53 protein-coding genes are annotated in these 53,738 nt (G+C 68.0%); 23 read left to right on the top strand and 30 right to left on the bottom strand.

What is annotated here, in order from left to right:
• Positions 1 to 22: 22 nt before the first annotated feature.
• From HNO80_RS16060 to HNO80_RS16085, 6 genes are all read right to left on the bottom strand, one after another.
• Entirely contained in the window at positions 23 to 997 is a 975-nt protein-coding gene (locus tag HNO80_RS16060) for a sugar kinase (protein ID WP_349627379.1), read from the bottom strand.
• Positions 994 to 1,668 carry a bifunctional 4-hydroxy-2-oxoglutarate aldolase/2-dehydro-3-deoxy-phosphogluconate aldolase gene (locus HNO80_RS16065; protein ID WP_175323855.1) on the bottom strand — a complete coding sequence of 225 codons (675 nt, stop codon included), beginning with the start codon at positions 1,666 to 1,668 and terminating at the stop codon, positions 994 to 996. Before HNO80_RS16065 ends, HNO80_RS16060 begins: the two co-directional genes overlap by 4 nt.
• A gap of 5 nt (positions 1,669 to 1,673) precedes the next feature.
• Complete coding sequence (dgoD, locus tag HNO80_RS16070; RefSeq protein ID WP_175323856.1) at positions 1,674 to 2,822, bottom strand: galactonate dehydratase; 1,149 nt, start codon at positions 2,820 to 2,822, stop codon at positions 1,674 to 1,676.
• 7 nt (positions 2,823 to 2,829) lie between these two features.
• Positions 2,830 to 3,720 carry a carbohydrate ABC transporter permease gene (locus HNO80_RS16075; RefSeq protein ID WP_175323857.1) on the bottom strand — a complete coding sequence of 297 codons (891 nt, stop codon included), beginning with the start codon at positions 3,718 to 3,720 and terminating at the stop codon, positions 2,830 to 2,832.
• The gene (locus tag HNO80_RS16080) at positions 3,717 to 4,682 is read right to left on the bottom strand and encodes a carbohydrate ABC transporter permease (RefSeq protein ID WP_249777406.1); all 966 of its coding nucleotides are present in this window, start codon (positions 4,680 to 4,682) and stop codon (positions 3,717 to 3,719) included. Before HNO80_RS16080 ends, HNO80_RS16075 begins: the two co-directional genes overlap by 4 nt.
• 147 nt (positions 4,683 to 4,829) lie before the next feature.
• Positions 4,830 to 6,119, bottom strand: coding sequence for an ABC transporter substrate-binding protein (locus tag HNO80_RS16085; RefSeq protein WP_175323858.1), 1,290 nt, complete (start codon positions 6,117 to 6,119; stop codon positions 4,830 to 4,832).
• A 134-nt stretch (positions 6,120 to 6,253) separates the two neighbouring features.
• Here HNO80_RS16085 and HNO80_RS16090 point away from each other — a divergent pair, with 134 nt between their 5' ends.
• Positions 6,254 to 6,988: a FadR/GntR family transcriptional regulator gene (locus tag HNO80_RS16090; protein ID WP_175323859.1), complete on the top strand. Its 735-nt coding sequence runs from the start codon at positions 6,254 to 6,256 to the stop codon at positions 6,986 to 6,988.
• Between the two features lie 80 nt (positions 6,989 to 7,068).
• Here HNO80_RS16090 and HNO80_RS16095 read toward each other — a convergent pair whose 3' ends face one another.
• Both HNO80_RS16095 and HNO80_RS16100 read right to left on the bottom strand, forming a co-directional pair.
• The gene (locus tag HNO80_RS16095) at positions 7,069 to 8,100 is read right to left on the bottom strand and encodes an aldo/keto reductase (protein WP_175323860.1); all 1,032 of its coding nucleotides are present in this window, start codon (positions 8,098 to 8,100) and stop codon (positions 7,069 to 7,071) included.
• Between the two features lie 42 nt (positions 8,101 to 8,142).
• Positions 8,143 to 9,015: an NAD-dependent epimerase/dehydratase family protein gene (locus HNO80_RS16100; protein ID WP_175323861.1), complete on the bottom strand. Its 873-nt coding sequence runs from the start codon at positions 9,013 to 9,015 to the stop codon at positions 8,143 to 8,145.
• Positions 9,016 to 9,161: 146 nt separating this feature from the next.
• Between HNO80_RS16100 and HNO80_RS16105 the strand changes: the two genes are divergently transcribed.
• The 4 genes from HNO80_RS16105 (at position 9,162) to HNO80_RS16120 (ending at position 11,423) form a co-directional block, all read left to right on the top strand.
• Positions 9,162 to 9,626: a universal stress protein gene (locus tag HNO80_RS16105; protein ID WP_175323862.1), complete on the top strand. Its 465-nt coding sequence runs from the start codon at positions 9,162 to 9,164 to the stop codon at positions 9,624 to 9,626.
• Positions 9,623 to 10,372, top strand: coding sequence for an SRPBCC family protein (locus HNO80_RS16110; protein ID WP_217501004.1), 750 nt, complete (start codon positions 9,623 to 9,625; stop codon positions 10,370 to 10,372). The genes HNO80_RS16105 and HNO80_RS16110 overlap by 4 nt, the downstream gene beginning before the upstream one ends.
• Positions 10,369 to 11,046, top strand: coding sequence for a hypothetical protein (locus tag HNO80_RS16115; RefSeq protein ID WP_175323863.1), 678 nt, complete (start codon positions 10,369 to 10,371; stop codon positions 11,044 to 11,046). The genes HNO80_RS16110 and HNO80_RS16115 overlap by 4 nt, the downstream gene beginning before the upstream one ends.
• Positions 11,047 to 11,162: 116 nt before the next feature.
• Positions 11,163 to 11,423, top strand: a complete 261-nt coding sequence (locus tag HNO80_RS16120) for a DUF6480 family protein (protein WP_175323864.1) — start codon at positions 11,163 to 11,165, stop codon at positions 11,421 to 11,423.
• A gap of 163 nt (positions 11,424 to 11,586) precedes the next feature.
• Here the strand turns inward: HNO80_RS16120 and HNO80_RS16125 are convergent, their stop codons facing one another.
• From HNO80_RS16125 to mgtA, 3 genes are all read right to left on the bottom strand, one after another.
• Positions 11,587 to 12,000, bottom strand: coding sequence for a DUF302 domain-containing protein (locus tag HNO80_RS16125; RefSeq protein ID WP_175323865.1), 414 nt, complete (start codon positions 11,998 to 12,000; stop codon positions 11,587 to 11,589).
• The gene (locus tag HNO80_RS16130; RefSeq protein WP_175323866.1) at positions 11,997 to 13,358 is read right to left on the bottom strand and encodes a phosphoribosyltransferase family protein; all 1,362 of its coding nucleotides are present in this window, start codon (positions 13,356 to 13,358) and stop codon (positions 11,997 to 11,999) included. The genes HNO80_RS16125 and HNO80_RS16130 overlap by 4 nt, the downstream gene beginning before the upstream one ends.
• Before the next feature lie 101 nt (positions 13,359 to 13,459).
• Positions 13,460 to 16,207, bottom strand: a complete 2,748-nt coding sequence (gene mgtA / locus HNO80_RS16135) for a magnesium-translocating P-type ATPase (RefSeq protein WP_175323867.1) — start codon at positions 16,205 to 16,207, stop codon at positions 13,460 to 13,462.
• A 311-nt stretch (positions 16,208 to 16,518) separates the two neighbouring features.
• Between mgtA and HNO80_RS16140 the strand changes: the two genes are divergently transcribed.
• Positions 16,519 to 17,253: a GAF and ANTAR domain-containing protein gene (locus HNO80_RS16140; protein ID WP_175323868.1), complete on the top strand. Its 735-nt coding sequence runs from the start codon at positions 16,519 to 16,521 to the stop codon at positions 17,251 to 17,253.
• A gap of 13 nt (positions 17,254 to 17,266) precedes the next feature.
• Here HNO80_RS16140 and HNO80_RS16145 read toward each other — a convergent pair whose 3' ends face one another.
• From HNO80_RS16145 to HNO80_RS16155, 3 genes are all read right to left on the bottom strand, one after another.
• Positions 17,267 to 17,950 carry an esterase/lipase family protein gene (locus tag HNO80_RS16145; RefSeq protein ID WP_349627380.1) on the bottom strand — a complete coding sequence of 228 codons (684 nt, stop codon included), beginning with the start codon at positions 17,948 to 17,950 and terminating at the stop codon, positions 17,267 to 17,269.
• The gene (locus HNO80_RS16150) at positions 17,947 to 18,747 is read right to left on the bottom strand and encodes an alpha/beta fold hydrolase (protein ID WP_175323869.1); all 801 of its coding nucleotides are present in this window, start codon (positions 18,745 to 18,747) and stop codon (positions 17,947 to 17,949) included. Before HNO80_RS16150 ends, HNO80_RS16145 begins: the two co-directional genes overlap by 4 nt.
• Before the next feature lie 160 nt (positions 18,748 to 18,907).
• Positions 18,908 to 19,255 carry a cupin domain-containing protein gene (locus HNO80_RS16155; protein WP_175323870.1) on the bottom strand — a complete coding sequence of 116 codons (348 nt, stop codon included), beginning with the start codon at positions 19,253 to 19,255 and terminating at the stop codon, positions 18,908 to 18,910.
• A gap of 138 nt (positions 19,256 to 19,393) precedes the next feature.
• Here HNO80_RS16155 and HNO80_RS16160 point away from each other — a divergent pair, with 138 nt between their 5' ends.
• The gene (locus HNO80_RS16160) at positions 19,394 to 19,642 is read left to right on the top strand and encodes a hypothetical protein (protein ID WP_175323871.1); all 249 of its coding nucleotides are present in this window, start codon (positions 19,394 to 19,396) and stop codon (positions 19,640 to 19,642) included.
• 66 nt (positions 19,643 to 19,708) lie between these two features.
• On the opposite strand, the gene HNO80_RS16165 is transcribed toward HNO80_RS16160, so the two are convergent.
• Together HNO80_RS16165 and HNO80_RS16170 are read right to left on the bottom strand one after the other, a co-directional pair.
• Positions 19,709 to 20,122, bottom strand: coding sequence for a VOC family protein (locus tag HNO80_RS16165; RefSeq protein WP_175323872.1), 414 nt, complete (start codon positions 20,120 to 20,122; stop codon positions 19,709 to 19,711).
• 143 nt (positions 20,123 to 20,265) lie between these two features.
• Entirely contained in the window at positions 20,266 to 20,832 is a 567-nt protein-coding gene (locus HNO80_RS16170) for a type 1 glutamine amidotransferase domain-containing protein (protein WP_175323873.1), read from the bottom strand.
• Positions 20,833 to 21,064: 232 nt separating this feature from the next.
• Here HNO80_RS16170 and HNO80_RS16175 point away from each other — a divergent pair, with 232 nt between their 5' ends.
• On the top strand, positions 21,065 to 21,316 hold the full coding sequence (locus HNO80_RS16175; RefSeq protein ID WP_175323874.1) for a DUF2630 family protein: 252 nt from the start codon (positions 21,065 to 21,067) through the stop codon (positions 21,314 to 21,316).
• Between the two features lie 87 nt (positions 21,317 to 21,403).
• Here the strand turns inward: HNO80_RS16175 and HNO80_RS16180 are convergent, their stop codons facing one another.
• Entirely contained in the window at positions 21,404 to 22,105 is a 702-nt protein-coding gene (locus HNO80_RS16180) for a FadR/GntR family transcriptional regulator (protein ID WP_175323875.1), read from the bottom strand.
• A gap of 132 nt (positions 22,106 to 22,237) precedes the next feature.
• On the opposite strand from HNO80_RS16180, the gene HNO80_RS16185 reads away from it, so the two are divergent.
• From HNO80_RS16185 to HNO80_RS16210, 6 genes are all read left to right on the top strand, one after another.
• Positions 22,238 to 23,629 (top strand): SLC13 family permease, encoded by a 1,392-nt coding sequence (locus HNO80_RS16185; RefSeq protein WP_175323876.1) that lies wholly within the window; start codon positions 22,238 to 22,240, stop codon positions 23,627 to 23,629.
• A 63-nt stretch (positions 23,630 to 23,692) separates the two neighbouring features.
• Positions 23,693 to 24,934: a CaiB/BaiF CoA transferase family protein gene (locus HNO80_RS16190; protein ID WP_175323877.1), complete on the top strand. Its 1,242-nt coding sequence runs from the start codon at positions 23,693 to 23,695 to the stop codon at positions 24,932 to 24,934.
• A 1-nt stretch (position 24,935) separates the two neighbouring features.
• A complete protein-coding gene (locus HNO80_RS16195; RefSeq protein ID WP_175323878.1) occupies positions 24,936 to 26,453 on the top strand; it encodes a carboxyl transferase domain-containing protein in 1,518 nt (505 codons plus the stop codon).
• Positions 26,454 to 26,529: 76 nt separating this feature from the next.
• Positions 26,530 to 27,501 (top strand): CapA family protein, encoded by a 972-nt coding sequence (locus HNO80_RS16200; RefSeq protein WP_175323879.1) that lies wholly within the window; start codon positions 26,530 to 26,532, stop codon positions 27,499 to 27,501.
• 119 nt (positions 27,502 to 27,620) lie between these two features.
• Positions 27,621 to 29,078, top strand: coding sequence for a S8 family peptidase (locus HNO80_RS16205; RefSeq protein ID WP_175323880.1), 1,458 nt, complete (start codon positions 27,621 to 27,623; stop codon positions 29,076 to 29,078).
• 70 nt (positions 29,079 to 29,148) lie between these two features.
• The gene (locus HNO80_RS16210) at positions 29,149 to 30,402 is read left to right on the top strand and encodes a multicopper oxidase domain-containing protein (protein WP_175323881.1); all 1,254 of its coding nucleotides are present in this window, start codon (positions 29,149 to 29,151) and stop codon (positions 30,400 to 30,402) included.
• Between the two features lie 73 nt (positions 30,403 to 30,475).
• Here HNO80_RS16210 and HNO80_RS16215 read toward each other — a convergent pair whose 3' ends face one another.
• Positions 30,476 to 31,954: a purine-cytosine permease family protein gene (locus HNO80_RS16215; protein ID WP_175323882.1), complete on the bottom strand. Its 1,479-nt coding sequence runs from the start codon at positions 31,952 to 31,954 to the stop codon at positions 30,476 to 30,478.
• A gap of 560 nt (positions 31,955 to 32,514) precedes the next feature.
• Here HNO80_RS16215 and HNO80_RS16220 point away from each other — a divergent pair.
• The 4 genes from HNO80_RS16220 to HNO80_RS16235 all read left to right on the top strand — a co-directional run bounded on the left by HNO80_RS16220 (position 32,515) and on the right by HNO80_RS16235 (position 36,845).
• Positions 32,515 to 33,834: an ammonium transporter gene (locus HNO80_RS16220; RefSeq protein WP_175323905.1), complete on the top strand. Its 1,320-nt coding sequence runs from the start codon at positions 32,515 to 32,517 to the stop codon at positions 33,832 to 33,834.
• Positions 33,835 to 33,899: 65 nt separating this feature from the next.
• Entirely contained in the window at positions 33,900 to 35,774 is a 1,875-nt protein-coding gene (locus tag HNO80_RS16225) for a Na+/H+ antiporter (RefSeq protein WP_175323883.1), read from the top strand.
• 34 nt (positions 35,775 to 35,808) lie between these two features.
• Positions 35,809 to 36,126, top strand: a complete 318-nt coding sequence (locus HNO80_RS16230; RefSeq protein WP_175323884.1) for a DUF6221 family protein — start codon at positions 35,809 to 35,811, stop codon at positions 36,124 to 36,126.
• 68 nt (positions 36,127 to 36,194) lie between these two features.
• Positions 36,195 to 36,845 (top strand): NADPH-dependent F420 reductase, encoded by a 651-nt coding sequence (locus tag HNO80_RS16235; RefSeq protein WP_175323885.1) that lies wholly within the window; start codon positions 36,195 to 36,197, stop codon positions 36,843 to 36,845.
• A 27-nt stretch (positions 36,846 to 36,872) separates the two neighbouring features.
• On the opposite strand, the gene HNO80_RS16240 is transcribed toward HNO80_RS16235, so the two are convergent.
• Positions 36,873 to 37,475, bottom strand: coding sequence for a DnaJ family domain-containing protein (locus tag HNO80_RS16240; protein ID WP_175323886.1), 603 nt, complete (start codon positions 37,473 to 37,475; stop codon positions 36,873 to 36,875).
• Between the two features lie 201 nt (positions 37,476 to 37,676).
• Between HNO80_RS16240 and HNO80_RS16245 the strand changes: the two genes are divergently transcribed.
• Complete coding sequence (locus tag HNO80_RS16245; protein WP_175323887.1) at positions 37,677 to 37,910, top strand: hypothetical protein; 234 nt, start codon at positions 37,677 to 37,679, stop codon at positions 37,908 to 37,910.
• Positions 37,911 to 37,996: 86 nt separating this feature from the next.
• On the opposite strand, the gene HNO80_RS16250 is transcribed toward HNO80_RS16245, so the two are convergent.
• The 3 genes from HNO80_RS16250 to HNO80_RS16260 form a co-directional block, all read right to left on the bottom strand.
• Positions 37,997 to 38,896 (bottom strand): MBL fold metallo-hydrolase, encoded by a 900-nt coding sequence (locus tag HNO80_RS16250; protein WP_175323888.1) that lies wholly within the window; start codon positions 38,894 to 38,896, stop codon positions 37,997 to 37,999.
• A 2-nt stretch (positions 38,897 to 38,898) separates the two neighbouring features.
• Positions 38,899 to 40,587: a long-chain-fatty-acid--CoA ligase gene (locus HNO80_RS16255; protein ID WP_175323889.1), complete on the bottom strand. Its 1,689-nt coding sequence runs from the start codon at positions 40,585 to 40,587 to the stop codon at positions 38,899 to 38,901.
• A gap of 81 nt (positions 40,588 to 40,668) precedes the next feature.
• A complete protein-coding gene (locus HNO80_RS16260; RefSeq protein WP_175323890.1) occupies positions 40,669 to 41,448 on the bottom strand; it encodes an SDR family NAD(P)-dependent oxidoreductase in 780 nt (259 codons plus the stop codon).
• A gap of 132 nt (positions 41,449 to 41,580) precedes the next feature.
• On the opposite strand from HNO80_RS16260, the gene HNO80_RS16265 reads away from it, so the two are divergent.
• On the top strand, positions 41,581 to 42,120 hold the full coding sequence (locus HNO80_RS16265) for a TspO/MBR family protein (RefSeq protein WP_349627382.1): 540 nt from the start codon (positions 41,581 to 41,583) through the stop codon (positions 42,118 to 42,120).
• A 90-nt stretch (positions 42,121 to 42,210) separates the two neighbouring features.
• Here HNO80_RS16265 and HNO80_RS16270 read toward each other — a convergent pair whose 3' ends face one another.
• The 4 genes from HNO80_RS16270 to HNO80_RS16285 form a co-directional block, all read right to left on the bottom strand.
• Positions 42,211 to 42,708, bottom strand: coding sequence for an SRPBCC family protein (locus HNO80_RS16270; protein ID WP_175323891.1), 498 nt, complete (start codon positions 42,706 to 42,708; stop codon positions 42,211 to 42,213).
• Positions 42,709 to 42,720: 12 nt separating this feature from the next.
• Positions 42,721 to 43,110 (bottom strand): ArsR/SmtB family transcription factor, encoded by a 390-nt coding sequence (locus HNO80_RS16275; protein WP_175323892.1) that lies wholly within the window; start codon positions 43,108 to 43,110, stop codon positions 42,721 to 42,723.
• 53 nt (positions 43,111 to 43,163) lie between these two features.
• Positions 43,164 to 45,101, bottom strand: a complete 1,938-nt coding sequence (locus HNO80_RS16280) for an ATP-binding protein (RefSeq protein ID WP_175323893.1) — start codon at positions 45,099 to 45,101, stop codon at positions 43,164 to 43,166.
• A gap of 152 nt (positions 45,102 to 45,253) precedes the next feature.
• Positions 45,254 to 45,685, bottom strand: coding sequence for a DUF7793 family protein (locus HNO80_RS16285; protein WP_249777407.1), 432 nt, complete (start codon positions 45,683 to 45,685; stop codon positions 45,254 to 45,256).
• Positions 45,686 to 45,882: 197 nt separating this feature from the next.
• On the opposite strand from HNO80_RS16285, the gene HNO80_RS16290 reads away from it, so the two are divergent.
• Both HNO80_RS16290 and HNO80_RS16295 read left to right on the top strand, forming a co-directional pair.
• Positions 45,883 to 46,911: a DUF6454 family protein gene (locus tag HNO80_RS16290; protein ID WP_175323894.1), complete on the top strand. Its 1,029-nt coding sequence runs from the start codon at positions 45,883 to 45,885 to the stop codon at positions 46,909 to 46,911.
• A 40-nt stretch (positions 46,912 to 46,951) separates the two neighbouring features.
• Positions 46,952 to 48,646, top strand: a complete 1,695-nt coding sequence (locus HNO80_RS16295; protein ID WP_249777408.1) for a phospholipase C — start codon at positions 46,952 to 46,954, stop codon at positions 48,644 to 48,646.
• Positions 48,647 to 48,743: 97 nt separating this feature from the next.
• Here the strand turns inward: HNO80_RS16295 and HNO80_RS16300 are convergent, their stop codons facing one another.
• The 3 genes from HNO80_RS16300 to HNO80_RS16310 all read right to left on the bottom strand — a co-directional run bounded on the left by HNO80_RS16300 (position 48,744) and on the right by HNO80_RS16310 (position 51,059).
• A complete protein-coding gene (locus HNO80_RS16300; RefSeq protein ID WP_175323896.1) occupies positions 48,744 to 49,124 on the bottom strand; it encodes a hypothetical protein in 381 nt (126 codons plus the stop codon).
• Positions 49,125 to 49,197: 73 nt separating this feature from the next.
• Positions 49,198 to 49,548: a DUF3846 domain-containing protein gene (locus HNO80_RS16305; protein ID WP_175323897.1), complete on the bottom strand. Its 351-nt coding sequence runs from the start codon at positions 49,546 to 49,548 to the stop codon at positions 49,198 to 49,200.
• 167 nt (positions 49,549 to 49,715) lie between these two features.
• On the bottom strand, positions 49,716 to 51,059 hold the full coding sequence (locus HNO80_RS16310; protein WP_175323898.1) for an MFS transporter: 1,344 nt from the start codon (positions 51,057 to 51,059) through the stop codon (positions 49,716 to 49,718).
• 266 nt (positions 51,060 to 51,325) lie between these two features.
• Here HNO80_RS16310 and HNO80_RS16315 point away from each other — a divergent pair, with 266 nt between their 5' ends.
• Complete coding sequence (locus HNO80_RS16315) at positions 51,326 to 51,907, top strand: PadR family transcriptional regulator (RefSeq protein ID WP_175323899.1); 582 nt, start codon at positions 51,326 to 51,328, stop codon at positions 51,905 to 51,907.
• A gap of 80 nt (positions 51,908 to 51,987) precedes the next feature.
• Here HNO80_RS16315 and HNO80_RS16320 read toward each other — a convergent pair whose 3' ends face one another.
• Positions 51,988 to 53,442: a benzaldehyde dehydrogenase gene (locus HNO80_RS16320; protein WP_217501010.1), complete on the bottom strand. Its 1,455-nt coding sequence runs from the start codon at positions 53,440 to 53,442 to the stop codon at positions 51,988 to 51,990.
• Between the last annotated feature and the right edge of the window lie 296 nt (positions 53,443 to 53,738).

Raw genomic sequence — 53,738 nt, forward strand, 5'->3', positions numbered from 1 at the left:
GGATGGTTCCGGGGCGGGGGTCTTAGCGCTGGGTGCTTCCGTCCGGGGCGGTATCCAGCAGCGCCAGTTCCGCGGCGCTGGGGAGGCCCTCGCAGTCACCGGCGGTGCTGACCGCAAAGGCGCCGGCGAGGGTGCCGCGCTTGAGGCGGGCGGCGACGTCGCCGCCGTCGAGCAGGGCGGAAAGATAGCCCGCGGTGAAGGCGTCCCCGGCTCCCACGGTGTCGATACTGGTCACCGGGACGGCGGGAGCCTCCCAGCGGCCGACGGCGGTGTGGACCCCGGCGCCAGCTGCGCCGCGCTTGACCACGACCTCCCGGACACCGCGGTCCAGGAGCTCGGCGGCCATGGCCAGTTCGGCGGCTTCGGGAGCTGCCCCGCTGCCGGCCGCCCCGCTGCCGGCGACCAGTCCGAGTTCGTCGTCGGAGGCCACCAGGACGCTGGCGTGCCGGGCGAGCGGGGTGAGGACGGCGCGGGCCTCGTCACGGGACCACAGTTTGCTGCGGTAGTTGACGTCGAGGGAGACCACCAGGCCCTCGGCTGCGCCGCGCGCGGCCGCGTATTCGACGGCACGCCGGGCATCCGGGCTGAGGGCGGCGGTGATACCGGTCAGGTGCAGGACGCGCGGGCCGGCGGCGAAGGCCCGGTCCACGTCCTCGCGGCTGATCGTGGATCCGGCGGAACCGGCCCGGTAGTAGTAGGCCCGGCTGATGTCCGCCGTGCGCCGCTCCAGGAACATCACCCCGGTGGCCCGGGCCGCATCCACCCGGTGCTGCACCGCGATGCCCTCGGAGCGCAACTGCCGCAGGATGAACTCACCATGCGGGTCCGCACCGACGACGCCGGCCCAGGCAACGCTGCGACCCAGCCGGGCGACGCCGACGGCGACGTTGGACTCCGCCCCGGCCACGTGCATGCCGAGGCTGCAGCCGGCGGACAGCGGCCCCGCGGAGCGCAGCGAGACCATCGATTCGCCCAGGGTGAGCAGGTCGACGGTCACCGCGCAGGCTCCGTGGCCATCCGCCGGCCGTATCCGGACGCCAGGCCGACGAAGGCGCGGGCCCGTTCGCGCATCGGGGCAAGGTTCCCGCCCGAGCCGGCGTCGCCGAACAGCGGGCCGCCGAGTCCGACGGCGATCGCGCCGGCGTCCCAGTACCCGGCTGCCTCGTCGAGCCCGACGCCGCCCACGGCGATGAACGGGATGCCGGGGAAGGGGTCGCGGAGTGCCTTGAGGTAGCCGGGACCGCCGATCGAGGCGGGGAAGAGCTTCACCGCGGTGGCACCGCGGTTCATCGCCTCGTAGGCCTCGCTGGGGGTGAGAGCCCCGGCCAAAACGGGGATCCCCAGGCGGGCGGATTCCTGGATGGAGCTGGCGAGCGAGGGCGTCACCATGAACTGTCCGCCGGCGTCGGCGACGTCTTCCACGTCCGCGGCGGTGAGGACGGTGCCGGCCCCGACGAAGCAGCCGGCGGGTGCGGCGGCGCGGACCGTGCGGATCGCCGCCAGCGCGTCCGGGGTGGTCAGCGCGATCTCGACGTAGCGGAAGCCTTCCTGCATGGCCGCGAGGGCAGCGTTGGCGGCGGCCCCGCCGTCGGTGCCGCGCACGATCGCCACGAGGCGGGTCTCGCGGATTCCGGCCAGCAGCTGGTCGGGGGTGGGCTCGGATGTCATGTCATTCACCATTCTGCGAAGGCGCCGTCGGGGTGGCGCCAGACCGGTCCGCGCCAGGCGTGGCCGCGCTTGTCCGCGGCGCGGACCACGGCCTCGTCGATCTCGATGCCCAGGCCCGGCCCGGTCAGCCGTTCGATGTGGCCGTCTACGAATTTCAGCGGGCTCTTGTCCAGCACGTAGTCAAGGACCTCGGCGCCCTGGTTGTAGTGGATGCCGATGCTTTGCTCCTGGATCAGGAAGTTGGGCGTCGCGAAGCCCACCTGCAGACAAGCCGCGAGCGCCAGCGGGCCGAGCGGGCAGTGCGGGGCCAGCTGGACCTCGTAGATTTCGGCGAGCGAGGCGATCTTGCGGACCTCGGTGATGCCGCCGGCGTGCGAGAGGTCCGGCTGGGCCACGGCGATGCCGGCCTGCAGCGCGGGCAGGAATTCCTGCCGGCTGTAGAGCCGCTCGCCGGTGGAGACCGGCGTCGTGGTCGAGGAGGTGAACTCCCGGAGCAGGTGGGTGTTTTCCGGGACCACGGGTTCTTCGAGGAAGAAGGGCCGGTACGGTTCCAGCAGCGGCGCCACGCGCCGTGCGTTGGCCAGGCTGAAGCGGCCGTGGAAGTCGACGGCGACGTCGCGGTGGTCCCCCAGCACCTCGCGGGCTGCGGCGACCCGGCGGACCACGCCGTCGAGCTCCGCCACCGAGGCGAGCGGGCCCATCCGGCCGCTGGCGTTCATCTTCACCGCGGTGAGTCCGACCTCCAGCTGCGCGCTGATCTGGTCCGCCACCTCGTTCGGCTCGTCCCCACCCACCCAGCCGTACATCCGGATCCGGTCGCGGACGTGGCCGCCCAGGAGCTGGTGCACGGGGGTGTTGAAGTGCTTGCCCGCGATGTCCCAGAGGGCCTGGTCCAGGCCGGAGACCGCGCTGGCCAGGATGGGTCCGCCGCGGTAGAAGGAGCCCTTGGTCATGACCTGCCAGTGGTCCTCGATCCGGAGTGCGTCGTTGCCGATCAGCAGCTCGGAGAGCTGGTGGACGGCGGTGCGCACGGTTTCGCTGCGGCCCTCGCAGCTGGCCTCGCCCCAGCCGACGATCCCGCTCTCGGTCTCGATCCGGACGAAGAGCCAGCGCGGCGCGACAAGGAAGGTTTCAATCCTGCTGATGCGTGTCATGTGCTGCCTAGCCCTTGGTCGCGCCGGCGGTCAGGCCGGACACGATGTACTTCTGCGTGAAGAGCGCAATGATCATGATCGGGATGGTGACCACCGTGGCGGCCGCCATCAGTCCGCCCCAGTCGATGCTGGCGTAGGAGACGAAGTCGAAGATCGCCACCGGCAGGGTCTTGGTCTTGGAGCCGGAGAGCACCAGGGCGAACATGAAGTTGTTCCACGAGAAGATGAAGGACAGGATGCCGGCGGTGGCGATGCCGGAGACGGACAGCGGCAAGGTGATGCGGCGGAACGCGCCGATCGGGGTGAGGCCGTCGACCTGGGCCGACTCCTCCAGCTCCAGCGGCAGCGAATCGAAGTAGCTCATCATGATGTAGACGATCAGCGGCAGCGCGACGAACATGTGGCTGAGGATCAGCACCTCGAAGCCGCCCACCATCTTCAGGTTGGAGAAGACGTAGTACCAGGGCACCAGCAGCGAGACGCCCGGGATGACGCGGGCCATCAGGACCACGAGGGCAGAGCGGTGCATGGTGAAGCGGCTCATCGCGTAGGCCGCCGGGACGCCGAGGACCAGCGACAGTGCGGTGGAGACGAACGCCACCCAGAAGCTGTTGAAGATGAAGACGAAGTAGTTGTTCCGCTGCAGCACGTTGGCGTAGTTCTCACCGGTGGGGGTGAAGACGAACGACTTGGCCGTGTCGTAGATGTCCACGTTGGTCTTGAAGGATGCCAGCAGCATCCAGATCAGCGGCGCGATCAGGAACAGCACCACGGCGACCAGCGCGGCGACCCGGAACACCTTGTAGGCGCGGGTGGCCAGCGGCTTGCGGCGGCGCGGGGCGGGTGCCTGCCGGGTGGCAGCGGTCCGGGATTGGGTGTCTTGGGTCTGGACGGTCATTTGCTTACCGCTTTCTTGCGCATGGTCAGCAGCCACATGGTGCCGATGATGATCATGAAGAACAGGATCAGCACCGCGGAGGAGAGCCCGTACTGGTTGTAGTCGAAGCTCAGGCCGTAGGCGTAGACGTTGAGCGTCTCCACCTCGTGGAAGGAGCCGCCGCCCTTGCCCTTGGTGGCGTAGAGGATGTCGAAGGTCTTCAGGGCGTCAATGCCGCGCAGCAGGATGGCGACGATTACGGTCGGCATCATCAGCGGCAGGGTGATGAAGAAGAAGCGCTGGGCGGCGTTGGCGCCGTCCATCCGGGCGGCCTCGTCCGGTTCCTCGGAGAGCGAGGTCAGGCCGGCGAGCAGGATCAGCACGACCATCGGGGTCCACTGCCAGATGTCCATGAAGATCGTGGTGCCCAGGGCGGTGTCCTGGCCGGACAGCCACGGCTGCGGCGGGATGCCGATCATGCCGAGCAGCTGGTTGACGAAGCCGATGTTCGGGTCGAAGATCAGCCGCCACATCATGCCGACGGCCACCGGGGTGGCGACGAGCGGCAGCAGGATGGCGACCCGCACCCATTTTTCGCCGCGGAAGGGCCGCCACAGCAGCAGGGCGATGCCCATGCCCAGAACGACCTCGCAGACCAGGGCGACGCCGGTGAAGGACAGCGTGCGGCCGACGGCGGGCCAGAACCGTTCGACGTCGGAGAGCACCGTGACGTAGTTCTCCAGGCCGATGAACTCGGATGCGGCGCGGACCGACCCCTGCGAGTCGGTCAGGCTCAGGTACAGCGTCCAGGCCAGAGGGAAGATGATCAGGACGCCCACGAAGATCATGGCCGGCGCGGCGAAGAGCCACTTGCGGTGCCGGTTGGCCCAGGCGGAGAAGTTCTCCCGCGGGCCGGGCGTGCGGGCCGCGCTGCGGCCGGCGCCGCGGGTGGTGTCGCCGCGGGAGGTGTTCAGTACAGACATGGTTCACCTAAGGAGTTGGGGGTGAAGTGAAGAGCGTGGCCGCGGCGGGACGGCGGCTGGGCAGCCGTCCCGCCGGGCAGTGTTGCGTCAGGCAGTTCGCGTCACAGTTTGCGACGCAGTTTGCGTCAGGCGCGGGGCGCCGGAGCGCTACTTCTTTTCGCTGTCCAGGAACTTCTGGAAGGCGTCGTTGGCCGTATCAGCCGCTGCCGAGGCGTCGCCCCCGGTGATGGTGGCGACGATCGGGGCGCCGACGATCTCGCGGGCCTTGCCTACGGTGACAACCTCGGGGCGGTCGTGGCCTACACCGGCCTTGGCGCTGGCGGCGATGGCCTCGGCCAGGTCCTTCGGGTAGGTGGAGGTTCCGGCAGGGTCGGCCCAGACCGAAGCACGCGGACCGGGGACGCCGGCCTTCTGTGCTGCCAGCGTGCGTTCCTTGCTGGTGGCCCACTGGATGAACTTCCAGGCGTTGTCCTGGTTGCTTGACGCCTGGTTGACGGCCAGGCCCCACGACGGGATGTTGTACGGCTTGGAACCGGCGGGACCGGCGGGCAGCTGGGCGAAGCCGACCTTGTCCGCGACCTTGGACTTGGCCGGATCGGTGGCGTTCTTGTAGAGCGAGTCCGCCTCGGTGTAGAAGGCGGCCTTGCCCTGGGTGAAGATTGCCATCGCCTCGGGCCAGCTCATGTCGGTGCTGACGTTCTTCGGGCCGTAGTTCTTGATCAGGCCGCCGTAGAAGGAGTAGGCCTTCTTGGCCGCGTCGCTGCCGACGGCGGACTTGCCGCTGGCGTCGGTGAAGTCACCGCCGAAGCTGTAGAGGAAGCTGGAGAACTGGGTCACCGCCGCGGACTTGCCGGTGCGGGCCACGAAGCCGGCGGTGTCCGGGTTGGACGCGGCGATCTTCTTGGCGGCGGCCTCGAGCTCGTCCATGGTCTTGGGGACCTGGACGCCGGCGGCCTGCAGCAGGTCCTTGCGGTAGTAGAGGACTTCGCGCTCGGTGATGATCGGGACGCCGACGACCTTGCCGTCCACCGTGGTGGCCTTGACGGGTCCTTCCTGGTAGTCCTTCCAGTCCCAGTTCGCGTCCGAGGAGACCTTGCTGGTCAGGTCCGCGAGGTAGCCGTTCTTGGCGAACGCCTTGCCCTCCTGCAGCGGGCGGTACATCATCACGTCGATTTCGTCGCTGCCGGCGTTGAGCTTGACGTTGTACTGGTCGGAGAGCTGGTCTTCGCCGAGCTGGGTGAGTTCGACCTTGAGGCCGCTCGCCTTTTCGAATTCCGGAATGGCGGCCTTGATGCCCTCGGTCCATACGTGGTTGGCCAGCGTGACCCGGACCGTGCCGGCGGCCTTGGCGTCGCCGCCACCGCCGCCGCAGGCGGTCAGCCCGAGCGACAGCGCCGCGGCTACGGCCGCGTACTTCACAATTGAACGTCGCTTCATTACGACTCCCTTGTCTTCAGGGCCGGATCAGGCTCCAGCCACCCGCGGATGCATCTTTACATCTGCTCTGGAGCGATCTTAGAGAAATAAAGCAGACTTAAACAACCCCTTGCGCCCACCCGTATGATTTATTCATGCAAACCCCAAAGGCGGAGTCTTCAGCAGACCTGCACTCCGTGCTCGTCCAGACCCTGGGGCTCGCTATTGCCGAGGGGAGCCTGGCGCCGCACTCGATCCTCCGTCTGGACGAACTGGAGGCGCAGCACAGCGTCTCGCGGTCCGTGGTGCGGGAGGCCACCCGGGTGCTCTCCTCGATGGGCATGCTGGAATCCCGGCGCCGGCTGGGCACGGTGGTGCAGCCGGAGGAGTCCTGGAACCTCTACGACCCGCAGGTGATCCGCTGGCGGCTGGCCTCATCCAGGCGGGTGGACCAGTTGCGGGCGCTGAACGAACTCCGCGGCGCGATCGAGCCGCAGGCGGCCCGGCTGGCGGCCGAACGGGCGTCCTGGGACACCGGCAGCGATCTCGTCGCCCAGGCCGCGCGGCTCTGGGCGGCCGGGCAGCGCGGGAACCAGGACGAGTTCCTGCGGCTCGACATCGAGTTCCACGCCTCCGTGCTGCGGGCCTCGGGGAACCCGATGTTTTCGCAGCTGCACAACCTGGTCGCCGAGGTCCTCACCGGCCGCACCGAGCACGGCCTGATGCCGCACCTGCCGCAGCACGAGGCGCTCCAGCTGCACGTGGACGTGGCCAGCGCCATCCAGCGCGGCGAGATGGACACCGCGCACGCGGCGATGCGCCGGATCGTGGAGCAGTCCACCGAGGAAATCGGCGACATCTGGTCCAGCCACCAGGGCGGTCCGGCGTAAGAACCACGACGCGGGGCCAGCTACGGCCCAGGCGGGGGCCGGGCGGATTCCAGGGCTCGAGGTGACCCCGCGTTGTTCCTTTAGCGCCCGCCCTCGAGCTTCCGGCTGCGCTGCTCCTGGGCCATGGGCCCGTACGGATAGACGCCGACCCGGGGCTGGCTGACCTCGGTCAGCCGATCCATCTCCGCGTCGGTGAGCCGGAGGTCTGCTGCCGCCAGGTTGTCCGCGAGCTGCTCGGTGTTCCGCGCGCCCAGGATCACCGAGGTGACCGCCGGCCGGTCCGCCAGCCACGCCAGCGCGACCTGGGACGGGCTCACGCCGTGCCGCCCCGCCGTTTCCTGCACCTCGTCAATGACGTCCCAGGTCCGCGGGTCACCGTTGCGTGCCTCCCACGCCTCCATCCCGCGCTTGGGATTTTCACCGAGCCGGGTGGCGCCGGCGGGCGGCTGGTCGCGCTTGTACTTGCCGGACAGCCAGCCGCCGCCCAAAGGCGACCAAGGCAGCAGCCCGATCCCGGCGTCGAGCGAGGCCGGAACGATTTCCGACTCGATCTCGCGGACCAGCAGGCTGTACTGCGGCTGCAGTGTCACGGGCGCGCTCCAGCCGTGGGCTTTGGCTACGTGGACGGCCTTGGTCAGCTGCCAGCCCAGGAAGTTGGAGAAGCCGTAGTAGGCGATCTTGCCGCTGCTGACGGCGTCGTGCAGGAACCGGAGGGTCTCCTCCAGCGGAGTCACCGGGTCCCACGCGTGCAGCTGGTAAAGGTCGATCTGCTCAACGCCGAGCCGGCGCAGCGAGTCATCCAGCGCCCGGCCCAGGTGACGGCGGGAGGTCCCGACGTCGTTGGGTGCCTGGCCCATCGGGAAGCGGCCCTTCGTGGCGACGACGGCCCGGTCCCGGAGCTCGGGCCGGTCGGCCAGCCACCGGCCGATGATTTCCTCCGACACCCCGGAGCTGTAAACGTCGGCGGTGTCGATGAAGTTGCCGCCGGCCTCGAAGTAGGCGTCCAGGATGGCGCGGGACTGCTCCTCGCTGGCCTCGGCGCCGAAGGTCATGGTGCCGAGCGCGTAGTTGGAGACAACGGCGCCGCTGTTGCCCAGGGTGCGGTATTGCATGGAACTCCTCAGTGGTCGGTCGGTGGATTGGCCGGGGACGCTTTAGTCCTCTGTCGGCGTCGTCCGGTTCGAGTGGTAGGTCCGCCAGCTGTGCTCCGGGGCGTAACCTAGGAGCCGCTTGGCCTTGTCGATCGAGAGCATCGTCTCGTGCTCGCCGAGTTCCTTGACCACCTTGACGTTGGGGAACACCTCGGCGGCCAACTCGCTGCTGGGGCGGCTCATCACGGTGTCCTCGTTGGCGATGATGAAGGCCTCGAAGCCCGGCTTGCCGTGCTCCAGCGCCCGCGCCACGGCCTGAGCGCCGTCGCGGCCGTCAATGTAGCCCCAGAGATTCCATTTGCGCAGCGAGGCATCGGCGTCGAACGACGGGAACTCCTCGTAGTCCTCCGGGTCCATCACGTTGGAGAACCGCAGGCCGGTAATGCTCAGCGTGGGGTCCCAGCGGGTCAGCTGGATCGCCATCTGCTCTTCGAGATGCTTGACCAGCGAGTAGGTGCTTTCCGGCCGGGCCGGGTATTCCTCGTCCACCGGGATGTAGGGAGGGTCGACGTCGAACGGCAGTCCCAGCACCGTCTCGCTGGAGGCGTAGACAATCTTCTTGATGCCGGCCCGGCGCGCGGCCTGGAACACGTTGTAGGTGGCCTGCATGTTGTTCTCGAAGGTTGCGGCGTCCGGGGCGAGGCCGGGGGCCGGGATGGCGGCCAGGTGCACGATTGCGTCGAAGCCTTCATGCCGGTCATCCAGGCCGAGGATGACATCCACGACCTGCCCGTAGTCCCGCAGGTCCACCCGGGTGAATCCGTGCTCCCGCTCGCCCGTCTGGTCCAGGTTGGTGACCTGGTGGCCGTCGTCGATGAGCCTGCGGACCACGTTCCTGCCGAGCTTTCCGCTTCCTCCGGTAACTGCAATTCTCATCAGGGTCTCCTCGGTCGTCGGGGCGGTTGCCGTCCCTCCACCCTAGATCGGACGGCGTCCACGGTGCACCCCGCACCCGCCGGGCGCGCCGCTGCGGTGACCTTTGGCCCTAGGCACTGCCGTGGTGACGGGGCAGGGTGGGTGCCATGAGCGGAGATCAGCGGATAGTCGTGGGCGTGGACGGCTCCGAGTTTTCAACAACGGCACTCCGGCTCGCCGGACGCATGGCCACCAGCCTGAACGCCCCGCTGGAGGTCATCACGTGCCTGGGCACCTCGGATTTCTTCCTCGCGTCCCACCTGCCGGAAGAACGCACCGCCTCGCCCAGCGAGCTCGAGGAGACTGCCAAGCGCCTGGTGGAACAGTCGTTGGAACGGGCCTTCGGCAACTCCCGCCCGGAGCGGCTGACCCGGCAGATCAAGTTCGGGCCGCCGGCCAAGGTGCTGATCGAGGAGAGCAAGGACGCGCAACTGCTCGTGGTGGGACGGCGCGGCCAGGGCGGCTTCCTCGCCCAGGTGATGGGGTCGGTCAGCGGCGCCTGCGCGGCCCACGCCCATTGCCCGGTGCTGGTGGTCGGCCAGGAGGCCGGCGAAGGCCAGCCGGCCGAATGAACGCAGGCCGCACCGTGCCGGCCGCGCCCCGCTTGCGGGCCCGACTGAAAGGGCCGCTCGCGGCGCTGGCTGCCGCGGCAGCGGCCGCAGGCTACGTCCTCGCCGTACGGCCCCGCCTGCTGCGCTGGGGAGCGACCACTCAGGAAGCGGCCGGCCCCCTGCCGGGCGATGAACTGGTACCCACCGCGCGCCTGCAAAGCACGCGGGCCGTCAACATCGCCGCGCCGCCCGCCGTCGTGTGGCCGTGGCTCGTCCAGCTGGGGGCCGGCCGCGGCGGGATGTACAGCTATGACGCCTTGGAGAATGCGGTGGGGCTGGGCATGCACAGCACGGATCGGATCCTGCCGGAATTTCAACAGCTCTCTGTCGGAGACACCATTCCGCTCGCCCCCGGCGGCGGTATCCCGGTCCGGCGGCTCGAACCGGGGGCGGTGCTGGCCCTGGGCGGCACCATGAACCCGCGCACCGGGCACATCACCGGGCATCCCGCAGCGGAGGGACGCCGCGTGGCCGGCCCCCGCCTTGAGCTGGGCTGGACCTTCGTGCTGCAGCCCCTCGGTGCCCGAAGCACCCGGCTGCTCTCGCGGACCCGCTATGACTACTCGCCGCTGCCGTTGGGCATCCCGCTGCGCGTCGTGCTTGAACCGCTGCAGTTCCTGATGGAGCGCCGGATGCTGCTGGGGGTCCGCTCCCGCGTCGAGCGGCGCCGGCCCCGCAGCAGGCGCCGCCGGGGAGGCCCGCAGTGAGATCGGCAAGGACCAGCATTGTCGCCGGCATTGTCCTGATGACGGTCGGTGTGCTGTTGCTGCTGGACCTGCTCGGCATTGTCGAGAGCGCCGCCTATCTGGCGCCGCTGATCTTCGCCGCGGTAGGCGTGCTGTTCCTGTCCCTCTTCATCCGGGGCCGGGAGAACTGGTGGGCGGCAATCCCCGGCTCGGTGTTCCTGGGTTTGGCCGCGGTCATCACCGCCACGCAACTCACGGACGGCCGCGCGGGCGGCGCCTTCCTTTTCCTGTTCATGGCGGCCGGATTCGCCGCGGTCTACCTGCGCGAACGGGCAAACTGGTGGGCCCTGATCCCGTGCGGGGTGATGTTCACCCTTGCCATCGTCGTGGCCCTCCCGCAGGAACTGCAGGGCACACCTCTGGCCGCCGTCCTGTTCCTCGGCCTGGCGGCCACCTTCGGACTGCTTTCCCTTGTCCCGGTCCGGACGGCCGATCACACCGGCCGGATGAAGTGGCCCCTGGTTCCGGCTGCCGTCCTCGCCGTGCTGGGAGTGGCCTTCGCTCTGCAGGCGACGGCCGTGCTCATCGCAGCGGAATACGCCCTCCCGGCCGCCATGATCCTGGCCGGGATCGCCTTGCTGGTCTACGCGTTCCGCGCCCGCCACCACGGGCAGCACAAGACCCACGGCGCCTAGGAGCTCCTTCCTCCGGCCTCCGTTGGCCTTTATGGCCGGATTCACGTCCGGACGGCTAGGATGATCAGCATGCTTATTAAGCGTCCAGAGTTACCGAAACTAGGGAAGGCATAACCATGAGCACGTACCATCCGGAAAATGACCCGGCCAACCCCGATCCGCCAAAACCGGGTGGCGGTTCCGCGCGTCTGCAGAGCGTGCCGAACGCGGCGCAGCACGGCGATCAGGAGCCCCAGACCGCCGACCAGGGAGCTTCGCCCAACCCCGATCCACTCAGCGGCAAAATTACCGGACTGGAGCCAGGCGGGGGTGTTCCGCCAGGTGAGACGCCGCCGGCGGAGGGCCAGATGAGCCGCGACCAGGGCCACAGCGAGTAAAGGCACCCTACTGGGCCTGACCGACGCGTTCCAGCCCAGTTGCTGGCGGCCGGGGCCCCACGTGGGCCGCGGTTCCGCGCTGGGCGGGGCAGCCCCCAGCCGCGGACCGGAAGAACCGGGCAGGAACGTCGCAGGCCTCGGCCTAGCCGCGAACCCCGCCCACCTAGGCGCCCGGCGACAACTGGGCCAGGGCGGCGCGGAGCCGGGTGCCGGCGTCGTCCGCCACTTCACGGACCGCGGGGCTGTCGCTGAGCTGCACCATGGTCTGCGGGTCGATCACGTCCACCGTCGTATCGGCGGCGGCCGGGCCGCGCCGGACCACCACATTGCACGGCAACAGGGCGCCCATCTCCGGCTCGGCCGCCAGGGCGCGGCTCGCCAGCTGCGGATTGCAGGCCCCGAGGATCACGTAGTCGCCCAGGGCCTGGGCGGCGTCCTCGCCAAGCTTGGCGGCAAAGGTGGCGCGGACGTTGATCTCGGAGAGAATCCCAAAGCCTTGGCCCGCGAGGGCGGCACGGGTCTTCTCGACGGCGTCCGCCCAGCTCAGCGGGAGGACGGCGGTGTAGGTGTAGCTCATGGCTCACTCCTGGCGGGTGGGGTGGATTCGGTCACGGGCAGGAGGTACTTGGCGAACCAGTCCCTGGCCAGGATGGCTGCCGCGGCCAGCGTGCCGGGCTCCTCGAACAGGTGCGTGGCGCCCTGGACCACGGCCAGCTGGTTGGGGCACCGCATCATGGCTTTGGCCTTGCGGTTGAGCTCCAGCACCTCGTAGTCGAAGCTGCCCACGATCAGCAGCGTCGGCGCGCGGACGGCGGAAAGCCTCGGGCCGGCCAGGTCGGGACGTCCGCCGCGGGACACGACGGCGGCGATCCGGGCGGAGGGTTCGGAGGCGGACCACAGCGCGGCGCCCGCCCCGGTACTTGCCCCGAAATAACCGATGGCGCAGGAGGCGGTGTCCTCACGTGTGGCGAGCCAGTCGGTGGCCGAGGACAGCCGGCGCGCCAGCAACTCGATGTCGAAGACGTTGGCGCGGTTGCGCTCCTCCCCCGGCGTGAGCAGGTCCAGCAACAGCGTGCCCAGCCCGGCGCGCTGGAGCACGCTGGCCACGAAGCGGTTCCGCGGGCTGTGCCTGCTGCTGCCGCTCCCGTGGGCGAACACCACCACAGCGCGGGCCGGCACAGGAAGGTGCAGATGGCCCTGGAGCCGGACACCCCGGGACGGGATCTCCACCTCTTCGTCGAATTCCACCGGATCCTCGGAGACCGCCGTCGACCCGGCCGGCCGCGGCGAATCCTTCAGGCGCCGGGCGGCGGCGTCGAGCAGCTGGATCACCTCGTCATCTTCGGTGGGTGAGAAGTCGCGGTAGTGGTATCCGACGGCGGCGAAGTGCCGGGGCGTGGCCAGGCAGACCACCTCGTCGGGTTCGCTCAGGCTCGCCAGGGTGTCCGCCGGCGCGACCGGCACGGCGAGGATCACCCGGGCGGCACCCAGTTTGCGGGCGATCCGGCAGGCCACCCGGGCGGTGGATCCGGTGGCGATTCCGTCGTCGACGATCACCGCGATGCGGCCGGTCAGGTCCTGGCGCATGCGGCCCTTCCGGAACCGCGCCACCCGGTTCTCCAGCACGGCCCGCTCCTGGTCCTCGACGGCCTGGAGTTCCTGCTCGCTGACCCGCGACTGCGCCAGCACATGCTCTTCCAGCACCCTGGCGCCGCCCTCGCCGATCGCCCCCATGGCAAGCTCGGGCTGGTAGGGCAGCCCCAGTTTCCGCACCACAATCACGTCCAGCGGTGCGTCCAGGGCCGCGGCCACCTCGAAGGCGACCGGGACGCCGCCGCGGGGCAGGCCGAGGACCACGATGTCCTTCCCGCGCAGATCCGCCAGCCGCCGCCCCAGTTGCCGCCCGGCGTCAACCCTGTCTTCAAAAATGCTCATCGTCTTGGCTTTCCAATCGGGCGCCGGCCGCCGGGCTCATCCGGCACTGCGCTCCGCAGGCCGGGCATCGGACCAAGTTGGCCGTTTCATCCCACTATCCGTCAGGAGTTCCCGGGATGTGAGGGCCCTTGTACCCGGTTTCGTTTGCGCCGGGCCGGCCGTCTCCGGCGGGGTGCCAGCGGGGCCCTGCGTGCGTGCCGGGTGGCCGGCTCCGTGGTGCTGAAGCGTGCGGCGCGGCGGGCCACATGGTGGTCCTTGCCCCGGCGCCGGACCCTTGGCAGCACCGGCGCGGCGGGCTGCTGCGCCGCCCGGGAGAAGAACCACTGTTTGGCCAGCTCTACCAGCACCAGGTACACCACGGTCATGCCCAACAGGGCCAGGAAGAACGGAACCGGCAGCGGATCGAAGCCCAGGACCGCGGCGAGCGGGGACAGCGGAAGGAAGACCCCCAGCGCCACCACGCCCAGCGACGCGCCGAGCAGTCCGAGCGAGGGCCGGCTTCGCAGGAAGGGCACCCGGCGGGTCCGGATCGCAAAGATGATCAGCGTCTGGGTCGCGATCGACTCGATGAACCAGCCGGCCCGGAACTCCCCCGGCACCGCGTCGAAGACAAAGAGCATCAGGGCGAACGTCGCGAAGTCGAACACCGAGCTGATGGGGCCGAAGAGGAACATGAAGCGCCGGATGAAGGAGATGTTCCAGTGCGCCGGTGCCAGCAGCTGCTCCTTGTCCACCCGGTCCCCCGGGATGGCCAGCTGGCCGGTGTCGTAGAGCAGGTTGTTGAGCAGGATCTGCCCAGGCAGCATCGGCAGGAAGCTCAGCACCACGGAGGCCGTTGCGGCGCTGAACATGTTGCCGAAGTTGCTCGAGGTGCCCATCAGCACGTACTTGATGGTGTTGGCGAAGATCCGCCGGCCTTCCATGACGCCGTCGGCCAGCACGCCGAGGTCCTTGTCCAGCAGCACGACGTCGGCGGCGTCCTTGGCGACGTCGGTGGCGCTGTCCACGGAGATGCCGATGTCGGCCTGGTGCAGCGCGAGCGCATCGTTGACGCCGTCGCCCATGAACCCGACCGCGCCGCCGCTCTGGCGCAGCAGCCGGATGATCCGGGCCTTCTGCTCCGGCGAGACGCGGGCGAAAATGCTGGCCTCGCGGGCGGCCGCGCTCAGCTCCGGGTCGGACATCGCCTCCGCCTCGGCGCCGGTAATGGTCCCGCCGGAGAGCACGCCGAGTTCGTCGCAGACCCGCTCGGCCACCTTGGCGTTGTCCCCGGTGGCAATCTTGACCGTGATTCCCAGCGCCTCCAGCCGGTCCAGGGACTCCCGCGCGTTCGCCTTGGGCCGGTCAAGGAAGACCAGGAAGCCGGCTAGGACCAGCTCCTTCTCGTCCTCCGGCGACATGTCCTCCATGCCGGCGGCGCCCCGGGTGGCCACGGCCACCACGCGCGAGCCGGCGTCGAACTGTTCGTCCAGCAGGGCCTGGACCTTGGCGGGCGTGGCGCCGCACAGCGCCAGGACGTCCTCGGGCGAGCCCTTGGTGATGATCCGGGCGGGGCCGCCCGCGTCGCGGACCAGCACGCTGGTCCGCCGGCGCTGGTGGTCAAAGTCGATCAGGTCTAGCCGTTCGTAGCGCGAAGGTTCGAACGCCGCCGCCTGCGGGGACTGCCAGAGCGCGGCGTCCAGCGGGTTTTGCCCGACGACGGACCGCTTCGCCTCCGCGTAGTCCGCCTCGGTGGCCAGCAGCCCCAGGCTGAACAGCTCCTCCGCGGACACGCCGGCCGCCACCGGCAGGGCCGCCGTGAAGCTGATCCGGCCCTCCGTCAGGGTTCCGGTCTTGTCCGTGACCAGGATGTCCATGTCGCCGAGGTCCTCGATGCAGACCAGCCGCTTGACCAGCACCTTGCGTTTGGCCAGCTGGCGGGTGCCGGTGGCCAGGCTCGTGCTGACGACGGCGGGCAGCAGCTGCGGGGTGATTCCGACGGCGATGGCCAGGGAGAACAGCAGCGACTCGATCACCGGGCGCTGCAGCAGCAGGTTGGCGATGAAGATGAGCGAGGTGAGCCCGATGGCCACCTGCAGCAGCAGGAAGGAGAACCGCTTGAGTCCGAGCTGGAATTCGGTCTGCGGCTGCCGTTCGCCCAGGCCGAGAGCGATCCGGCCGAATTCGGCCCGGCCGCCGGTCGCCACCACCACCCCGGTGCAGCTGCCGGACTGGATGACGGTGCCCATGAACAGGCAGGACGTCAGGTCCCCCAGCGCCGCGCCGCCCTGCACCGGCGCGGGATCCTTGCCCACCGGCAGCGACTCCCCGGTCAGGATGCTTTCGTCGCAGAGCAGGTCCTTGACCGCCAGCAGGCGCAGGTCGGCCGGGATGATCGCGCCCAGGCCCAGCTGCACGACGTCGCCGGGCACCAGGGCGGTGACGGCCACTTCGCGGGCGGTCCCGTCGCGGAGCACGACGGCGGTATGCGTGACGCGCGAATGCAGTGCCTCGGCGGCGCGTTCGGCACGGAATTCGTTGCTGAAGCCCAGGCCCACACTGACGAGCAGGATCACGCCGATCACGATCGAGTTGGTGGCGTCCCCCAGGAAGAGCGAGAGCCCGGCGGTGACGAGCAGCAGGATCAGGATGGGGCTGCGGAATTGCCGGCCCAGCACGGACCAGCCGCTTGCCTCGTGCGTGCGGACCGCGTTCGGCCCCAGCACGGCAAGCCGCTCCGCCGCTTCCGCTTCGCTTAGGCCGCCGGCAGCTGACCCCAGCCGGGCGAGCACCGTGACCGCCTCGGCGCCGGCGGCGTCCGCGATGGTAAGCGGCGGGGAGGCGGACTCCCTGGTTTCGAGCTGTGACATACAGAATCCGTCCGACTACCTCGAGATACCGCTAAGACTACGTCGGGAGCCGCCGGGAGTCATTTGGGTCGGGAAAGGCTCGCGGTCGGGCTGCCGGGCCCCCGGCGAATCCAGCCAAGGGATCCGACGAATGTCCCGACAAAACGGCCGCAAAGTCTTGTATATAATTTGTCCAGGTACGGTTTAGCAGAAGGCCGTTGGATAGTTCTTCGATCCGGCTTCGCTGCCGCTACCACTGCCCTCTTTCGCTGCTGTGGTGCGTTCCGCCTCGCCGGTTCGATTCGACCCGAGCGAAACGGCATCAAGGAATAGTGGTAAGCGAGTCAACCGCAACATCGATCAACCAGCACTTGCATCAGCTCGTGTTGAACAGCGCCGACGTGGAGGAATTCCTCGGCGAATTAGCCCGGGTCTCGGCGCGCAGCCTTTCCGAGCCCGGCGACGAAGTCCTGTGTGGAATTACGTTGCTCCGGCAACGAAAAGCCGCCACCGTGGCCAGCAGCAGTGCGGCTGCGCAGGCCATGGACGAAATCCAGTACGGCTTCAGCGACGGCCCCTGTGTGACGGCCTCCCGCGAACAGGAAACGGTCTACATTGCCGACCTGGACGATGAGACGCGCTGGCCGCAGTGCGCCGCAATGGTCCGGGAGCACGGCATGCGCTCCATTCTGGCCGTACCGTTCCTGCTCGACGGCGAAACCCGGGCCGCGCTGAACCTGTATTCACACCGTCCCGACCGTTTTGACGAACGCGCCCAGGAGCTGGCGAGCATCTTCGTGCGACAGACGACCATGGCGCTGGGGCTGGCCGTGCGTTTCGCGCACTTCAGCGAGACGGCCGACAACCTCAAGGCGACGCTGGAGACGCGCACCGCGATCGACGTCGCGGTCGGCATCATCATGGCGCAGAACCGGTGCAGCCAGGCCGAGGCCTTCGAGCTGCTAAAGACCGCATCCAGCACACGCAACGTCAAGCTTCACGCCGTCGCCTCCGCGATCGTTGACGGCCTGGGCCAGGGCCCGACCCGGACCCACTTCGAGGACTAGGCTCCCTGGCCCCTCACACCGGGGACGGTGCGCCCGCTTCAGCCAGCACGGCGCGGATGGTGCCCTCGTCGGCAAGGATCCGGAAATGGCCGCCGGTATCCAGCTGGACGTTCCGGGCTCCGGGAAGAACGCTGCCCTCCGGGATGTGCGGATCGAAGAGGCCGTAGACAGAGGTGATGCGTTCGTTGACGCTTTGCTCGCGGGACAGCTGCAAGGTGACCCCGTTGCGCGGCGACAACGCCCGCAGGCTGGGCAGGAGCATGTACCTCGCGTAGCGGGAACCCAAGAACGGGGAGCACACCGCCACCATCCGGGTGATGCGCCGCGTCTGGTCCAGCAACATCATCGTGTACTTGCCGATCAGCCCGCCCTTGCTGTGCGCCACAATCATCGTGTCCCTGAGGTCCCGCTGGTGGAGGTAGTCGGCGATCAGTGCCGCCGCCTTCGGTACCGCGAGCCGGTTGCGCTGCAGCACGGTCACCACGTGCACCGGGTGCCCTGCCTCGTGCAGCTCCCGGATCAGCGGCAGCATAAAGCGCCAGTCCTCGTAGATGCCGGGGATGACGACAACGGGCCGTCCGGTGCCGCTGAGGAATTCGTCGGGACTGACGCTGGAAACCGCACTGCGCAGCTGCCGGCCGACGGCGTAGGCATAGTCCCGGGCCCACCAGCCGGCAATCTGGACGAGGGTGCTCACGCGGTGAATCCTCGCGGCGCTTCGCTTTCATCGGCTGCGATGCCGGCGAAGGCGAGGATGGAGCCGGCAACCTCGACGGCGCGGTTGTGCTGGACCACGTGCCCGGTACCCCCGATTTCCAGGAACTGTGCGGTGGCTGCCCGGGCGGCAAGGCGCCGGCACCAGTCCACCGGGGCCACCGGGTCGTTCGCGCCCCGCAGCACGAGGACGGGGGCGCTCACGGCGCCGATCCGCTCCTCGAGGCGGTAGTCCATCATGATCCGCAGGTTCTTCAGGTACCAGCCCGGTCCGCAGCGGAGGTAATCGGTGAAAACCAGGGCGTTGGAGGACGGGCTCTCGAAGAAGAGGCAGTCGCGGCCCAGCGCCAGGGCCTGTTGCGCCACGGTCGGCCGTTGGTCATTGACCACCGGACCCATCAGCACCACATGGGGTATCCGCTGCGGCTGCTGCAGGGCGGCTTCCACCGCGAACTGGGTACCCATCGAGTGCCCCACCACCACGAACTCCAGCACTCCAAGCTGCTCGAGCGCGCCAAGGAGGTAGGTGGCCTGCTCCGCAACGGTGAGCGTGTGCTCCGGCGTGGGCGTGGCTCCGAAGCCCGGCAAATCGATCGAGAACGTGTCGACGGAGTCAGCCAGCAGCCCGTGCAGGCGGCGCAGGTAGCGGTGCGAGGCCCCGATCCCGTGGAGAAGCACGACGGCGGGTGCAGCCGCCTCCGCTCCGGCCGGCCGCCGGGAGGCAAAGACGTGGCCCAGATGGCCAGCGGCCTCGACCTCGATCCGCACGGGCCTGCTCATGGTGGGTCTCGTTTCTGTTCAGTGTCTAGTAAGCATACTGACAGATGCTGGGGGCGGGCCGGACGCCCCGGACCCATTTCGACGGTTCCCTGCCGGCCCATAGCGCGGGAACGTCGTGTGCGCGGGGAACCGTCGAAACGGCGAAATGGGGCTGGCGCCGCTAGCTGGGCGCGGGACCGAGGGGCTCTTCAGCGCTTTCCCGCCCCGGGGCAGCCTCTTTGAGCTCGACGAAGATTGTGTGCGTCTCCGTGTCGCCCGTGTTCTCGCCCGAGTGGGACTGCGCGGGCAGCCAGCGCGCCAGCCCGGAGGGAAGTTCGACGTCGGCCTCCCGGCCGTGGGCCGAGAGCCGGCGGCGGAAGCTGCTGAGCGTGATCATCACGCTGTCGGGATGCGAATGCTCGACGGTCTTTTCCCCGGGCTGGTCCGTGTATTCCAGCACGCGCACCCGTTCATTCTCGAATACCACCCGGTATAAGCCCGGGTTCGTCGCCACCGGATCCTGGTCCATGGCGAGACTCTAGTCCCGGCGAACGTGGCGCGCCAGAGCGTGCTGCGGCCGGCCTGTACGCCGGTGCGGCGCCCCCTGTAACTTGGGGTGGGAGATCGCGGGGTGGAAGTCCCGCGCAGGCCAGCATCGGAGGACCGCATGAGCAACAAGCCGATCGAACCGGAAGACATTGTGAGCGACGGGGTGCACGAGGGCGGAAAGCCCGTCCCCCGCGAAGGCGGGACCGCGCACGGTGCGGAGACCCCGTCGGACGTAGCAGAGGGCCAGGCATCGGAAGGCCACGCACCCGGAGAAGGCGACACGCACAAGGTGCCGGGTCCGGCTGAGGAGCAGGACGAAAAGGCTGCGGACGACCGCGGCCTCACTACCGACACCAGCCCGGACTAGGACAACTGGCGGAATCACGGAATGCCGGGCCTCACTCACACGGCGAGGCCCGGCTGCGGAGGCTCGCTAGCGGGCGGCGGGCGCGATGTTGACGAGCCAGTCCACCCCGTACTTGTCCTTGCACATGCCGAAGGTGTCCCCCCACGGGGCCTTCTCCAGCGGCATCGTCACGGTGCCGCCGTCGGACAGCTTGTCCCAGTAGCCTCGCAATTCGGCCTCGTCGGTGCCGCTGAGGGACACCGAGAAGTTGTTGCCGGGGGTGTAGTCCATGCTGTTCGGGGTGTCGGCGCCCATCAGCACCAGCCCCTTCTCGCCGGTCAGCATGGCGTGCATGATCTTGTCCTGCTCGGCCGGGTCCTCGCTGGCCTGGAACTCGGCGAAGGTGCTCATATTCAGCTCCCCGCCAAACACGGACTGGTAAAAGGTCATGGCCTCCCGCGCGTTGTCGCGGAAGCCAAGGTAGGGGTTGAGCGTGCTCATATCCGGGACTCCTTGGTAGCGGGTGGCGGCGGTGCGGGCGAAGGGAAACGCCCGCACCGGCGCAGCGTACAGGCATATCCTGCCCGAAACCGGACACACTTCATAGGGCCCGCTTCAGCGGGGCCGCTCCCGACGGCGGCCGCCTAGGCGGTCTGGCCGGCGTGCTCCCCTTCGGCGATTTCTTCGAGCAGCTTGTCGTTGAACGCCGGCAGATCGTCCGGGTTCCGGCTCGTCACGAGGCCCTGGTCCACCACCACTTCCTCATCCGTCCAGTTGGCGCCCGCATTCTTCAGGTCGGTCTGGAGCGTGTGGTAGGAGGTCAGGTTCCGTCCGCTCACCACTCCGGCGTCGATCAGCAACCAGGGGCCGTGGCAGATCGAGGCCACCGGCTTGTGCTGTTCAAAGAAGCCGCGGGCAAAGGCTTGGGCACCCTTGTCCACCCGGAGGTGGTCGGCGTTCACGACGCCGCCGGGAATCACGAGGGCATGGAAGTCGGAGGCGTTGGCCTGGTCGACGGTGAGGTCGACGTCGAAGGTCTCACCCTTTTCCGTGCCGTCATAGCCCTGTAGTTTTCCGCTCTTGGGCGCCACGAGGGTGGGCTCGCCGCCCGCGTCCTTGACCGCGTTCCACGGGCTGGTCAGCTCGATCTGCTCGACGCCGTCCGTCAGCAGAAACGCGACCTTCTTGCCTGCAATGTTGTGTTCCGACATGTGTCCTCCTCTAGCCAGCGCGAGGGTCCAGCAGCCGTTCGGCCGTTCATGTCCCACGCGGAGAGATTGGTGCCTTACCCAGTCAACTCTAGGAAACAGGGAAATAATAAGCAAGCTGACTATGTGGTGGATTTGGCGGGGTCCGCCCACTGGGAGCCCTCTGGTCACGACGCACGTCCGTGATTACGCTGGCGTATATCCACAGCTTCAGGACCGCAGGAAGTAGGACACCATGGACGAACGGGATATTCTCCAGCGCATCACCGCCCTTGTGGACGAGGAACGTGAGCTCCGGGAACAGGCCGAGTCCGCGAGCGCCGACCACGACCACGTTCCGGACCGGCTGCGGCTCAGGCAGCTCGAAGAGGACCTCGACCAGTGCTGGGACCTGCTGCGTCAACGGCGGGCCAAGAGGCAATACGGCGAGAATCCCGACGATGCGGAGGCCCGTCCGGTCACGCAGGTCGAGGGCTACAACGGCTAGTCCCCACAGCCCCGGTTCCCGGCGGCGTCGCCTCGTCGAACCCCGGTTACCCCGCGGAGGTCGCGGCAGCCCCCGCCGACTCCCCGCCTACTTGAGCAGGTCGACGTCGGACACCATGTCGATGTGGGCCATCATGGCTTCGGCGGCACCTGCGGCATCCTTCGCCCGGATGGCATCCGCAATTTTCCGGTGTGAAGCAATGGACTGCTCGGGACGCCCCGGCTGCCCGAGGGATTCGAGCCGGGTTTCCAGGATCATTTCGGCAATGAAGGCCATCAGCTGGCCCAGCACCGCAGAGTGGGCGGCGGCCGTGACGGCCTGATGGAAGAGTTCATCACCCCGCGCGCCCTTTGAGCCCGCGGCCACCTCCTCGGCCATCACGTCAATGGCCGCGTCAATCGCCTGCATGTCCTGGTCCGTCCGCCGCGCGGCCGCCAGTTCGGCGAGCTTGACCTCCAGGGTGCTGCGGGCCTCGACGATCTCGGGAAGCCTGCTGCGGTGTTCGCGCAGGCCCTTGATCACCGCGGGGACGTTGGGGCGGTAGACCAGGACGGCTCCGGTGCCGTGCTGGACGTCAATCACGCCAAGCACCTCCAGCGCCACGAGCGCCTGGGCCAGCGTGGCGCGGGAGACCCCGAGCCGTTCGGCCAGGTCCCGCTCGGCGGGCAGGAGGTCGCCCGGGCCCAGCTGGGCCGACTCGATGAAGTCCAGGAGCTGCGCCACGAGCTGCTCGTACAGACGCGGCCTGGACACACGGGAAAGCTCCGGGACCTCAGACTTCTTTGCCATCTTGAACATCCTCCCGACGTAGCGACGCTCCCATCCTATCCCGGAGGCGTATTGACAAACTCACCTACTGTCTAAGAGGCTAGGCCAGTAGTCCTGTAATCCACGTCACACTATTCCCCCGGAGGAACAAAGATGTCCGCTCCCGTGCTTTCCATCATCGTCTTGGCGGTGATGTTCCTGCTGGCCACGGTGTTGCCCCTCAACATGGGTGCGCTGGCCTTCGTCGGCGCCTTCCTGCTTGGCTCGGTTTTCCTCGGCATGTCCACCAACGACATCCTGGCCAACTTCCCCGGCGGGCTGTTCCTGACGATCGTCGGCGTGACCTATCTCTTCGCCATCGCGCAGAACAACGGCACCATCGACCTTCTGGTCCGGGGCGCCGTGCGGATGGTGGGCAGCAAGGTCGCCCTCATTCCATGGGTCATGTTCGCCATCACCGCACTGATCACCGCCGTCGGCGCACTCTCCCCGGCCGCCGTCGCCATCATCGCGCCGATCGCCCTGAGCTTCGCCGCGAAGCACAAGATCAACCCGCTGATGATGGGCATGATGGTGATCCACGGCGCCCAGGCAGGCGGATTCTCCCCGATCGCCGTCTACGGCGTCACGGTCAACGGCATCATCGCCAAGACGGACCTTGCGGCGAGCCCGATGGCTATCTTCCTGGCGAGCTTCTTCTTCAACCTCGTCATCGCGCTCGTGCTGTTCATTGTCCTTGGCGGCAACAAGCTGCTCTCCTCCAAGACCGGCCGGCTCATCGAGCAGGCGGCCGAGACCCGCATGAAGGTCAGCGTCGGCGCCCGCGCGGCCGGCGTCACCCTGCAGGGCTCCGGTTCTGACATCTCCCCCGCCAGCGTGTCCGCCAAGGGCAGCAGCGCGGATTCGGCTACCGACAGTACCGCCACCACCTCTGCCGGTGCCCGGGCGACCGTACCGCAGCTCATCACCGTCCTCGGCCTGATCGCGCTGGCCGTGATCTCACTCGGGTTCAAGGTCGACGTCGGATTCGTCTCCATCACCATCGCCATCATCCTGGCCCTGGTCTCACCCGAGGCCCAGAAGGGGGCAGTGAACAAGATCAGCTGGTCCACCGTCCTGCTCATCTGCGGCATGCTGACCTTCGTCGGCGTGCTCGAAGAGGCCGGCACCATCAAGTTCGTCTCCAACAGCGTCGCCGACCTTGGGATGCCCCTGCTCGCGGCCCTGCTGATCTGCTACATCGGCGGCATCGTCTCCGCCTTCGCGTCCTCCACCGCCATCCTGGCCGCCCTCATCCCGCTGGCAGTCCCGTTCCTGGCCAGCGGTGAAATCGGCGCCATCGGCGTCATCGCCGCGCTCGCCGTCTCCTCCACGATCGTGGACGTCTCGCCGTTCTCCACCAACGGCGCCCTGGTCCTGGCCAACGCTCCGGAGGACGTGGACAAGGACAAGTTCTACAAGCAGATCCTCGCCTACAGCGGCATTGTCGTCGTCGCCGGGCCGGCCATCGCCTGGCTTGTCATGGTAGTCCCCGGCTGGATGTAGCTGCCCCCGGCCGACGACGGCGCACACACCGCACACCCTGGAACTGAAAGAAAAGGATCGATTATGAGCAAGGAATCCGACCTCCCCAACGCGGGCCCGCTGGCCGGCTACCTCGTGGTGGACCTCAGCCGTGCCCTTGCCGGCCCGCACGCCGGGATGATGCTGGCGGATCTCGGCGCTCGGGTAATCAAGGTTGAAAACCCCGGGACGGGGGACGACACCCGCGGCTGGGGACCGCCCTTCGTAGGCCCCGAGGACGACCCGCAGGCCACGTACTTCCTGTCCTGCAACCGCAACAAGGAGTCCATCGCCCTGGATTTGAAGAGCGACGACGGGCGCCAGATCCTGCGGGAACTGCTCACGAAGGCCGACGTCGTGGTGGAGAACTTCCGCCCCGGCGTGCTGGACCGGCTCGGATTCTCGACGGCGGAAATGCATGCGTTGAACCCGGCACTCGTGATCCTGTCGATCACCGGCTTTGGGCATGACGGGCCGGAGGCCGCCCGCAGCGGCTACGACCAGATCCTTCAGGGTGAGGCCGGGCTGATGTCCCTCACCGGTTCCGGGCCGGACGATCCGCAGCGGGTGGGGGTGCCGATCGCTGACCTGCTCTCCGGGATGTATGGGGCGTTTGGCACCCTCGCCGCATTGCTGCAGCGCGAACGGACGGGCAAGGGGCAGATCGTCCGGACCTCCCTGCTTTCGGCCCTGATCGGGGTGCATGCGTTCCAGGGCACGCGGCAGACCGTGGCCGGGGACCTGCCGCAGGCACAGGGTAACCACCACCCATCCATCGCCCCCTACGGGCTGTTCCATTGCCGCCAGGGCAAGGTGCAGATCAGTGTGGGCAGCGAGAAGCTGTGGAAGAGCTTCGCCGGCGCGTTCGGGATCGACACCACCCGGCCGGAGTTCGCCACCAACGCTGACCGGGTGCGCAACCGCGAAAAAGTCATTGAGGCGGTGGAGGACGCCTTTGCCGACTTCGAAGCCGAGCCCTTGCTGGCCAAGCTGAACGAGGTGGGCATCCCTGCCGGAAAGGTGCGGACCCTGGACGAGGTCTACGAGTGGGAGCAGGTCCATTCGCAGGGCCTGGTAATCGACGTCGACCACCAGGTCCTGGGAAAAATCAGCCTGCCCGGCCCCCCGCTGCGGTTCTTCGAGCAGGGCGACGCACGGGAGACCACCCTGACATCGCACAGCGCCCCACCCTTGCTGGACCAGGACGGAGGCCGCATCCGCCGCTGGCTGGAGAGCGCCACGGGCGTCCCTACGGCGGCCGGCGCCCAGCGCCACGGCGGTCGCTGACATGCTGGCGGAGCAGAAGGTACGGCATCTGGATGCCACCGCGCTGATAGCCACGGTGCTGGACCCGGGCTCCTACCGCAGCTGGGACAAACCGGTGACCGACCCGGACCCCGACCCCGCGTACCGGGCGGAGCTGGCGGCGGCCCGTGAGAAATCCGGCGTGGACGAGTCAGTCCTCACCGGAGAAGGGTTGATCCGCGGCCGCCGGGTCGCCGTGATCGTCAGCGAATTCCGTTTCCTCGCGGGTTCGATCGGGGCCGCCGCAGCCGAAAGAATCGTCCTGGCTGTCGAAAGGGCCACCGCGGAAGGCCTGCCTCTGCTGGCAGGACCTGCGTCCGGCGGCACCCGGATGCAGGAGGGGACGCTGGCGTTCCTGTCGATGATCAAGATCACCGCCGCCGTCCGCGCACACCGGCAGACCGGATTCCCCTACCTCGTGTATCTGCGCCACCCCACCACCGGCGGCGTGATGGCTTCCTGGGGTTCGCTCGGCCACATCACCGTGGCGGAGCCGGCCGCGCTTCTGGGATTCCTTGGCCCGCGGGTCTACGAGGCGCTGCATGGCAAGCCCTTCCCGGAGAACGTCCAGGTGGCGGAGAACCTCTTCGACAAAGGGCTCGTCGACGCGGTGGTTCCGCCGGGGCAACTGCCCGATATCGTCAACCGTGCGCTGAATATCCTCAGCCCCGGCGCCCCGGCCCCGGTGGGTCCGCCGCCGACTCTCGGTGTGGCCCCCTCGGACGCCGGGGCGTGGACCTCGATTGAGATTTCGCGGAATCCCCGACGGCCCGACCTCCGCCAGCTCCTGGCCTACGGGGCACGGGACGTCCTGCCGCTCAACGGCACCGGCCAGGGCGAAAAGGACCCCGGGCTGCTGCTGGCCTTGGCCCGTTTTGGCGAGAAATCCTGCGTCGTACTCGGCCACTCGCGGCCGAGGCCGTCGCAGCAGACGGCCATGGGACCGGCCTCCCTCCGTGAGGCACGGCGCGGCATGCGGCTGGCTGAGGAGTTGGGCCTGCCCCTGCTGACGGTCATCGATACCGGCGGCGCGGCGCTGTCCAAGGAAGCCGAAGAAGGCGGCTTGGCCGGCGAAATTGCCCGGTCCCTCCACGACCTCATCGGCTTGCAGTCGCCCTCCGTCTCGGTGCTGCTGGGACAGGGCGCCGGAGGCGGTGCGTTGGCGCTGCTTCCGGCCGACCGGACCGTGGCAGCCCAGCACGCCTGGCTGTCCCCGCTGCCGCCCGAGGGAGCAAGCGCCATCGTGCACCGCAGCACCGAGTTTGCGCCGGCGATGTCCGCATCCCAGGGCGTCAACGTGGCGGCCCTGCACGCCAACGGACTGATAGACCACATCGTTGACGAACGCCCCGACGCCGCGTTGGAGGCCAGGGCGTTCTGCCGGCGGATGGGACAGGCGATTGAATACGAGCTCTCCCTGGTCTCGGCCTCCGGGATCGGCGAACTCATTCCGCGCCGGCTCGGGAAATACGCGAATCTGGGACGCAGGCTCCGCGCCTAGGGCATCGGGAGGGGGCGACGGCGAATGTTCCGCCGTCGTCCTTTCGCTTGCCCGGCCGGCGGTCCATGCTGGTGCCATGCAGATCGCGTTCCTGGGCGACGTCATGCTGGGCCGGCTGGTCAACGATTACCTGGAGACCGCCGGTCCCGCCTATCCCTGGGGTGACACGCTGCCGGTCCTGCGGCGGGCGGACGCGAGGATCGCCAACCTGGAATGCGTGCTGGCCGACGGCGGTAAGCCCGAGCCCGGCAAGGTGTTCACCTTCCGCAGCGACCTGAAGAACGTGCGCAGCCTGGTCTCCGCGCAGATCGACCTGGTGTCGCTGGCCAACAACCACGTGCTCGATTACGGTCCGGACGCCCTGCGGGAAATGCTGCCGGCCCTGGACCGGCACGGGATCCTGCATGCGGGCGCGGGCGCGGACCTGGACTCGGCCCGCCGGCCGGCCGTCCGCCGGGTGGGCGCCACCGCCGTCGGGTTCGTGGCGTTTACGGACAACCAGCCGGACTGGGAGGCGGCGCCCGGGTCCCCGGGCGTGTACTACGTACCCGTTCCAGACCGCGGGGAGCGGGTCGGGGAACTGCTGGAGTTGGTTGAGCGGACCAAGTCGCGTGTCCAGCTGCTCATCGTTTCGGCGCACTGGGGCGGCAACTGGGGCTCCGATGCCCCGCCCGAGCACCGGGCACTGGCGCGGCGGCTGGTCGACGCGGGCGCCGACGTCGTGTTCGGGCATTCGCCGCATATCTTCCGCGGCGTTGAGGTGTACCGGAACCGGCCGATCATCTACGGTGCCGGGGACTTCGTCGATGACTATGCGGTGGACCCCGTGGAGCGCAACGACTTTTCCTTCATCTTCCTGCTGGGGACCGACGGCGGGAGGCCGCGGCAGCTGCGCCTGGTTCCCACCCTCATCGCCGGCTTCCAGGCCCGGCTGGCAGTCCGGAACGCCTGGGATGTCGCGGGCCGGATGTCCCGGCTGTGCGGGGAGCTGGGCACCGGAAGCAGCTGGAATGCCGGCGAAAGGTGCCTGGAAATTCCGCTGGCGTAGCCGCCGCTGCCCCCGGCCGCCGGGCGCGGGGTCCATTGGCCCCTGATTATTCCGCGCTGCAGGGCCTACCATATGGACGGGGGGCACTCGAAAAGCACCATGCTTACTGGGAGGCCACGATGTTTACCACTGTCCGCAATCTTTTCCCGCACGTGCAAAAAACATTCGTGGACCCCGGCTGGCGCCGGCCCCGGCCCGGCGCTGCTGCTCCCCCTCCGGACGGCCCCCGGGCGCGGCGCTTCGTGGGCGGACTGGCAGCCCTCCTGCTGGCAACGGGCGGGGGCCTGGCGGCCGCCGCGCCTTCGACCGCCGCCGAGCCGGCACAAAGCTACATTGTCGTGCTCAAGGACGGCACCGGCGATGCCGGGGCCGTGGCCGCGGCCCAGCAGGCCAAGTTCGGGTTCAGTGGCTCCAACGTCTACCGGAGCGCAGTGAGCGGCTACGCCGGCACCATGACGGCCAGCCAGGCCAAGAACCTCGCCGCCGATCCCAGCGTCGATTTCGTCACACTCGGCCGGCACTTCGAGGAGCCCGAAGAGCCCAGCACGCCCAACACCGAGGTCGCTCCGTTGTGGTGGCAACGGATCGGCGGCGATCCGGAAGCGGCCAGGGACGCCGTACGTGCCGGCACCGGCAATGACGACGGCTCCGCAGTCAATGTGGCGGTCATCGACAGCGGCATCGACGGTAAGCACCCCGACCTGAACGTCCAGGGCGGGATCGACTGTACCTCCGGGAAACCGGTCGAGGTGACGCCCATTGACGTTCTTGGCCACGGGACGTCGGTGGCCGGTGTCATCGGTGCCCGCAACAACGGCTCCGGCATCATCGGCGTGGCACCGGGCACCCCGCTCTGGTCCGTACGGGTCGTCTCCAACACCGGTTCCATCACCGAGGCGAGCCTGATCTGCGCCATTGACTGGGTGACCTCAACCCACAAGGACGACGACGAGGACAACGACATCGCCGTCGCCAATATCAGCATCGGCGGCCCGGGCTCCGACACCGCCAACTGCGGCAAGGGCACCGACCCGATGCACTACGCGATCTGCCGCTCGGTCAGGGCCGGCGTGGCATACGCCGTCGCCGCCGGAAACTCGGGCGCGAACCTCGCCGGAACGGTCCCCGCGGCCTACCGCGAGGTGCTGACCGCGACCGCCATGGCGGACTTCGACGGGAAGCCCGACGGACTCGCTGCCAGCCTGTGCGGCCGTGACGACTGGCGGCGCCTCGGACAGCTGGACGACCGGCCGGCGTTCTTCTCGAACTTCGCCGTCAACGCCAGGGACAAGGAGCACACGGTCGCGGCGCCGGGTGTGTGCATCCTCTCCACCGTGCCCGGTGGCTACGGCATCAACCATGGCACCAGCTTCGCCAGTCCGGCGGTGGCGGGCGCGGTGGCCCTGTGCATCGACCAGGGAGCCTGCCAGGGATCGGGCGCGGAGGTCAGCCAGCAGTTCCTGGACACCGCAGAGTCGTACAACAACCGGCACCCGGACTTCGGGTTCGCCGGGGATCCGCTCCGCCCGGCGGGCGGCAAGTACTACGGCTACCTGACTCAAATCACCCGCCTTTAAATCCGCCCGCCGGCATCAACCGGGGCTTAAAGGCGGGGAGCCCCACCCGTACGCGAAAGAAGGCGTCCTCATGGACGGCAACGTTCCGGCACCAGGGCCCCGGCGGCCCAGACGCCTGTTCACCCTGCCGCGGGCTGTCCTACTGGTCCTGGTGCTCGCGCTGGTTGCGGTGCTGTCATCACTTCCCGGCCTGATAGGCAGGACGGCCGGCACCGTCCCGGCCCAGGACGGACATGGTCCGCAGGTACGGAGCTACTTCATCGCTGCGGACGAGACGGTCTGGAACTATGCACCCACCGGGGCGAACCAGCTCACGGGTAAGCCCTTCGACGAAACGGCCGCCGTCTTCACCCGGCAGGGACCGGACCGCATCGGCAGCAGTTACATCAAGGCCCTCTACCGGGAGTACACCGACTCATCCTTCCGAACACTGAAGCCACGCAGCGCCGCGGAGGAGCACCTGGGCATGCTCGGCCCGGTCATCCGCGCCGCCGTCGGCGACACCATCACGGTGGTCTTCAAGAACAACCTTGACCGTCCTGCCGCAGTGCACGTGCACGGCGTGTTCTACGACAAGGCCAGCGAGGGCGCGCCCTACAACGACGGGACCGGCGCCGCGCAGAAAGGCGACGACGCCGTCCCGCCGGGCGGCGTGTACACCTACAGCTACAAGGTGCCGGAGCGGGCCGGCCCGGGGCCCATGGACGGCAGTTCGGTCATGTGGATGTATCACTCGCACACCGACGAAGTGGGCGACGACTACGCCGGCCTGGTCGGCCCAATGGTCATCACCAGGGCCGACGCAGCCCGCACCGACGGCACCCCGAACGACGTCGACCGTGAGTTCTTTGTGCAGTTCAAGGTGAGCAATGAAAACGCCAGCCCCTACCTGCAACGCAACATCCAACGCTTCGCCAAAAACCCGGCCTCCGTCAAGACCAAGGATGAGGAATTCGGCGAGAGCAACCTGATGCACAGCATCAACGGCTACGTCTACGGCAACCTGCCGCTGGAAGCCATGACGATGAACAAGGGCGAACGGGTCCGCTGGTATCTGATGGGCATGGGCACCGAGGTCGACCTGCACACCCCTCACTGGCACGGCAACACGGTCACGGCCCTGGGGATGCGCACCGACGTGGTGAGCCTGCTACCCGCCACCATGGTGACGGCCGACATGGTTCCCGACGACCCGGGCACCTGGCTGTTCCACTGCCACGTCAATGACCACATCACCGCCGGGATGATGGTCCGGTACCGCGTCCTCGACCCGGGAAGCCCCGGCTCAGGGGACGGCAACAGCACCCACACCGGCCACTCCTGAGTCACCGACGGCAACCCCGCCGAGCCCGGCCTGGGCTATGTATCGGCCCGCGGTACCGGCCTGCGACGGTGGGTCAGGCCAAAGGAGCGCCTGCGAGCCGTCCGGCCGGCGGCTCCGCCGCGACTCCGCCGTCGTTCGGATAGATCATCTCTGCCGGCGCATTCGAGTTGCGCTTAGCCAGGGGGTAGAACACCAGGGCGGTGACCACAAGGCCCACCAGCCAGGAAATGTCGGATCCGCCGAGCACCTTGGTCATCGGGCCGGTGTAGAGCGTCTGTGCCAGGAACGGAATCTGGGCAACGATGCCGACCGCGTAGGAGATCAGTGCCGTCTTGTTCCACCGCCCGTAGCGGCCGTTGGGGTCGTAGAGGGCCGGGATGTCCACCTTCTCCTTGGAGATCAGGTAGTAGTCCACCAGGTTGATGGAACTCCAGGGGATGAAGACCATGAGCAGCAGCAGCACGAAGTTCTTGAAGTTGGCGAGGAAGTCCGGGGAGGCCAGCATGGCGATCAGCACGGTGAGTCCGATGAAGCCGATCACGTAGGCGAACCGGGTACGGGACGGGGCGGCGGTCTTGCGGGTGAAGGCCGTGACGGACGTCAGCATGGTCATGTAGCCGCCGTAGGCGTTCAGGGTGTTGACTGTCAGTTTCCCGGTCACAATGACCAGGTAGATGACGACGGCGATCAGGCCGCCGCCGCTGAGGTTGCCCAGGAAGGCAACCTGGCCGTCCAGGAACCGCTGGCCCTTGGGCAGTGCCAGCGACGCGAACAGCGCGCCGAGCGTCATGGACCACTGGGAGCCCAGCACGGTGCCGAGGAAGGCGGCCAGGAAGGTCTTCCGCGCCGGGGTTTTCGAGGGCAGGTAGCGCGAGTAGTCCGCGACGTAGGGGCCGTAGGTCAGCTGCCAGCCGGCCCCCAGCGAAATGGCGAGCAGGAAAGTGGGGAACTCGAAGGTGCCGGAGGCGAGCAGGGCCCCGACGTCCTGGCTCGCGAAGAGCCGGATGCCAAGGTAGGTGAAGCCCAGCACGCCGACGACGGTCGAGATGCGGCCCAGCACGTGGATGTACTTGTAGCCCAGCGTGGCCACAAGTACCGTCAGCGCGCCGAAGATCATCATGCCCACGGCGGGGGTTCCGGTGCGGGTGATTTGATCAATGGCCTGGCCTGCGAGGACGGTACCGGTCGCCGCGAAGCCGAGGTACATGATGATGACGAGCACCAGCGGAATCACCGCCCCGAAGACGCCGAACTGGGCTCGGCTGGAGATCATCTGCGGCAGGCCGAGCTTCGGCCCCTGGGCCGCGTGCAGAGCCATGACCGCGCCGCCGAGCAGGTTACCGACCAGAAGACCCAGGATTGCCCAGAGCGCGTCAGCGCCGAACAGCACGGCAAGAGCGCCGTCGACGATCGCCGTGATCTGCATGTTCGCCCCGAACCACAGCGTGAACTGCTGCCCGGGAGATCCGTGACGTTCATTTTCCGGAACGAAGTCGATGGAGCGGCGCTCGACGCGCCGCCCGGCGGTTTCCGTTCGTGTCGAAGCTTGCATGCTCGTCCTCACTAGAGATTTGAGTGGGTTTGTCCGTCCATCTGAGCACGTCCCGTGATCTGCATCACGGGGGTAGGTGGAGGTTGTGTCCGGGATTCCGGACAGTCGGCAGACTGAGGGCCGACGTTCCTGCCCGGTTCGTCCGCAGTCGGCCGCGGCTATTCCGCGAAATCCGGGGGGTTGCGCCGGCCGCACTGCCGTCCGATGCGCGGCAACTGGGAGGGAACGCTGGCGGGCCGCTCCGCAACCCCTCCGCCGATCCGTTTGACGGTTGCCTGCCGGTTCGACACAGAGGGACCAAGCAGCTGCCCCGCGCGGAACCGTCGAACCGGCGGGGGAACCGCGCCGGATAGCCCCCGTTTACATGCCCGAAACAAAACCGACACGCGCCCTTCACGGAGGGACGATTTCTGTAACTTCCCTGCAACGTAGTGCCCGACTGCCTGAAACACGCTCCCGGGAGGATTGAACCCGGTTGGGGACCGGCGGCGAGGTGTCCCGGTACGGCGATTCGTTGGAAGGGAACGCAGGTGGAACTCACCGCGGGAAACGTCTGGATCATGTTCTCGGCAGCCCTCGTGCTGCTCATGACCCCCGCCCTCGGGCTCTTTTACGGCGGCATGACCCGGGCCAAGGCCTCACTGAACATGATCATGATGAGCTTCGTCTCGGCCGGCATCGTTGGTGTCGTCTGGGTACTCTGGGGCTATTCAATGACCACCGGCAAGGGCTTCCTGGGCATCTTCGGGGACCCCTTCGCCAACTTCGGGCTGGCCAGGCTGATGGGCTCCCCCGACCTCCTCAAGGCCGGCTTCAGCGCAACCTTCGCGATCATCACCGTCGCCCTGATCAGCGGCGCCATCGCCGACCGCGCCAAGTTCACTGCCTGGGCGCTCTTCGTTCCGGTCTGGATTACCGTGGTCTACTGCCCGCTGGCCTTCATGGTCTGGGGCGGCGGCCTGATGAGTGTCGGCGGGGCCGTGAGCTCCGTCTTCGGCCAGGTAATCGACTTCGCCGGCGGCACCGTGGTGGAAATCAGCTCCGGCACTGCCGCCCTCGTCCTGGTCCTGATCGTGGGCAACCGCCACGGCTTCGGCAAGGACCCGGCCCACCGCCCGCACAACATTCCGTTCATCATGCTCGGCGCCGGGATCCTCTGGTTCGGCTGGTTCGGCTTCAACGCGGGTGCCGCGACGACGGTGGAGCAGGCCGGCCTGATCTGGGTCAACACCCTCGCGGCCCCCGCGGCGGCCATGCTGAGCTGGCTCGTGGTCGAAAAGATCCGCCACGGCCACCCCACCTCGCTCGGCGCGGCGTCCGGCGTGGTGGCCGGCCTCGTCGCGATCACACCCTCCTGCGCCAACGTCAGCCCGCTCGCCGCCGTCGGCCTGGGCCTGGTGGCCGGCGCCGCCTGCTGCGTCTTCGTGGACCTGAAGTACAAGTTCGGCTTCGATGACTCGCTCGACGTCGTGGGCGTCCACCTCGGTGGCGGGCTGATCGGCACGCTGGCCCTCGGCTTCATCGCCCTGCCCGTCGACGGCCAGGGCGGAGGGCTCTTCTACGGCGGCGGTCTGCACCAGCTGATCGCCCAGACCGTCGCCGTGCTGATCACGGTCACGCTGTCCGGCCTGGCGACGGCAGTCATCGGGCTCGCGATCCACAAGACCATCGGCTTCCGCGTCAGCCACGAAGCCGAGGTGGCCGGCGTGGACCGCTCCGAGCACGCCGAAACCGCCTACGAATTCGACGGCCTGGCGCACAGCCGCTTCAACCCGTTCGGCCACCACGTCCAGGCCCACGCGGTCCAGGCCCACGCTGCCGGGGACGCCGCTGCCCCGCACGGCCAGCAGGAACGCGTCAAAGAAGACAGCCTCGCCTAAACGCGGCCGGCCGGCACCGCCCCGGCACCGCCCCGGCCGAAACAACCGCCTGACAGAATGGCCTCATGGAACTCGCCCTCGGACTGCTGGTTCTCGTGGCCGTTGTCTGTGCCGGCAGCGCACTGGGCCGGAAGCTCAACGTTTCCGTTCCCCTGCTGCTGGTGCTGGCCGGCGTCGCGGGTTCCTTCCTCCCCTTTGTCCCGCGCATTGAGCTGAACCCGGAACTGGTCCTCGTCGGGCTGCTGCCGCCGCTGCTCTACGCCGCCGCCTTGCGAACCTCGCTCTTCGATTTCGGTTCCAACCGCCGCGCCATCGGGCTGCTCTCGGTGGGCTACGTCATCTTCGGAACCCTCGCCGTCGGCCTCGTGGTCTGGTGGCTGTTCCCGGAAATCCCGCTGGCCGCCGCGATCGCCCTCGGCGCCGTCGTCGCACCGCCCGACGCCGTGGCCGCAACCGCCATCGCCCGGAAGGTGGGCATGCCCCGCCGGATTGTTACCATCCTCGAGGGCGAATCCCTGGTAAACGACGCCACCGCGCTGGTCTGCCTGCGCGCCGCCATCGCGGCGATCGCCGGGACCGTGTCCGCGGCCGGGATCGCCGGCGGCTTCCTGCTCGCGGCCGGCGGCGGACTGGTGGTCGGCCTGGCTGCCGCCTACGTGCTGACCGAGCTCCGCAAGCGGATCCGCAACGTCGCGATCAACACCTCGACGTCGCTGATGGCCCCCTTCGTCGCCTACCTCCCGGCCGAGGCGATCCACGCTTCCGGCGTCCTCGCCGTCGTCGTCACCGGGCTCGTGATGGGAACCAAGGCGCCCTCCATGCCCAACGGCGCGGCCCGGCTGAGCCAGCGCAGCAACTGGAACACGGTGCAGTTCCTGCTGGAAAACTCCGTGTTCCTGCTGATCGGGCTGCAGGTCCGGACGATCATCGAGGGCATCCAGGACGACTCGCTTGGCGCCGGCCGGATCTGGGCCGGCTGCGCCGTGATCCTGCTGGCGGTGTTGCTGCTCCGGCCGGTGTGGGTGTTCCCGGCGACGTACCTCCCCCGGCTGATTCCGAGCGTGCGGCGCGATGACCCGGCGCCGCCGTGGCAGTTCGCCGCGATCGTGTCCTGGGCCGGGATGCGCGGGGTGGTGACGCTGGCCGCGGTGCTGGTGCTTCCCGCGGACCTGGAGCACCGGTCCGTGCTGATCCTGGCCGCGATGGTGGTGGTCGGCGGGACGCTGACGCTGCAGGGCTTCACCTTGCCGGCGCTGGTCCGGCTGCTCCGGGTCCAGGGCCCGGACCAGCGCGAGGATGCCCTGAACCAGGCGTCCCTGATGCAGCTGGCCACCGCCGCCGGGGTGGAGCGGCTGCAGGAACTGCGGACCGACAACGACCCGCCGGAGGTCGTCGCGATGCTCAAGCGGCGCACCCAGGAGCGCGGGCTGGCGGCCTGGGAGCGGCTCGGCCGGCCGACGTCGGAGGCCGCGACCCCCAGCCAGCGCTACGCCCAGCTGCGGCTGGCCATGCTGGACGCGGAACGGGCCAAGGTGCTGGAACTGCGGCGCGGCGGCGCCTACGCCCACGAGGTCCTCAGCGAGGTCCTGGACCGGCTGGACGTTGAGGAATCCATGCTGGACATCTCGCTTGAGGAGCTGGACACCCCCGCCGAGGGCGGCGGCGAGGGGATCGCGAGGCCCGGCGGGGTATGCGGCCACCTCGAGTCCGCGCCCGACCCCGACGTTCCGCGCGAACCCTTCTGCGCGGACTGCCGCCGCGAAGGCACGACGCCGGTGCACCTCAGGATGTGCCTGGCGTGCGGGAACGTGGGCTGCTGCGATTCCTCCCCCGGCACGCACGCCTCCCGGCACTTCGAAGCCACCGGCCACCCCGTCATGCGCAGCATCGAACCGGGCGAGGACTGGCGCTGGTGCTACGAGGACGACCTGCTCGGGTGATGCCAAGGCCGCCCGCCGCGCGTACCCTCGGTTTGTGGACATTGTTGAGTTTCTGTCCGAGCGAATTTCCGAGGACGAGGCAGCGGCCCGGACACTCCTCAGCGACCGGACCGTCTCCAAGTCCGGCGAATGGTACGAACAGCGGCTGCTGCTCGAGTGCGAGGCCAAGCGGAGGCTGATCGGCGTCGTCGAAGCGGCCCGGCAGTCGGCGCTGGCCTCGATGGTCAGCGACTCGCTCCAGGAGGCCCACTGGGCGCCGCGGTCGCTGGACTGGATGGAGCGCTCCCTGCAGGCCCTGGCGTTGCCCTATTACGACCACCCGGACTTCGAGCAAGGCTGGCTGCACCCCTGAACTGCGGCCCCCACGCCCGGCGCCCACGGCCCTGAAATATCCGCGCCCGGGATGCCGTTAGCCCGGATATGACAACAATCGGAATCATCGGTGCAGGACACATTGGCAGCCAGCTCGCCCGGAAGGCGGTCCAGCTCGGCTACGACGTCGTGATCAGCAACTCCCGGGGGCCGGAAACCCTGGCGCAACTCGTCGCCGAACTGGGCCCGCATGCCCGTGCGGCAACCGCGGCGGAGGCTGCGGCGGCCGGCGATTTCGCCGTCGTCACGGTCCCGCTGAAGAACATCAAGGACATCCCGGCAGAACCGCTGGCCGGCAAGATCGTGGTCGACACGAACAACTACTACTGGGAGCGCGACGGACGGTTCCCGGCGCTGGACAACGGCGAGGCCACCACCTCGGGTCTGCTCCAGGAGCACTTGCCCAAATCCAAGGCGGCCAAGGGCTTCAACCACATCATGTACACCCAGATCACTACCGACGGCACCCCGGCCGGCACGGAGAACCGCCGCGCACTGGCCACCGCGAGCGACTTCCCGGAGGCGGCGGAGCTTGTGACGCGGCTCTACGACGAGTTTGGCTTCGACACCGTCAACATCGGCCCGCTCTCCGAAAGCTGGCGCGTGGAACGGGACCGCCCGGCCTACGTCGTCCGCCAGAATGCGGCCGAACTGCGGGAAAACCTGGCGAAGGCGCCGCGCACCGTCCACGCGCACTAGCCCGCGGAGCCGGCCCCCGTCGTCCGCTCACCAGGGTCGGGGCCTCCGCAGCCGCCGCCACCAGGGCCGCTTCGGCTCCGGTTCGGGCGGGGCCACGACGGCGGCCCGGGCCGCCCGGCGGTCGCGCCAGAGTGCCACCTCGGCGTCGACGTCGCGGGTCTTGGTGATGACCGGCGGTCCGCCTTGGAGCTGCCGGCGGGCGTCGATCACGCGGGCGTTGAAGTCGGCCAGGATATCCCGCACCTGTTTCTCCGTGAACTGGGCATCCAGGCGGGCGTCGAGTCCCGCGTCCTCCGTGCGTAGCAGGATCGCCGTCGGGCCCAGGCCGGTGATGTTCTCGCGCTGGAGCAGGCCCTTGACCCACCAGTCCGGATCGTAGACCTCGCCGAGGCCCGGGATGGGTTTGCCGGCGTACTTGAGATTGTCGAACTTCCCCTGCGCCATGGCGTCGCGGATGAGGTATTCGGCCTTGGCAGCGTCGTCTACCAATGCGCGTTTTTGCCTGAGCTCCTCCTCGGCGGCGCTGAGCTCGTCATTCTCCTGGACCGTGCTGCCGCTGGCCCGGATGGAGCGCAACTCGGCCGCCCGTTCCACCCGGCGCCGGAACGCCGAGCCTCCCCCGCCGCTCATGAGCCACCGTCCTTCCCGGCCGCCGGAATCCCGGATCTGCGTTCAAGTATGCGCAAATCAGGGCGGCGGCAAAAGATGCGGCCGCGATGAGACAGGCACCTAACACCCCGGTAACGCGGCGTTAATCCGCCCGTGCGAGGCTGGTGACTTCGGATTAGCACAGAACCCTTCCTGCACAGCAGATCCCAAGGAGTCTCAGCCGTGAACAGCCAAGAGCACAATCCGTCCGACAGCCCCCTCCCCACCAGCGGCGGGGCTTCGCCCCAAGACCTGAGCAGCACGCACGTCACCCATGTCCGGGAAGACGTGGCCATGGCCGGCCGCTGCGCCAACGTCCACCTGCCCACCGGGCGCACCTGCACCCTGCCGGTCCGCCATCCGGGCGCGTGCAGCTTTGTGGGGCCCGAGGAAGCGGAGACCATCGCCGTCCACTAAGAACCGGGGCGGGCTCGCGTCGAGATGACAGGTCGCGGCAGTGATTTGCCGAAACATTGCCGCGAAAAGCCATTTCGCGCGGGCGTTTACGGCCCGTCCAGGCAGAGCACGAAGCCGGGAAAGACATGGCGGCCGGGACGTCCGCCGGCCTCGTCGATGGCCCGGCGGAGCTCCCAAAGCTGGTCCACCGACAGTTGCAGCGGCGGTTCGCCCGGCTGGTAGGTGGTGTAGATCGGGTAGTCGACCCCGGGATCCCGCGACATTTCGATGTGGCAGCCGAGGACATGGCTGACGGGGTGCGTGGCGCAGAATCGGATCAGCCGGTTGATCGTGTCCACAAACGCCGGCCAGTCGTGGATGTAGAGGCGGCCTGGGTAGACGGTGTCTCCGGTGAGCAGGATGCCGGTGTATGGGTCGTAGAACGTGACGGCGGCGCTGTGGTGTCCCGGGCTGGGCCAGCACTGCAGGAGCCGGCCGCCGAGGTCCACCTGGGCCCGCCGGTCGGCGTCGCTTGCGCGACCGCCGTCGTCGTCCTCGAATCCGAAGAACTCCCACGCGCTGCGCTGCTCAGCATCCACCACGAGGGTGCCCGGCCGGTCCGCGAACTGGGCATCGCCCGCAACATGGTCACCGTGCGGATGGGTGTGCAGGACCAGCAGCCCATAGCCCTCACGCGGGTGCGCGGCCAGCCAGGTGTCGATTAATCCGTCGACGACGCGGCGCAGCGGGAAGAACTCCGCGGAGGCCGTGGCGCCGGTGTCGATCAGCACGGCCCGGGCGTTGCCGAACAGCAGGAACATGAACGGCGCCTCGTAGTTGACCGCCATGTTCTGGCGCAGCACGAAGGTGTGCTCGTCATAGGCGTGGACCTGGATGTCCGGGTCCGTGTTGTGCTTCGCCGACTCCGAGCCGTGGATCCAGGACACGTTGAGGTCACCGGGCCGGGGCACTCCGGACGTGAAGTCGATCGCTGCGGCGCCGCCCATGTCTACAGTCCCGGCAGGACTTGTTCACGGACCTGCTTGCGGAGGATCTTGCCGAGCATGGAGCGGGGCAGGTCCGGGACTGGGACGATCCGGCGCGGGACCTTGTAGCCGGCGAGGTGCTCACGGCAGTGGGCGCGGAGGGCGTCCTCGTCCAGTGCGGTGCCCGGTTCAAGTTCGACGGCGGCCACCACCATTTCTCCGCCGCGCTCCAGCGGCTTGCCCACGACGGCGGCGTCCCTGACATCAGGGTGCAGGCGCAGCACCGCTTCCACCTCGGTGGGCGAGACGTTGAAGCCGCCGGTGATGATGAGCTCCTTGGCCCGGTCCACCACAGTGGTGAACCCGTCCGCGTCCACGGTCACCACGTCGCCGGTCCGCAGCCAGCCGTCGGCGGTCAGGGTTTTCGCGGTTTCCTCCGGGTTGTTCCAGTAGCCCTGGAAGACCTGCGGGCCCTTAATCAGCAGCTCGCCCGGCTGGCCCTGCGGGACCTCCACGGTCGGCTCGTCGACGTCGACGACCTTCATCAGGGTCGACGGGAAGGGCACACCGATGGTGCCGGTGCGGCGGGTGGGGTGGAAGGGGTTGCCGAGCGCCACCGGGGAGGATTCGGTCATGCCGTAGCCTTCCACGAGCAGGCCGCCGGAGACCGACTCCCAGAGCTCCACCACATGGTCCGGCAGGTTCATGGCGCCGGAGATGCAGTACTTGCAGGAGCGCAGCGAGACGCCCTTCTCCTTCGCGGCCATGGCGGTGCGCTCGTAGATCGGCGGGACGGCGCAGTAGACGGTGGCGGGCGACTTCTTCATCGCGGCCAGCACCAGGTCCGGGTCGAACTTGGGGAAGAGGACCAGCAGGCCCTGCTTGCGGATGCCGTAGGTCAGGTACAGCGTCATGCCGAAGGCGTGGAACATCGGCAGGATCGCGTAGAACACTTCCTTGCGGTACTCCGCGCCGGCCATCCAGGCCTCGCCCTGCAGGGCGTTGGAGTACAGGTTGAAGTGGGTGAGCATCGCACCCTTGGGCCGGCCGGTGGTGCCCGAGGTGTACTGGATCGCGGCAAGGTCGTTCACCGAGGGACGCGGGTGCGCGGGGTCGATCCTGCCGTGGCCCAGGAGTTCCCTCCACGGCATGGTTCCCGGCGCGGGGGCGGTCAGCGAGGCACGCGTTTCGCGCAGCTTCTTCAGCGGCAGCGCCAGGGCCAGGCGCTTGGCGGCGGGGAACGCCTCGAGCAGGTTGACCGAGACCACGTGGTCGATTTCGATGTCCGACGGGAACTCGCGGATGGCGGCCGCGGCCTTGTCCCAGGCGATCACCACGCGGGCCTGGTGGTCCTCGAATTGGTGGCGCAGTTCGCGGGAGGTGTAGAGCGGGTTGTGTTCGACCACGACGGCGCCCAGGCGCAGCACCGCGTAGAAGGCGACGACGTGCTGCGGGCAGTTCGGCAGGATCAGGGCCACCCGGTCGCCGGCCCGGACACCGAGCCGGCGCAGCCCCTCGGCGGCCCGGTCCACCTGCTCGCCGAGCTCCGTGTAGCTGGTCCGGCGGCCGAAGAATTCCAGGGCGGGGGCGGTTGCGGCCTCGGTCACGGACCGCTCCAGCATCGCGACGAGCGACTCCGTGGGCAATTCGATCTCGGCCGGGACGCCCGGCTGGTAGTTCTTCACCCAGGGCTGCTGGTCAGTGTGCTCCATGCCCACATCATTTCGTGAACTGCCCGCCGGGGGCGAATTCCGGACGCCGCCCACCCAAACGGCTCGCAGTTGGCACAGGATCTACAGCGCGGACCAGCCGCCGTCGGACGCCAGGATGGCGCCGTTGACGTTCGTGCCGTCGGCGCTAAGCAGGAAGGTGATCGAGGCTGCCAGTTGCGCCGCGGTCGCCGGGGTGGGGATGTTGGCGCCCATCAGCGGGCCCAGCCGTTCGGCGGCCAGCTGCGAGCCCCAGTCGGCCACAATGTTGGTGATGGTTGCCCCAGGCGCCACCGCGTTGAAGCGCAGGCCCTTCGGCCCGTACATCACCGTGGAGTTTTTCGTCAGCCCGACGACGGCGTGTTTGGACGCGGTGTACGCGGCTCCGGCGGCGGATCCGCGCAGCCCCGCCTCGGAGGCGACGTTAACCACGGACCCGGTGCCGGCCTGCAGCATCAGCGGGACCACGGCGCGGGTCAGGCGCATCAGCGCGGTGACGTTGATCCGGAAGACCCGGTCCCAGACGGCGTCGTCCACCTCGTGGATGGGGGCAAAGTTGTCCATGATGCCCGCGACGTTGGCGAGCGCGTCCACGCGGCCGCCCGCGGCGGAGACGACGGCGGCAACGGTTTCCTCGGTGGAAATGTCGCCCGTCACCGGCACGATGTCCAGGCCCGCGTTCTCGGCCACCAGGTCATCCAGGCGTTCCTTGCTGATGTCCGCCGCGATGACCCTCCCGCCCTCCTTCGCGACGCGCAGCGCGGTGGCCAGGCCGATGCCGGAGCCTGCGCCCGTAACGATGACGGTCTTGCCGGCGAAACGCCCCGGGGTGATGGTTTCCTGCCATGAAGCTTCGTTGCCCATGATGTCCTTCCAGACGTGAACAGTCCTGACAGCGCCAGCCTAACGGGGGCAGCGTCCCCGGGATAGGCTGGCGGGGCACGGTTCCGCCGTCGCAGTTTGACGGGAGGGCCGGCTGTTGTCCACAGTAAGTCAGTGCTCTTGAACGTTGAACAAAGCGCCCCGGGCACTCCTGCCCCCGGCACCCGCCCGCGGCGGCAGCAGCTTGCGGCCCTCATTGGTTTTCTGGCGGCCTCCTGGGCCGTATCGCTGATCGGTTCCCTGCCGATCAGGATGAACGGCGCCTGGTACGCGGCCGCGGACACCGCGCCGTGGACCCCGCCGGGCTGGATGTTCGGCTCGGCGTGGCTGGTGCTTTACGCGGCCATGGCCGTGGCGGCGTGGCTGGTGTGGCGGCAACGGCTCTTCCCGCGCCGCCAGGCGCTCCGAGTCTACGGCGGACTGCTGCTGCTGAACCTCTTGTGGCCGCTGATGTTCTTCGGCCTGTATCCCCTGATGGGCGCCGCGGCCCTGTGGCTGGCGCTGCTGGTGATCGCCGCCCATGCCGCGTTTGCGACCGTGGTCGTGCTGCACTTCGGGCCGATCAGCACGACCGCCGGGGTGTTGATGCTGCCCTACGTGTCGTGGCTCGTGTTCTCGGCCAGCCTGAACCTGTACGCGGCCCTGAATAACTAGGCGGCCAACCGCCCGCGAATGGGAGGACGACGGCGGACTGAGTTCCGCCGTCGTCCTCCTGTTTAAAGCTGTGGCACGTTCGCCCTTCGCTTAGGCGTTGGCGTGCTCGGCGAGGATCGCGTCCACCTGGCCGAGCGCGCCCTTCATACCCTCCTCCATGCCCATGGCGACGATCTTCTCCATCTGCTCCTCCGTCTCGAAGGTGGACAGCACGGTCATCCGGGTGCGGTCGCCGGTCGGCTCCAGCGTCACGACGCCATGGATCGTGCCCATCTCGGCCACCGGCTCGCCATTGTCGTCCGAGAAGCCGTCATCGAACTCCAGGCTGCGCGGGGCGTCGATGGCGACGAAGCGCCACCAGCCGCGGGCTTTCTCCCCGTCCGGTCCCGTCATGTAATAGCTGGCCTCGCCGCCGGGGACGAAGTCATGCTTCTCGAAGGTGGCCGGCCAGGTGGGCGGGCCCCACCAGCGCTCGAGCTGGCGCGGGTCTTCCCAGATCTGCCAGACACGCTGGACGCCGGCGTCGAACTCCGCGACGACGCTAAGGCTCAGCGCCTCAAGATTCTTGACTGAACTGATGACTGTCATATCGAACCCTTCCTATGCTTCTGCTTCGCTGGTTTCTGCCTTGCCTGCTGATTTCTCGTTGGCTTGTGGATCCGTTTCGGCCAGCAAGTCGGCGATCCGTTCAGTCCGCTGCCGCCAAATGACCTCGTACTCATCGAGCAGACTGCGGGCCTTATGCAAGCCCGCGTGGTTGGCCCGCACAATCTGCTCCCTTCCGCGCTTCTCCTTGGTCACCAGGGACGCGCGTTCCAGCACCGCCACATGCTTCTGGACGGCGGCGAAACTCATGGCGTAGAGCGCGGCGAGCCCGGAAACGGAGTACTCCCCCACCGTCACGCGGCGCACGATGTCCCGCCGGGTCGCGTCGGCGAACGCCTGGAACAAGCGGTCCACTGCTTCGTCACTCAACCGATCTACAACCATTTGGTTGTAGAATAGGCCCGCGCCGAATGGGTGTCAATGGGTTGGCGTGCGCTTCAGCCCAGGAACGTCCGGTGGATGTCGCTGCCGTAGCGGCCGATGATGTCCCGCTTCGCTCTCCTGAAGGCTTCGAGGTCTCCGGCGTGGCCGTGCTGTTCCACGCGGCGCCGGGCGAGCTCGTCCGCGATGACGTCCAGGAAGAGTTCGGCCAACAGAAGGCGTGCCGAATCGCGGAAGCGTCCGCGGCCGTCAACGTAGAGCTGGACCGTGGGCGCGGCGGTGTTGATGATGACCTTCCGTTCTTCTTCGCTGTAGATGGCACGGTCGGCGCTGTTGTGCAGGCTGCGGAACTCGTAGCCGGTGAAGAGGTCGACGCCGTGGTCCCGGCTCGGGCGGCGGGCCTCCGGGTGCGCCGCCGGCTGCACCGTCGCATCGGCGAGCACCGCACGATGCGGGGGGTGGTTGGCACTGCGGTGCGAGGCGTGTTCGGCGATGACGATTTCGCACAACGCCCAGTAGTCGCCGGCCCGGACGGTAACCTCGCCCCGTTCGCCGGGCCGCTCCCCCGTCACGGTCCACTCGAGCCGCCGCGCCTCCCCCAGCGCGCCGACGGCGACCGGGACAGGTTCCGGCTCGATCCGCAGCGTACCGGGCAGGTCCACCTCGAACGTGAGCGTCCCGCCGTCGGGCAACCGGGCCGGATCCAGCAGCAGGGAAACATGGAACGGATGCCCCGGCGGACGATAGTAGAAGGGGGTGGTGAAGCGCAGCGCCGCTGGCCGCTCCCCCGCAGGGAGGCTGCCACCGGGCGCCGGCGCCGTTTCCAGCCCCAGGTCGACGACGGCGGCCTCGTTCATGTGCTGCAGCAGGCGCTCGATCATTTCGGCGGTGCGGCCGGAGGTGGTGGCGCGCTCAAGATGCGTGAGCTTCTCCTTCTCGGCCTGCACGGCGCCGGCGATCATCCGGCTGACGGCCTCGGAAAAGGCCGCCACAAAGGGGTCCCGGGGGTTCAGGCCCTCACGCTCGTCGCTGATGATCGCCCGGCCGCGGCCCAGCATCCCGGTCAGGGCGTCACAGGATACGACGCCGAAGAGGTATTCGGTGCCCACCTGGTTTTCGAACGCGAACAGCTGGCAATCCAGTGCGGCCATCCCGGACAGAACGACGAGGCCGTTGGTGCGTTCGTCTCCCTTGAGTGTCAGCTCGGTCGCCGTGGCGCGTTTCAGCGTGAGGGTGAACGGATACGCCCGGCCTTCGAAGCTGACGCTTCCGTCCTGGTCCGGGCCGAGCAGCAGAGCCGCCGGCGGCTCCTGGAACCTTACCGGCTCGCGTCGTTGCTCGCCCGACCCGGGCTGGCCGTGCTCCAGCTCCACGCCGCGCCGGTCCAGCACCGCACGCAGGTAGAAGTTGTCCGACAGGGACTGCAGCAGGGTGCTGTACTGGGTGATCCGGACGCGGGGATTGTCGACGACGACCGTCACCCGGGTGCCGCTGGCGGCCGGTGCTTCGTCGATGCCCAGCCGGGCGTAGTCGGCCGGGAATGCGCGGCGGTCCTCGCCGCCGTCGTCGTAGAGGTAGCCGCCGTTCTCGCCACGGAAGACGTCGATCCGGGTGAAGCGGCCGCCCTGGATGGTCTCGATCCAGCCGTGGCCCAGGCCGAAGATCGCTTGCTTGAGGCCGCGGCCGAAGTAGCCGCGGCCGTCACCCTCGCCGCGCGCGAGCGGGCTGTGCGCGCCGCCGTAGCTGAGGATCCGGCCGGCCCGTTCGAAGGACATCCCTTCCGCCTGGTCGCCGACCATCAGCACAGCGCCGGTGAGGTGCCGCTCGTACCGGACGTGGATCCGGCCGCTCACGTGGGCGCCGGCCTTTTCGAGCCGCGCGTAGCTGTCGTCGCTGTTGGTAATCAGCTCCACCAGCGCCTTCTCCACCGAGGCGAAGCGCCGCGAGTCGATCCCGATCACGCGCTGGTCCACTTGGATTTCGGCAACCGTCATGCTGATTCCCTCGCTCACAACTGAAGTTGTTGCTGGACGTTCCTCAACCCGCAGCCGCAGGTCCGGCCCGATACGTGGAGCGTAGCAGTTCCGGGCTATTTGGCGCGGGTGTGCGAAATCGAGGCAGCCAAGGTACGCGCTGACGCTGGTTGCTAGCGGGACCTGGGCGTGGGAACCGAGGCTTCCAGGTCGTCCGGCTCAAGTTCTGCCGGGCTCTCGATAAAGCCGCTCAGCCAAGCGACCGCGTCGGGTCGAGAGGTGAAGAATTCGTGAGGATATTTTGTGTCCCGGCTCGTGGCAGCGGCCACGACGCGGTCGACAGCGCTGGAGCCAAGGACTGCAATGGCGAGAACGTCGACAGATTTGGCGAACTCGTACCGGGCGGCGGCGCTGATCTCCACGTCTGTCATGACGGAGAGCATCGGCATCTGCCGGCCCTGGCTGATCAACTCGGTGGCCCGCATGGCATCCCGGGCGTCGCCGACGTCCACAAACGAGCCGGGGGCCCAGACGGACTCGATGATGCCGTCGCTGATGCGGAGGGAATTCTTCCCATTCGCGGCGCGGATTGGTTCTGGCATCATCTGGCCAATTCTAGGCGCGGTCAGTCCGCTCGTGCGGACAACACGGCGCAGAACCGTGCCTACATCGTCGACCCGTCCCAGGCAAAGCGGCCGCCACGTGGGAAGCCGGCTGTTCACCAGCCCTCCATAAGGGGTTCATTACCGATAAGTAACTTGGTGAAGTCCTGATGAGAACCATCCATTGAGAGGCTTCCCCCATGAGCGCGACTCGAACCCGAGGCATCCTCACGGCCGCCGCAGCTATCGTCCTGGCGGCGTCCGCAATCGGCGGCACGGCGGCCGCCCAGGCCGCCGGCACCAACGATCGGCCCAACGGCAACAACGCCGGTTCCGGCAGCCACCGCGAAACCGACACCGCGCTGGCCGAGGCCTTCAACGGCGTCGACCGGAACACGAACTGGCAGCAGACCGGCAAGCTGAAGCTGAAGTTTCCGACGTACCACACGGAAGGAATCGCTTTCAGCCAGGACCACATCTTCCTCTCGGCCGTTCAGATCATTGAGCCGACCGCGAAGTTCCCGTCCCCGCAGGGCGGATTCGACCGCACGGCGGGCAAGGGCGTCGGCCACCTGTTTGTCATGGACAAGGCCGGGAATCTCCAGAAGGACATCGTCCTGGGCGAGGGCGACATGTACCACCCCGGCGGCATCGACTTCGACGGCGCCAACGTCTGGGTCCCTGTTGCCCAGTACCGGCCCAACAGCAGCGCCATCATCTACCGGGTGGAAGCAAACACCCTCGACGTGCACAAGCAGTTCGAGGTGAAAGACCACTTCGGCGGCATCGTCATGGACAAGCAGACCGGCCACCTCGTGGGCAACACCTGGGGCTCGCGGCGCTTCGCCGAATGGGACCTGCGCGGCAAGCAGCTCTCCACCTGGCAGAACCCCAACTACTTCATCGATTACCAGGACTGCCAGTACGTGCCTGCCTCGAAGATGCTCTGCGGCGGTATCACCAACCTCCCGCAGACCCCGGCAGCCGGCGGCCCCGACGCCACTTACGAACTCGGCGGGATGGCCATGATCGACCTCAAGTCCCGCAGCGTGACCCGCGACGTCCCCTTCCAGCAGTGGTCCACCGCCGGGCACGTGGCCACCCGCAACCCGTTCAAAATGACCGCCGACGGGAACCACCTCACCTTGAAGCTCGCCCCCGACAACGGCGACGAGGGCAACGGCACCGAGATCCTCACCTACGAAGCCACCGTCGCCCCCGCCAAGTAGCGGTGCACCAACCTTGAAACAGAAACGATTGGATACCCCCTTGCAACGCTTCACCCCTAAACGCCTCGTTGCCGCCACGAGCGCCACCGCGCTGGCGGCGTCGGCGCTGACCGCCGGCCTGATCGGCGTCGGCGTCGGCCCGGCCGCAGCCGGCGAGAAACACGACGGAACCGCAACGCCGATCAAGCATGTGGTGGTGATCTTCCAGGAAAACGTCTCGTTCGACCACTACTTCGCCACCTATCCGAAGGCCGCCAACCTGCCCGGCGAAAGCCAGCAGGGCACCGGCACCAAGGCGGCTGCGTTCACCGCTGCAAAGAACACGCCGAAGAAAATCAACACGCTCGCCACAGCGGGCCTGCTGGCACCGAACAACCCGAACGCCGCGCAGCCGGCTCGGCTTTCGCCGATGCAGGCCGTCACCTGCGACCAGGACCACAACTACGGTGCCGAGCAGAAGGCCTACAACGGCGGGGCGATGGACAAGTTCGTTGAGTACACCAGCCGGGACTCCTGCGGCACCAACCAGTACGGCCGCCCCGGGTTGACGATGGACTACTACGACGGAAACACCGTCACCGGCATCTGGAACTACGCCCAGAACTACGCCATGAGCGACAACCACTTCAGCACCGTCTTCGGGCCCTCCACCCCGGGCGCGCTGAACCTGGTCTCCGGCCAGACCCACGGGGCCACCGAATACACCGCGGCCGGTCAGCCCGTGGCCACGCCGGCGGGCGGCAGCAGCACCGTCCGCCAGCCGGACGCGAACGGCGTCGGCACGGTCATCAACGACCCGGACCCGGTCTATGACGACTGCTCGAACAACAGCCACGCCAAGACCGGCAACCTGGCCGGCATGACCGGCAAGAACATCGGCGACCTGCTCAACGCCAAGGGCACGTCCTGGGGCTGGTTCCAGGGCGGCTTCACACCGACCACGCCCGCGACCGGAACCACCCCGGCCTCGTGCCTGTCCAGCCACACGAACGCCGCCGGCGCCAGCGTCGTTGACTACTCCCCCCACCACCAGCCGTTCCAGTACTACGCGTCCACCGCCAACCCGCACCACTTGGCGCCGGCGTCGGACGCAGAGATCGGCCACAACGGCCGGGCCAACCACCAGTACGACCTCACCGACTTCAACAAGGTGGTCAATACCGACAACATGCCGGCCGTCTCCTTCCTGAAGGCGGGGATGTACCAGGACGGCCACGCCGCCTACTCCGACCCGGTCGACGAGCAGAACTTCATCACCAACACCGTCAACCAGATCCAGAAGTCCAAGAACTGGGAGAACACCGCCGTGGTGCTCGCCTACGACGACTCGGACGGCTGGTACGACCATGTCGCCGCCAAGGTGAAGAACTCTTCCAACAGTGCCGACGACGCCGAGTGGTGCCAGAGCGCCGCGGCCAGCGGGGTTCCGATGGCCGGCGGTTATGCGGACCGCTGCGGCCCGGGCCCGCGCCAGCCGCTGGTGGTTGTTTCCCCCTTTGCGAAGAAGAACTTCGTGGACCACACGGAGACTGACCAGGCCTCGATCCTGCGCTTCATCGAGGACAACTGGAACACCGGCCGGATCGGCGACGCCTCCGCCGACGAAACCGCCGGCTCCGTGAACGCCATGTTCAACTTCAACAAGCAGCGCACCGACAAGGTCCTGCTCGACGAGCAGACCGGCGCCGTTGAGTCGATCACCAACAACGACGGCGACCCCAGCCGCCGGAGGTAACACGCGCCGCGACCTGCCGCAGGCGGGCGGACAGACAGAGACGCCACCCGGCGATGGCCGGGTGGCGTCTCTGTGCCGGCTTACCCAGGCGCGCAACTCAGCTCAGGGCTATTACGAACGCCAGACCGGCCAGCACCAGGGACACCGGGACCATGACGCGCCGTTCGTCCTTACTCTGGGACGCAAGGTTGGGCAGCACGCTGAACAACAAATAGGCCGCGATCACCCACATCGCCACCACCGCAATGAAGGGCGCCGGCAGGACCGAAATCAATTCGGCCCGATCCAAGGCAACCAGTGCAAAGGCCGCGTAAACGACGATCGACACGGCACTTCCGACGCGGAGCCGCGCCGGAAGCACCGCGCGTTGGCCGCCCCAGGCAAACCGGCCGAGCGGCAGCCCGAGGATCAGCAGCAACTGGAGCACGGCAAGTGCGCCGAGCACTGCACAAAATGCGAGGGGGATTTCCGGCGTCATGAGCTGAAGACTAGCGGCTCGACGAAGCGGACGTGGTTACGGCGCGACCGTCAGCCACGCTGCCGGTTCACGCTCAGGCGATCAGCCGGGTGTCAAAGAACTCTTCCGCGAGCCGGATCAGGTGCTCAGGGACGTCGGCGTCCTCACCGTGGCCACCGTGGCCGAGAATGACGGCGGTGCCCCGCGCGACGCCCGCGAGGTCCAGGCCGCAGTCGTACATCAGTTGTGCGGCGCGCAGGTTCACCGGGAGATGGGTAATCACACCTTCGGCGTTGAGGTAGACGTGCCAGTTCCCGCGGGTGACTGTTTCAAGGTCTCCGCCCACTAGGCCTTGTAGGGTCCGCTGGTCGGTTTCGATGGTTTCCACCCGGACAGGTTCGCTGATCCGGGCCGGGATTATCAGTGCTGTGTATCTATTCGTCATTTTGGGTCCGCTGTTAATAACAACGGCGTAGTTCCCCGTGTTCCCGGGGCTGGAGGAAGCCCCGCCGCCCCCGGGAGACCCGCAAAACGCCAGCGGACGACGGCGGGAGGTTCCCGCCGTCGTCCGCTTGCGTTCAGTCCTCGGCTGCTGAGGCGACCGGCTTCCGGTCAGACGGACAGCGGAACTTCCTCCGCCACGTCGTCGTGCGCGGCCGGCTCCTGCCGCGCCGGGCGCATCGCCGCTACGGCGCCGCCCGCCACGAGGACCACGGCACCGACGCCCATGTAGAGCATGGAAGCCGTCCAGTGCGCGTCCAGCAGGGCGCCGGTGATGAGCGGGGCGACGATGGCGCCGACGCGGCCGATTCCGATCGCCCAGCCGACGCCGGTGCTCCGGACGGACGCGCCGTACAGGGCGGGGGTAATGGTGTACATGCCGGCGATGCAGCCGTTGATCAACATGCCAACGACGCCGCCCGCGACGAACGCCAGGGCGAGGATGCCGGCGGTGGAAATGAACATGACCATGGTGGCGGCCGAGAGTACCGCAAACGCGATCATCACCTTGCGGCTGTTCCAGCGGATGGTGAGCAGGCCGTAGAGCAGGGACCCGAAGGTGCCGCCCAGGGTGAGCATGAGACCGCCGATGACGCCCTGGCTCTCAGTCATGCCGGCGGTGACGAGCAGCCGCGGCGTCCAGCTGTTCACGAAGTAGAACCCGAACATGGTGGCAAAGAAGGCCAGCCAGACGAGCCAGGTGGAGCGGCGGTTGCCGGCGGTGAAGAGTTCAGAAAGCTTGTTCCTGCGCTGGGCAACTGCAGCGGGCGCGGGGATCTCGGTCACCTCGGGCTGGCCAATCTTGCGGGCAATCTTGTTGAGACGATCAAGGACGTTGCGGGGACGACGATTGGTCAGGAAGTCCACCGATTCAGGCAGCAGGACCGCCAGCAGGGCCAGGACGACGCCGGTGCAAATGCCGCCGAACACGAAGACCGAGCGCCAGCCGAAGTTTGCCTGGAGGGACACGGCGGCGGCGCCGCCCAGCGTCGCGCCGATGCCGTAGCCGGCCGTATAGATGCTGATGGCCAGCCCGCGCCAGCGCTTGGAGGAGTATTCGCTGGCAATCACGTTGGTGCAGGCCAGGATGCCGCCGATGCCCAGGCCCGTGACGACGCGCCAGATTCCCAGCTCCACCGCCGAGTGCGCCAGGGAGGCGAGCAGCATGCCGGCGGTGGCAAGGCCAACGGAGACCAGGACCATGGGCCGGCGGCCGATGACGTCGGCGAAGGGTGCCAGGCCCAGCGACCCGATGGCCATGCCGACCAGGCCGGAGCTCAACAGGATGCCGAGCTCGGCCCCGCTGAGGCCGAACTCGCGGGTGACGCTGTTGGCCGTGAACGCCATGGCCAGAACGTCGAAGCCGTCGAGGGCGTTGAGGATGATGCACAATCCGACGATCAGCCATTGGTACAGGGACATGCGGGACGCGTCGATGCGTTCTTGGAGTTGCATGAGACTACTTTCTGGAGGCCGCGGACAGTCCGGGCGGGTACAAAGTTGCGTGCCGAGCGGCGGGTGTGCGCCATTCGGGGCCAAAAGCCCGCCGCCGGGGATCGTCGTCGAGCGCCCGGCAGCCGGACAACTATCTATACTGATAGCTAGATGTGGCGTGAGACACAGCGTAACTATGAACATAGTTAGTTGACAAGAGTTTTGATGAAGTCGGGCCCGTATGTTGCGATGCGACGACGAGTCCCATGGAAAGGACCGGTGGCGAGGTGAGTCTGCGCTACGCCCTGCTTGCCCTGCTGACATCCCAGCCCCTGACGGGCTACGACGTTTTCAAGCAGTTCGAACAATCCGTCGGCTACGTCTGGCATGCTCCGGACTCGCAGATCTATCCGGAACTCCGCCGGATGGAAAAGGACGGGTTGCTGCGCGGCGTCGAGGAGGCCTGGGGGAAGAAGGGAAAGAAGAAGCGGTACCACATCACCCCGGAGGGGGTTGAGGCTTTTCGGGCCTGGATCAACACGACCCTCGATTACACCCGTGAGCGGGATCCAGTCCACCTCAAGGCGGCATATCTGGAGTGGGCTGAGCCCGAGGCCGCGCGGACGCAGATGCAGGCCCACATCGCATACCACTCCTCACGCGCTCAGCAGTGGCAGGAGATGATTGCCGCCCTTGAGGACCGGAGCAATCCCATTCTGGCAACCCGGCTGGAGGCGGCTCCGGAAGCCGACCGAGCCAAGATCGCCGGTTACAAAATATTCACCTACGAGGGCATGATCGAGCGCGCCAACGCCGAGATCCACTGGGCCCGGCATGGCTTGGAGCTGATCGACAAATTGGAGTCGTAACGCTTGGTGTGCCAACGAGCCCTGCTGAGGGGCTCGTTGGCACACCAACTCCAACTTGTGCTCGCGACGGGGGTTCCGGGCTAGAAAGGGTACCGGGCGGGTTTGGCCTGCATGGTGACCCACTGGTTTTCGGTGAACGACTCCAGGTTGGCCTCGGCGCCGCCGATCCGCCCTCCGGTCCCGGAATTGCGGACGCCGCCGAAGGGGATGTGGGCTTCATCGCCGACGGTCTGGTCATTGATGTGGACCAGCCCGGACGGGATGTGCCGTGCGATGCTCCAGGCGCTCATGGCGTCGGAGGTAATGATGCTGACGGAGAGTCCGTATTCGGAATCCCTGGCCAGTTCCACGGCTTCCTCAACCGTACTGAAGCGGATAACTGGCGCCACCGGTCCGAAGACTTCCGAGCAGAACGCTGGCGTATCCGCACGTACGCCGTCCAGTACGGTCGGCGCGTAGAACAACCCGTCGAAGGTGCCGCCGGCAAGCAGTGTGGCGCCGCCGGCCACACTCTCGGTGACCAGCCGGTGGATGTTGTCCCGCTGTTTCACGTCAATGATCGGGCCCAGCGCCACTTGCTCGGTAAAGGGGTCGCCCACGGTGAGCCGCTTGGCCTTCTCGGCAAGCAGCGCCACGTACTCATCGGCGATGGATTCGTGGACGATGTGCCGCCCGGCCGTCATGCAGATCTGGCCCTGGTGGAGGAAGGATCCCCACGCGCCGTTGGAGGCCGCCAATTCCACGTCGGCATCGGCTAGGACGATCATGGCGTTGTTGCCGCCTAGCTCGAGGTGAGCCCGCTTGAGATGCTCGGCAGCCGAGGCCCCGACGCGGCGGCCCGCAGCCGTGGAGCCGGTGAAGGCGATCACCCGGGTTTCCGGATTTGCCACCAGGGCGGCGCCGGCCTCAGCCCCACCTGGCAGCACCTGCAGGACTCCGGCCGGCAGGCCGGCCTCCTCGAAGACCCTGGCGATTGATACTCCGCCGGCCACGGCAGTCCGCATGTCCGGCTTCAAAACAACCGCGTTGCCCAGAGCCAGCGCCGGAGCCACGGCCCGGATAGCCAGAATCAGGGGAACGTTGAACGGTGAGATGACACCGACGACGCCGACAGGGACCCGCCGGCTGAAGCTGAGCCGCTCGGGATCGGCGGCCGCAAGCAGCTCGCCCTGGCCCCGGGAAGGCAGCGCGGAGGCCTCAAAACACTCCTGCGCCGCAGTGTGGGTTTCCAGCTGTGCCTTAGGCAGGATCGAACCGGCCTCACGGATGATCCACTCATGGATCTCGTCGGCGTGCTGTTCGAAGAGCATGCCTGCCCGCCGCATGACCGCCGCACGTTCTTCGAAGTTGGTTTCAGCCCAGTCCGCCTGGGCTGCGGTCGCCGCCTTACAGGCTGCATCGATGTCGTCGGCGGACGCGACGCCGATGCGCCCAAGTTCATTTCCCGTAGCTGGTTCAACCACAGGGGCGTCGCCGCCGCCGGAAAATGTCCAGCTTCCGGTAAAGATCTTGCCTTCCCAGATTGCGGGGTCCATCAGTTTCACGAAGGTACCTTTCGGTGGGTGGTCCGGCTCTGGCGTCGTTGCGAAGGCCGGTATCAGGTAATTGAAGCCTCTTGCCACTACCTATGTTGATAGGTATGCTGTGATGCGGAACACTACCTATCGAGGTAGATAGTAGCGGGAAACGGAAGGATTGACCATGACGGCAATGATGCAGTCCGTGAACTCGACGACGAACAAGGTGCTGGGGTACCCGCTTAATGCCTGGTATGTAGCCGCCTGGGACCATGAAGTGACCCGGAAGCCGATGTCCCGGCGGATCGCGGACC

The organism is Arthrobacter sp. C9C5, assembly GCF_013359735.1.
In the GTDB taxonomy this organism is placed as follows: domain Bacteria; phylum Actinomycetota; class Actinomycetes; order Actinomycetales; family Micrococcaceae; genus Arthrobacter.

Coding starts and splice junctions, on each gene's coding strand:
- HNO80_RS16305 (WP_175323897.1), bottom strand. CDS start 49,548: ATGACGAATAGATACACAGCACTGATAATCCCGGCCCGGATCAGCGAA.
- dgoD (WP_175323856.1), bottom strand. CDS start 2,822: ATGACACGCATCAGCAGGATTGAAACCTTCCTTGTCGCGCCGCGCTGG.
- HNO80_RS16095 (WP_175323860.1), bottom strand. CDS start 8,100: ATGCAATACCGCACCCTGGGCAACAGCGGCGCCGTTGTCTCCAACTAC.
- HNO80_RS16225 (WP_175323883.1), top strand. CDS start 33,900: ATGGAACTCGCCCTCGGACTGCTGGTTCTCGTGGCCGTTGTCTGTGCC.
- HNO80_RS16190 (WP_175323877.1), top strand. CDS start 23,693: ATGAGCAAGGAATCCGACCTCCCCAACGCGGGCCCGCTGGCCGGCTAC.
- HNO80_RS16240 (WP_175323886.1), bottom strand. CDS start 37,475: ATGAGCGGCGGGGGAGGCTCGGCGTTCCGGCGCCGGGTGGAACGGGCG.
- HNO80_RS16270 (WP_175323891.1), bottom strand. CDS start 42,708: ATGACAGTCATCAGTTCAGTCAAGAATCTTGAGGCGCTGAGCCTTAGC.
- HNO80_RS16130 (WP_175323866.1), bottom strand. CDS start 13,358: ATGAGCATTTTTGAAGACAGGGTTGACGCCGGGCGGCAACTGGGGCGG.
- mgtA (WP_175323867.1), bottom strand. CDS start 16,207: ATGTCACAGCTCGAAACCAGGGAGTCCGCCTCCCCGCCGCTTACCATC.
- HNO80_RS16205 (WP_175323880.1), top strand. CDS start 27,621: ATGTTTACCACTGTCCGCAATCTTTTCCCGCACGTGCAAAAAACATTC.
- HNO80_RS16210 (WP_175323881.1), top strand. CDS start 29,149: ATGGACGGCAACGTTCCGGCACCAGGGCCCCGGCGGCCCAGACGCCTG.
- HNO80_RS16320 (WP_217501010.1), bottom strand. CDS start 53,442: ATGGACCCCGCAATCTGGGAAGGCAAGATCTTTACCGGAAGCTGGACA.
- HNO80_RS16255 (WP_175323889.1), bottom strand. CDS start 40,587: ATGGAGCACACTGACCAGCAGCCCTGGGTGAAGAACTACCAGCCGGGC.
- HNO80_RS16300 (WP_175323896.1), bottom strand. CDS start 49,124: ATGACGCCGGAAATCCCCCTCGCATTTTGTGCAGTGCTCGGCGCACTT.
- HNO80_RS16125 (WP_175323865.1), bottom strand. CDS start 12,000: ATGAGCTACACCTACACCGCCGTCCTCCCGCTGAGCTGGGCGGACGCC.
- HNO80_RS16090 (WP_175323859.1), top strand. CDS start 6,254: ATGCAAACCCCAAAGGCGGAGTCTTCAGCAGACCTGCACTCCGTGCTC.
- HNO80_RS16150 (WP_175323869.1), bottom strand. CDS start 18,747: ATGAGCAGGCCCGTGCGGATCGAGGTCGAGGCCGCTGGCCATCTGGGC.
- HNO80_RS16110 (WP_217501004.1), top strand. CDS start 9,623: ATGAACGCAGGCCGCACCGTGCCGGCCGCGCCCCGCTTGCGGGCCCGA.
- HNO80_RS16280 (WP_175323893.1), bottom strand. CDS start 45,101: ATGACGGTTGCCGAAATCCAAGTGGACCAGCGCGTGATCGGGATCGAC.
- HNO80_RS16120 (WP_175323864.1), top strand. CDS start 11,163: ATGAGCACGTACCATCCGGAAAATGACCCGGCCAACCCCGATCCGCCA.
- HNO80_RS16215 (WP_175323882.1), bottom strand. CDS start 31,954: ATGCAAGCTTCGACACGAACGGAAACCGCCGGGCGGCGCGTCGAGCGC.
- HNO80_RS16160 (WP_175323871.1), top strand. CDS start 19,394: ATGAGCAACAAGCCGATCGAACCGGAAGACATTGTGAGCGACGGGGTG.
- HNO80_RS16065 (WP_175323855.1), bottom strand. CDS start 1,668: ATGACATCCGAGCCCACCCCCGACCAGCTGCTGGCCGGAATCCGCGAG.
- HNO80_RS16180 (WP_175323875.1), bottom strand. CDS start 22,105: ATGGCAAAGAAGTCTGAGGTCCCGGAGCTTTCCCGTGTGTCCAGGCCG.
- HNO80_RS16080 (WP_249777406.1), bottom strand. CDS start 4,682: ATGTCTGTACTGAACACCTCCCGCGGCGACACCACCCGCGGCGCCGGC.
- HNO80_RS16075 (WP_175323857.1), bottom strand. CDS start 3,720: ATGACCGTCCAGACCCAAGACACCCAATCCCGGACCGCTGCCACCCGG.
- HNO80_RS16100 (WP_175323861.1), bottom strand. CDS start 9,015: ATGAGAATTGCAGTTACCGGAGGAAGCGGAAAGCTCGGCAGGAACGTG.
- HNO80_RS16250 (WP_175323888.1), bottom strand. CDS start 38,896: ATGGGCGGCGCCGCAGCGATCGACTTCACGTCCGGAGTGCCCCGGCCC.
- HNO80_RS16220 (WP_175323905.1), top strand. CDS start 32,515: ATGTTCTCGGCAGCCCTCGTGCTGCTCATGACCCCCGCCCTCGGGCTC.
- HNO80_RS16195 (WP_175323878.1), top strand. CDS start 24,936: ATGCTGGCGGAGCAGAAGGTACGGCATCTGGATGCCACCGCGCTGATA.
- HNO80_RS16085 (WP_175323858.1), bottom strand. CDS start 6,119: ATGAAGCGACGTTCAATTGTGAAGTACGCGGCCGTAGCCGCGGCGCTG.
- HNO80_RS16185 (WP_175323876.1), top strand. CDS start 22,238: ATGTCCGCTCCCGTGCTTTCCATCATCGTCTTGGCGGTGATGTTCCTG.
- HNO80_RS16105 (WP_175323862.1), top strand. CDS start 9,162: ATGAGCGGAGATCAGCGGATAGTCGTGGGCGTGGACGGCTCCGAGTTT.
- HNO80_RS16260 (WP_175323890.1), bottom strand. CDS start 41,448: ATGGGCAACGAAGCTTCATGGCAGGAAACCATCACCCCGGGGCGTTTC.
- HNO80_RS16170 (WP_175323873.1), bottom strand. CDS start 20,832: ATGTCGGAACACAACATTGCAGGCAAGAAGGTCGCGTTTCTGCTGACG.
- HNO80_RS16235 (WP_175323885.1), top strand. CDS start 36,195: ATGACAACAATCGGAATCATCGGTGCAGGACACATTGGCAGCCAGCTC.
- HNO80_RS16165 (WP_175323872.1), bottom strand. CDS start 20,122: ATGAGCACGCTCAACCCCTACCTTGGCTTCCGCGACAACGCGCGGGAG.
- HNO80_RS16200 (WP_175323879.1), top strand. CDS start 26,530: ATGCAGATCGCGTTCCTGGGCGACGTCATGCTGGGCCGGCTGGTCAAC.
- HNO80_RS16290 (WP_175323894.1), top strand. CDS start 45,883: ATGAGCGCGACTCGAACCCGAGGCATCCTCACGGCCGCCGCAGCTATC.
- HNO80_RS16155 (WP_175323870.1), bottom strand. CDS start 19,255: ATGGACCAGGATCCGGTGGCGACGAACCCGGGCTTATACCGGGTGGTA.
- HNO80_RS16310 (WP_175323898.1), bottom strand. CDS start 51,059: ATGCAACTCCAAGAACGCATCGACGCGTCCCGCATGTCCCTGTACCAA.
- HNO80_RS16285 (WP_249777407.1), bottom strand. CDS start 45,685: ATGATGCCAGAACCAATCCGCGCCGCGAATGGGAAGAATTCCCTCCGC.
- HNO80_RS16175 (WP_175323874.1), top strand. CDS start 21,065: ATGGACGAACGGGATATTCTCCAGCGCATCACCGCCCTTGTGGACGAG.
- HNO80_RS16275 (WP_175323892.1), bottom strand. CDS start 43,110: ATGGTTGTAGATCGGTTGAGTGACGAAGCAGTGGACCGCTTGTTCCAG.